Below are 57671 nucleotides of genomic sequence, written 5' to 3'. Positions count from 1 at the left end.
TTCTCGATCATACTTTGCATCCTTATCAGATGTAAAAGCACTCCAATGCTCTACGTATCTATCAAACTCTTCTTTTGATGGAGCGAATTTTCTCCCCTTTAGATAAGAAAATGTCGTTTCATCTGGAGCTACTAACCCTGCTCTAGCTCCCCCTTCAATTGACATATTACAAATGGTCATTCTTTCTTCCATTGAGAGACTTTCAATTACTTCTCCACAATACTCAATAACGTATCCTGTACCAAACTGAACTCCATATTTTGAAAGGACATAAAGAATAACATCTTTCGCTGTAACTCCGCTTGAAAGTTTCCCGTTAATTTCTAACCTTAAAGTTTTCGGCTTGGATTGCCAAAGAGTTTGTGTGGCAAGGACATGCTCCACCTCGCTTGTACCAATTCCGAATGCTAATGCACCAAACGCTCCATGTGTGGAGGTATGACTATCTCCACACACAATTGTCATCCCTGGCTGAGTCAACCCTAGTTCTGGACCGATAACATGGACAATCCCTTGGTCAGGGCTATCTAAATCAGCTAAAGGAACACCAAACTCATGACAATTTTTTTCAAGTGTCGTCATTTGATTCTTTGCCACCGCATCGTTGATTTGCTTTCTATTTACAGTTGGCACATTGTGATCCATCGTAGCAAACGTTCGATCCGGACGACGAACCTTTCTATTTTTCATTCTTAGTCCTGAAAATGCTTGTGGAGAAGTAACTTCATGAACTAAATGTAAATCAATGTATAGTAAATCTGGTTTCCCTTCTTCTTTTTGTACAACATGGTAATCCCAAATCTTTTCAATTATTGATTTTCCCATCATTTTACCTCCTTTTTAAAAGAGACACGGCGCGATAGGCCGTGTCGTTTAGATATTAGTTGTTAGCCAGAATTTATGCGTAGGCACCCATAATACTTGAGATCGTTTCATGTCCTAAAATACATGCCTTAACTTCAGCTACCATTTCTGACGTAGACACTGCTCTTTTTCCTTCTGAAAAAATATCCTTTGTACGCAATCCAGCATTCAATACTTCATCCACCGCATTTTCAATAGCCGCAGCTTCTTCTTCTAAGCCAAACGATACTCGAAGCATCATTGCTGCTGATAAAATAGCCGCTAAAGGATTCGCAATATTTTTCCCTTCAATATCAGGCGCAGATCCATGAATTGGTTCATATAAGTAAGGACCATTTTCAGATAAACTAGCTGATGGAAGCATTCCTAAAGATCCCGTTAATACAGAAGCTTCATCGCTTAAAATGTCCCCAAATAAATTCTCAGTAACAACAACATCAAAACTCTTTGGATTCTTAATTAATTGCATCGCTGCATTATCAACAAGCATGTGATCAAGCTTCACCTCTGGATAGCGTTTTGACACTTCCTCTGCTACTTCTCTCCACATTCTGCTTGATTCTAGTACATTTGCTTTATCAACAGATGTAACCTTTTTCCCTCGTTTATCCGCAAGTTGGAAAGCTAATTCAATTACCCTAACCATTTCTTCACGTTTATAAAAAAGAGTATCTACAACTGCTTCTTTTTCATCAACTGTACGACGCTCACTCGGCTTACCGAAGTATAATCCACCCGTTAATTCACGCACCATTAACATATCCACATCTTGAATGATTTCTTTACGAAGGGGTGATGAATCAGCTAGACTCGCATAAAAAGTAGTCGGGCGCAAGTTCGCATAAAGGTCAAGTTCTTTACGAATTTTAAGTAATCCTCTCTCTGGACGGAGATGTACAGGCAAAGCATCGTACTTTGGACCTCCGACCGCACCTAAAAGTACAGCATCACTTTGCTTACATAGCTCAACTGTCTCATCTGGAAGTGGACTCCCTGTTACTTCATAAGCTACTCCACCAATATGTCCATACGTAAATTCAAATTGATGACCAAATCTATCACCAATAGCCTGCAGTACATCCACCGCACCTTTAGTTACTTCTTTGCCAATTCCGTCTCCGGGTAGCACTGCAATCTGCTTCTTCATCTTGTTTCCCCTCCATTGAAATGTACATTTATTAAACGGTCACTGCAGTCATGTATATCACACGATTCACCGCATTTAAATATGCATTGGCAGATGCTTCAAGAACATCTTGAGCCAATCCACGACCGCTTGTTTCTTCTCCATTAAATTTAAGCTTTACATACACTTGGGCCAATGCATCTCTACCCGCTCCAACAGACTGGATTCGGTAGTCTAGTAAATAGACACTGCCATTCACACATTTTTCCAACGTATTATATAACGCTTCAATGCTGCCACTTCCCGTGCAAGCCTCTTGAATGATCTCATTTTGATTTCCTGACAGCGTAACGGTAGCTGTTGGTATTTGATTTGTACCATATTGCACTTGGATCGCTAATAGCTCGTAAAAACGCTCATCTTTAGATAACTTTTGCTCAAGTACAATCGCTGCAAGATCTTCGTCTGTCATCTCTTTTTTTCTATCAGCTAATTCTTTAAAGACAGTAAATAATTGAGTGACATCCTCATCTGCAACTGATAACCCTAGTTCATCTAATCGGTTTCTAAAAGCATGTCTCCCTGAGTGTTTTCCAAGAACTAATGTGTTAGATTGGAAGCCAACAAGTTCTGGAGAAATAATCTCATACGTTGACTTTTCCTTTAGAACGCCATCCTGATGAATTCCAGATTCATGCGCATAAGCATTTCTACCAACAACTGCTTTATTTGCTGGTACAACCATACCGGTAAGCTTACTAATTAAACTACTAGTACGACTAATTTCTTTCAATTGTAGTCTTGTATCCGCATCATAAAAATCTTTGCGTATATGAAGAGCTACCGCTAATTCTTCAAGTGCTGCATTCCCAGCTCTTTCACCAATTCCATTGATGGTTCCTTCGACCTGTGTCGCACCGTTTTCAACTGCAGCCAAGGAATTAGCAATAGCCATTCCTAGATCATCATGACAATGTGCCGACAACGAAACTTTATGGATAGAAGGAACATTGTTGTGCAAATATTGAAAAATTTCTCCATACTCTTTCGGAGTAATGTAACCAACCGTGTCAGGAATGTTAATGACATTCGCCCCTGCTTGAATCACTTCTTCAATGATTCGAGCTAAGAAAGGTAACTCAGTACGACAAGCATCCTCCGCTGACCACTGAATAATAGGAAACTTCTGTGCAGCGTATTTCACCATTTGTACAGCTCTCTCAACAACTTCATCTTGACTTAACTTCAGTTTGTATTGTCTGTGAATAGGAGATGTTGCAATGAAGACGTGTAATCTTGGTTCTACACCGTTCTTCAATGCCTCCCATGCTGCATCAATATCTGAAGTAACTGCTCTTGCTAACCCCGTCACAGAACAGTCTTTAATCGTATTTGCAATTTGTTGCACTGAAGTAAAATCACCTTTAGAAGCAGCTGGAAAACCTGCTTCGATAATATCGACTTGAAGTTTTTCCAGCTGTCTTGCAATTTCGAGCTTTTCTGTTTGGTTTAAATTTACTCCCGCAGATTGCTCCCCATCCCTTAATGTTGTATCAAATATTTTAATTCGTCGCACTAACGACCACTTCTTTCTTTTTGTCCTTATTGACAAAAGGCATCATAGCACGTAACTCGCGACCAACTTGTTCGATTAAATGGCTATTTTCTTTCTGAACGATTGCGTTGAATTCTGGACGATTCGCTTGGTTTTCTAGGATCCAACCTTTAGCAAATCTACCTTCTTGAATGTCTTTTAGAACTTCCTTCATTGATTCTTTTACGCGAGCGTCAACTACTCTTGGTCCACTTACGAAGTCACCCCATTGAGCTGTGTCAGAGATAGAATAACGCATGTTCTCCATTCCACCTTCATACATTAAATCAACGATTAGCTTCAATTCGTGTAAGCACTCAAAGTATGCTAGTTCAGGTTGGTAACCTGCTTCAACTAATGTTTCAAAACCAGCCTTAACTAATGAAGTTAAACCTCCACAAAGAACCGCTTGTTCTCCGAATAGATCTGTTTCAGTTTCTTCTTTGAATGTTGTTTCTAAAGCTCCAGCTCTTAGTGATCCAATCGCCCATGCATATGCTAAAGCAAGCTCTGTCGCTTTCCCTGTTACATCTTGATAGATAGCAAATAATGCAGGAACTCCAGCTTCTTGCTCGTATGTTCTTCTTACTAGGTGTCCTGGACCCTTAGGAGCTACTAATAGTACATCGTTTGTAGCTGGTGGTACGATTTGGCTAAAGTGAACATTGAAACCGTGAGCAAACATTAATGCTTGATTTGTTAAATTTGGTTCGATTTCTTCTTTATATACTTTTGGTTGCATTTCATCTGGTAATAGAATCATAACTACATCTGCTTGTGCTGTTGCTTCTCCTACTGGATATACATTGAAACCATCTTTTTCAGCCTTTTCCCATGACTTACCTTGTCTTAATCCAATAACAACATCCACACCGCTCTCTCTCATATTTTGTGCATGAGCATGACCTTGTGAACCGTATCCGATAACTGCTACCTTTTTCCCGTTTAGATATGATTGATTTGCGTCTCCGTTATAGTACATTTTTGCCATTTTTATTTCTTCCTCTCATTAGTAAGTTTTTTTTAGTTAGACAATTGAATATGGTTTTATCGCTTGAGAAGGTTTTTGTGTCCCTCTTAGGAAAGCGGTTGTCCCTGTTCTTGCTAATTCTTTAATTCCATATGGCTTAATTAATTCAATAAACGCTTCGACTTTATCTGATTCACCAGTCAGCTGAATAACCAAGCTATCCTTGCTTACGTCAATGACTGATGCTCGAAACGGCTGTATTAAGGAGTAAATCTCATTTCTCGTCGAAGAGTTAGATACTACTTTAATTAATGCTAGCTCTCTTGCGACAATAGATTGCTCTGTGATATCCATGACCTTGATTACGTCGATTTGCTTATTTAACTGTTTCGTTATTTGTTCAAGCACACCATCATTATCAACATGAACAACACAAGTGATGCGAGATATTCCTTCCTGCTCAGAATACCCTACCGAAATGCTTTCGATATTATAATTTCTTTTTGAAAAGAGATTTGTAATACGATTTAACACACCTGGTCGATTCATTACAGTTAAAGTTATAATTCTTTTCACGGTTTCACACCTACCATTTCATGATGTCCTTTACCAGGAGCGATCATTGGATAGACATTTTCGTCTGGATCAATGCGAATGTCTAGTAATACTGGCTCATTGTTTGTTAGTACTTCATTAAAAATTGTTTCAGCTTGTGCCACATCTTCAATGACATACCCTTTGATTCCATAGGCATCAGCCAACTTTACGAAATCAGGTTGGCCAGAGAATTTGCTGTGTGAGTAACGAGATTCATAGAAAATCTCTTGCCACTGTCTTACCATTCCCAACGAAGAATTATTAAGAATGATAATTTTAACAGGTAGATTTTGTTCTCTTATAACAGCCAATTCTTGCGTACACATTTGGAATCCACCATCACCTGAGATCGATAACACAATCGAATCTGGTGATGCCAATTGCGCACCGATGCTTGCAGGTAATCCAAAGCCCATTGTTCCAAGTCCACCTGAAGTTACCCAACGGTTCGCCTTTGAAAACTTATAGTATTGAGCAGCCCACATTTGGTGTTGACCAACGTCTGTTACGACAATCGCTTCACCTTTTGTTTTTTCATAAAGCATTTCCATCACTTTTTGTGGCTTTAAGCGACCATCTTCCTTATAAAAGTATGGGTACTCTTTTTTCCAAGTATTTAGCGTGTCCAACCATTCTTGGTGAACCGGAGGCTTCCCTTCTTGAGCAATTAGTTGCTTTAACGCTTCTTTTGCATCCGCTACAACCGGGATATGTGTCTGAACATTTTTTCCGATTTCAGCAGGATCAATATCGATATGTGCAACTGTTGCGTTTGGAGCAAAATGTTGCAGGTTTCCTGTTAGGCGGTCATCAAATCTAGCTCCAATATTGATGAGTAAATCACATTCATATAGTGCCATATTCGCGGTATAACACCCATGCATACCTGCGAGTCCAGCGAATAAAGGATGTTCAGCTGGAAAACCTCCAAGTCCTAACAGTGTGTGTACGACTGGAAGATTTTGTTGCTCAGCGTATTGCTTCAACTCTTCGTAACCTTCTGCAAAGAGAATTCCTGCACCCGCTAAAATAACGGGCTTCTTCGCTCTACTGACCGCTTCGGTTAGCTTTCTAATCTGAAGATAATTTGGTTGAACAGTAGGTTGATAACCTGGTAGAACAATTTCTTGCTCCTCAGGAACATTTGCTATACCAGCTGCGATATCTTTAGGAATATCGATTAATACTGGCCCTGGACGTCCGCTTGTAGCAACGTAGAATGCTTCTTTCACAATTCTAGGAATATCTTCAATACTACGGACCTGATAATTATATTTTGTTATGGGAGTCGTAATTCCCAATATATCCGCCTCTTGGAAAGCATCTGTACCAATCACTCCTGTTGCTACTTGACCAGTAAAGACAACTAATGGTAAGGAGTCCATCATCGCATCAGCTAATCCAGTAATAATGTTGGTAGCTCCTGGTCCTGATGTCGCGATTACAACACCCGGTTTTCCTGTTACACGAGAATAACCTTCTGCTGCATGAATTCCACCTTGTTCATGGCGAGGGAGTATGTGTAGAATCTTAGAATCATAGAGCTTATCGTAAATTGGGAGAACTGCCCCTCCAGGATATCCAAATATTACCTCTACTTGCTCCTTCTTTAGTGCTTCAAGCATTAATTCTGCACCACTAATCGGTTCGTTTTCAGCCTTCAATTTTGTAAAGGCAGTTTCTTGCAACATTTGTTGACCCTCCCTATTTCAAATCTTGTTAGATAATCTAACAAATTAACATTATAAAAAGCCTCCCCATCCCCTACTTTGCCTACTACACCCTAGGCTAAAGGGATGGAAAGGCTTGAGAAACCTATCCACGGTACCACCCTTGTTCACGCAAATGCGTGCGCTCATGATCACAATTGGATCGTTTTGATAACGAGTGTCTGACACTCGACTGCCTTTACTATAGACTTTCAAGACAGTGCTCAAAGGTGAGTTCATTTCAAGTCATTTCCACCGGCTTCCAGCTACCCCGGCTCTCTGTAGGAATGTTTCTTGAAACTACTTTTCCTTATCAACGCTTTTCCCTATTTACTTAGCTTACATGTGGTGTTGCTTCCTTAGAGTACACTTTCACACCTTCAGATACGACGCGTTCTCTAAATTTCACTAATAACTCCTTCGTAAGTGCACCTGGAGTACCCTCGCCAATGACTCTGCCATCTACCTTAATTACTGCAATGACTTCTGCAGCTGTTCCTGTTAGGAACACTTCATCAGCAGTGTAAACATCATGTCTTGTAAATGGTTCTTCTTTTAGTTCATAGCCTAACTCTTTTACAATATCAATAACGGCGTTTCTTGTAATCCCTTCAAGTGCCCCAATATATCCTGGTGGTGTGTAAAAACAACCATCTCGGATAATAAACACATTATCAGCAGATCCTTCAGCAACATACCCTTGGTCATTAAGCATTAATGCTTCACTAACACCAGCAAGATGTGCTTCAATTCTAACTAACACGTTATTTAAATAATTTAGTGATTTTACTTTTGGACTAAGTACATCAGGTCTGTTTCTTCTTGTTGCAACAGTCACAATTTCTAATCCTGTTTCATATAATTCTTTCGGGAAGATCGAAAGTGGTTCCACTATAACAACCACATTCGCTTTAGCACATTTATTTGGATCGAGTCCGAGGTCACCAACCCCTCTAGAAACTACGACGCGAATATAAGCATCTTCAATTTTATTTTTCTCAACAGTAGCAACGATAATATCTGTGAATTCATCCTGTGAGTATGGTACATTCAACATAATTGACTTTGCTGAACGGTAAAGTCGGTCCATATGTTCCTTCATTCGGAAAACGTTACCGTTGTAGACTCGAATTCCTTCAAAAATACCGTCTCCGTATAAAAATCCATGATCGTATACTGAAATCTTGGCGTTCTCTTTAGTTACATATTCGCCATTTAAAAAAATCCATTGTTCAGACACGAAATACACCTCTTTGCATTTAAGTTAAACCACTTTAAATGAATAAAATAATTACAAAAATTTTTTTCGAAAAAACAACTCTTTTTACCCTTTGTTTTTCTTTTGAATATTACAAATGATTTGTATATTTGAGGACTATCTTACGCCCATTTTATTTACTCGTCAACCCCATTTTTTCGAATTGTTTGATAATTTAGATTAGTCAATTTAGTTGTATCCGCTTACAATGCTGATATAATAACAATTTCTAATTTTAAAAAATTTTTAAAAAATACTTCATATTTCTTTTTCCATCTCTAGTAAAAAATGAAAGAAGCCTACTGAATGATTCAGTAGGCTCTTTATTTATCTTCTATTACTTTTAGGATCAAACGCGTCTCTTAAACCATCTCCTATAAAGTTAATACATAAAACAGTCGTTAAGATTGCTAGCCCTGGCGGTATCCATGCTTCCGGACTGTTTCGTAAAATACGTAAACTTTGGGCCTCAGAAATCATATTTCCCCAAGTTGGTGTAGGCTGAGGAATTCCAAATCCAATAAAGCTAAGACCCGATTCAATAATAATATACGTGGCCATCATTAATGTCGCATTAACCACGATTGGACCAATTGCATTCGGAATAAAATGCTTAAATATTATTCTAAAATCACTTGCCCCAATCGCTTTAGCCCCCAAAACAAATTCCTGTTCTCGAAGCGATAAATATGTACCTCTAATAATTCTAGTTAAGTTTGGCCATGAAGTGATGGCAATAATTGCTACAAATATTCCAACGTTCACTCTTTCCAATATGGCTACAATCGTTAAACAAAGAACGAGGAAAGGTAATACTAGCATCATATCAGCTGCACGCATAATAATTGCATCAATCTTACCACCATAATACCCAGCAATAGAACCAAGTGTTACTCCAATAATGAGTGTAAATATCATTGCACTAAAACCAACAATAAGTGAAATTCTCCCTCCATACAGGAGTCTCGATAGATTATCACGTCCTGAACTATCGTTTCCTAGTGGATGCTCCTCACTTGGGGGCCGTTCAATTAATAAGAGATTTGACTTGGTAGGACTGTGCTCTGTTAACAATGGAGCAAAGGTGACAGCTAAAATGATCGCTAATAACACAAAGACTCCCATAACAGCAAGCTTATTTTTCAAGAATCGTTTTAATGCGATTTGAAAAGGCCTATTTCCTTTATCTGGTTTAACAGGGACCTCTATTTTTGTATCCATCGCTTCCTGCTGTTTTAGTTCCATTTTACTCACCTCAATCGTAGCGGATTCGTGGGTCAACAATACTGTAGAAAATATCAGCTAATAAATTCCCGAGGAGAATGAAAAATCCTAACATTAGATTAATGGCCATGATGACAGGATAATCTCGATTTCCAATAGAACTTAAGAACAATGTTCCAATTCCCGGATATTGAAATACTCCTTCAGTGATAACTGCACCGCTAAGTAGGATCCCAACTTCAAAACCTAGTAAAGTAATAATCGGAATCATTGCATTACGCAAAGTATGTTTGTACAATACATTTCGATTAGTCATCCCTTTAGCAAGAGCAGTACGAATATAGTCGCTGGCTAACACATCTAGCACTTCCGAACGCATAAATCTCATGTAAGAGGCTGTCCCTGCTAACCCTAGTGTTAATCCTGGTAAGATTAAATGTTGTAGCTTATCAAGAAATAGTTCTATGCCTGTTAATCCTGGACTTGAAACAGAACCTTGTGAAGGTAACCAGCCAAGTTTAATAGAAAATACGTAAATGGCAACTAATCCAAAAAAGAAATTGGGTACAGCTAAGCCAAAAAATCCAAATGTTGTAGCACCATAATCAAGGATAGAGTAAGGCTTTTTGGCTGAGTATATCCCGATCGGAATGGATACAATAATCGTAATAAGAAGCGTGAAAATACCTAAATAAAATGTATTTCCAATTCTTTCTCCAATCAAATCAGAAACGTCCCGGCCTTTAAAAATATATGATTCTCCGAAGTCCCCCTGCATAACTTTTGTTACCCAATTCCAATATTGGACGTGAATGGGGTCATTAAGTCCAAGGGCCTCTTTTTGCCTTTCGAAAACCTCTGGATCAATATTGGGATCGAAATTTTTCCCGGTAATCGGGTCACCTGGAGCAGCTTGTATTAGACCAAACACGAAGATAGTTAGTACAAAGAGCATAGGGATAAAAATTAGTAATCTTCGAATTATATACTTATACACTGGTATCCCCCTCCATTCTTACAGAATAAGAAAAGAGCGCGGCATGATTACCGATCACTCTTTTCTCTATCAACAATTGTTATTCCGTTACGGACCAGAGATGAGTATCGTTTAAGAACGTGTATGGAAGTACATCGATTCCTTGAAGACGTTTGTTATGAGCCCATAAGCTATTTGCAGCATATAGGATCACGCTAGGAAGATCTTCACCGAACTCAACTTGCCACTCACTATACTTTTGTTTACGATAATCTTGTTCAAATGCATCTGGAGGAGTGAATGCATCCTTTAGCAATTGATCTGCTTCAGGATTATTCCAGCGAGAATAGTTGTAACCTGCCATAGATGACCATAATCCACTTGGATCTGGATCTGTACTATCCAAGCTCCAACCAATTAAGTATAAATCCCAGTCTTGGCTGTTCTTTTCTAAATCTTCAAAGTAGGCTGCCGCTTCCTTCGGCTGGCGAAGGTCGATGCTAATCCCCACCTCTTCTAGGAACTCTTCAATAATCGGAGCTGAACGCTCACGAATTTGGTTACCTAGTGGATAGTTCAGGTTAAGTACCCATTCCTTGCCGTTTGGATCCTCGCGGAAACCATCTCCGTTTACATCCTTATAACCAGCTTCATCTAATAGGGCTTTTGCCTTTTCAGGGTCAAACTCATATTGATTTGGTGTTGTATCGTCATAAGCCCAGAATTGTGTAGCAATTGGTGAATTTTGAACAATTCCGCGTCCATACAATAAGCCATCTACTAAACCTTGACGGTTAATTGCATAGGCAATCGCTTGACGAACTTTTTGGTCTTTAAGATTTTCGTTCACTGTCCAGTTGGCTGGATTAATTGTGCCAGCTTCTGATTCTTCCTTAGAACGATGATTATGCATCAACCCCATTGTCTGGTATCCAAAGTCAGGTTGCTCAATAATTTCAACATTTTCAAGCGCATCAACCGTTTCATAGTCTGCAGCTTGGAATCCGTTTGGATCGGCAACAAAATCAATTTCACCGTTTTCAAGTAAACCTAAGATAACAGCTTGATCAACTACCTTCCAGATGACGCTATCAAGCTTAGGCTCTCCCTGCCAATAATCGGCAAATTTCTTAAGTACATATTGCTCTCCTTGTACCATTTCACTAAATTGGAATGGCCCAGTACCAATCACTTCACCAGGATTACGCGAAGCACCTGCTTCCGGAATTTCCGCAACAGGAATATCTTTGAAAATATGTTCTGGAATAATCATAAAGCTAGCATCAGATAGTGCCAACACATTTGGTTGAGCAAATTTAAACGTAACTGTATGATCATCAACAGCAACAACCCCTTGGAAATCCGTTGTTTTTCCTGTTGAAAATTCCTCATAACCTACCAATCTTTCAACATATTGCGTACGAACTCCGCCCGCTTCTATATAACCTGGGCTCGCAATCGTTTTATAAGTAAATACAACGTCACTAGCAGTAAACGGTTCCCCATCATGCCATTTTACATTCTCATCTAACTTAAATGTTACTTCTGTTTGATCATCATTGAATGTCCACTCTTTCGCTAAGTTCGGAATAAAATCAAGGTTCTTATCCTGCGTAAGTAACCCTTCGTGCGTAAATGATAAAATATTAGATTCATAGGCCTCTGTGTAAAAAATAGGGTTAAATAACCCTGTAGGAGCCGTATCCATTGCCCCAACTACTGTACCTCCACTTACCGGGTCCTTTTCACTCGATCCTTCATTTTCTGTTGAAGCAGGTTCGTTGTTTCCTGAGCATGCTGCAAGTACACCAAAAACTAGTGCAAGCATTAGCATGACCAACCAACTTTTCTTTGCCTTCATTCCATTCACCCCTCTTATAATTATTAACATTTCTGTCTAAATCAACCAGTTGAATTGCGCACACCACCTCCTTAAGTGCATAACAAAATGCACTTATTTGCTTGTATAAAGGTGGCAGGCTACTAGATGACCATTCCCCACCTCAGTTAACTCTGGGCGCACCTCAGAGCATTTCTCATGTACCATCGGACAACGAGTTCGAAACGTACAGCCTGATGGAGGATTTGAAGGGCTTGGTAAGTCACCTTTTAAAATGATTTTTTCCTTTTTGTGTAGTATGTCTGTGGATGGAACTGCTGATAGAAGTGCTTGTGTGTATGGATGTAATGGAGTTTCGTAGAGGTTCTTCTTCGGCGCTATTTCTGCAATGCGACCTAGGTACATAACAGCCACTCTGTCGCTAATGTGTTTTACAACGCTTAAGTCATGGGCAATAAATAAATAAGTTAAGTTAAATTCGTCCTGTAAGTCGGCCATCAAGTTTAGTACCTGGGCTTGTATCGAAACGTCCAATGCAGAGACTGGCTCGTCACAAATAACAAATTTCGGGTTCAAGGTTAGTGCTCTTGCAATGCTTATACGCTGTCTTTGTCCACCAGAAAACTCATGTGGATACTTTAATCGATCCTCTGACCGAAGACCAACCTTTTCTAAGAGACTAATTGTCTTCTCTTTTCGTTCTGCCTTTGTTAAATTTGTTTGAACAATTAATGGTTCTTCAATTAATTCGGACACGCTCATTTTTGGATTTAATGAGGCGAAGGGATCTTGAAATACAATTTGCATATCTCTCCGAATTGGTCGTAGCTTCCGGTATTTCATTTTGGTTATATCTTGATCCTCAAAAACGATTTGTCCATCAGTGGGATCCATCAAACGAAGCAAAACTCTACCTAATGTTGATTTTCCAGAGCCTGATTCACCAACGATGCCTAGTGTTTCTCCCCTTAATACACTAAGACTAACGTCATCAACCGCTTTGACATGTCCAATTGTATGTTTTAAGATTCCGCCCTTGATGGGAAAGTACTTCTTAATATTTTTTGCCTGAAGTATGTAATCTTGATCTGTATGTATCCTCGTTTCTGTTTCGATGACTGACAATTTCACACTCCCCCTTATTCATACAGGTAACATCGGACACGGTGACTTTCCTCTGCATCCGTTTCATATATAGTAGGGTTTTTATCCCGGCATTTGCTCATCACCTTTGGACATCGATCTGAGAACCTGCAGCCAATAGGAAAGCGATGCGCTGGAGGAACAGTGCCTTTAATCGCTCCAAGTCGATCAACTTCCTTCTCTATACTTGGCAAGCTATCAAGTAGACCCATTGTATACGGATGTTTCGGTGACAGAAACAGTTTTTCAATGTTTGTTTCTTCAACGATTTGGCCTCCATACATCACCATAATTCGGTCCGCATATTCAGCTACTACACCTAAATCGTGCGTAATTAATAATACAGCCATGTTAAATTTCTTTTTCATTTCATCCATCAAATCTAAAATTTGAGCTTGAATGGTAACATCGAGAGCAGTTGTCGGCTCATCCGCGATTAATAGCTTTGGATCACAAGATATAGCAATCGCAATCATAGCACGCTGACGCATTCCACCCGATAGTTGGTGTGGATACTCCTTCATCGTTTCCTCTGCACGCGGAAAACCAACGACTTTTAGAAGCTCAATCGCTCGTAACCTCGCTTCATTTTTTGTCATTTTTTTATGACGAATAAGAGTTTCTATAATTTGATTTCCAATAGTAAAAACAGGATTTAAGGCGGTCATCGGTTCCTGAAAGATCATACCGATTTCCTTTCCACGAACATTTGTCATTTGCTTGTCGTTAAGCCCCACCAGATCCTTACCGCCGAAAAAAATTCGGCCATCTTCAATTTTTCCTGGCTTATTAATTAACTTCATAATGGAGAGGGAAGTAATACTCTTTCCACTCCCTGATTCCCCAACGAGAGCAACGGTTTCCCCAGGCCTGATATAAAAATCTACTCCATCAACGGCCTTTGCGACTGCTTTATTTTCTAAGTAAAAATAAGTTTTTAAGCCACTGACCTCCAACAATTTTACATCTGACATCAACACACCTCCCGATTACCTTAGAAAAAATAGACTGAGTATCCGTCCTTCTTGAAAGAAAGTATACTATTATGTATAAATTTTTTCAATATATAGAATGTTAAAATTAGTTACAATTGTTAGAAATATTGTGATATTTTCTGACAAAAGATTCACTTCAGTACATCAATGCTTTACATAAAAAAAGACAATTCCTTACAAAGGAACTGTCTAATTAACAAAAATTATTGGCAATTAAAATTATATAAAAATAGAAAAAAACGCTATAGAAATGACATTGTCACTTTCTATAGCGTAATATGTATTTATTGGTGTGTAAATGGCGTCCCAGGAGAGATTCGAACTCCCGACCGTACGCTTAGAAGGCGTATGCTCTATCCGGCTGAGCTACTGGGACATGTTTTCTTAAGGACATTTTTTATTATATTAGGCTTATTATAAAAAGTCAACACTTTAAATTAAAATTATTATTTCACTATTCAAAGGAGATTCCTCTCCTTTGAATAGTATATGATGGAAGTGGTTATTTGTGAAGTTGAAAGCTTTGTCGAAGTTGTTCTATTTCTCCATGGTCAAAATCATAAACATGAAAATCGACTTCTTGTTCTGTAAAGTTTAGAACCACATATGTCCTCTCGTTGCGCCCTCTTGGAAGCCGTAAGCTACCAGGATTTATGAACAATCGGTTACCGATCTTTTCAATTCCTAATAGATGAGAATGGCCAAAGCAAACAATCTTAGCATCCACTTCTTCTGCTTTATATTTTAAATTCAGTAAGGTAGATTTTACATTATATAAATGGCCATGTGTCACTAGAAATTTCGTTCCCTTAAAATCAATAATCTCATCATGATGAAACAACGACTCGTAATCACAATTTCCCCTTACTACAACGAATCGGTCAATGGCCTCATCATTTTTTGAAAGCTCAGAATCACCACAATGAATAAATTTTTCGACATCGTTATGCCGCTTCTTTAATTCATTCAACTCTTCCGTTAACCCGTGACTATCACTTACAATAAGCACCTTTGACATCAGACTACTCTCCCTTAAACACTTCTGGTAGTAGCTTTGCTAAATTACTCAAGGCTACAGCACGATGGCTAATCTTACTTTTTTCCTCAGGTAAAAGCTCTGCCATCGCTCTATTTCTCTCTTTTACAAAAAATATAGGGTCATATCCAAAGCCATGAGTCCCTCTCTTCTCATCTAAAATCACACCCTCACAGGTACCATGTACTGTGATTGTTTCTTGACCTGGGACAGCAAGTGCTAACGCACAATAAAAACGCGCCGTGCGCTTTGAGGGCTCAACTCCATTTAATTCCCTTAACACTTTCGTCATATTGTCTTCATCGCTCTTTTGTTCCCCCGCATAACGAGCAGAGTATACACCTGGTTTCCCGTCTAGTGCATCAATAACTAGTCCTGAATCATCAGCAATAACCGCACGGTTCAATTGTTTTGAAACCGTTTCTGCCTTTATAATAGCATTTTCCTCAAAGGTCTTTCCGTTCTCTTCTATATCCTCAATCTCCTCATAATCAAGGAGAGTTTTTACTTGAAACCCGAGAGGCTCAAACATCCTTACGAATTCTTTGGCCTTTCCACTATTCTTTGTTGCTATGATAACTTCTTTCATTTCTTCGCACCTTTTTTAACCCTTGCATCCTCAATTTTCTCAACAACTGCTTCACCTAACACACTCTTTTGTGCTTCAAAAAGCTCCGTAATTCCACTTTGAGCAATTTCCAACAAATCCTGAAGTTCATTGTAAGAGAATGTTGATTCTTCACCCGTTCCTTGGAGCTCAACAAATTCACCATTCCCTGTCATTACGACATTCATATCAACTTGTGCCGCAGAGTCTTCGATATAGTTGAGATCAAGTACAATTTCCTTGTTTTCAAGTATCCCTACACTCGTAGCTGCTAGAAAGTCAACCACTGGATACTTTGAAAGTTTTCTATCTTTATGCAATTTATTCAGAGCGTGGGCCATTGCAACAAACGCTCCTGTTATGGAAGCAGTCCTAGTGCCACCGTCTGCTTGAATGACATCACAATCAATCCATACGGTTCTTTCACCAATTGCTTCAAGATCAACGACTGCTCTTAGTGCTCTACCAATCAACCTCTGAATTTCCATTGTTCTTCCTGAAACCTTGCCTTTTGATGACTCACGTATGTTTCTTGTTTGCGTTGCCCTTGGCAGCATGGAATACTCAGCCGTAATCCATCCTTTCCCTTCTCCTCTCATAAAAGGAGGGACGCGTTCCTCTATACTAGCCGTACAAATTACCTTCGTATCACCAACAGTAATTAGCACGGACCCTTCTGGATGAATAAGATATTCAGTATCAATATGTATAGGGCGTATCTCAGATGCCTTACGACCATCAGTCCTCACAATATTTCCTCCTTTGTAAGACTACTTTATAATGTTGAAATCCAAATAAAGAAGAGGCGGATAACCGGCCTCCTCAACTTGGTCATTATATAGTATATCAAAAAACAATTTATTAAAAACTACCTGTATTCACATTTTCTGGGCGCGTCACAGGCTCGGAAAGCTTTTCTCCCTTATCATTTACAAGTTCAGCCTTTCCATTCACCGTTACAGCAATACTCTCAATTCCTTTTTGTTCTGTTAACGAAAGCACGAGTGTATTTAGAATATGATCAGAAACAATTTTCTCTTCTGAGCTATTTAAGATAGATTCGTTAAAGTTTAATGTTACTTTGCCGTCCTCTACAACCGGCTTATCTAAAAGCGAAACATCAGAAACAAACTCGCTTAACAAATTAGAAGAATAAGTTGGTCCTTTGGCAAGTTCTTCTACTACTGCTGTAATATTATCGCTTTTGTCATTACTAATACGCTTGGTAACTGGCACATAGTAGTATGAGCCCTCTTCTCCTCCTAAATAATACACAGTTAATGCTTTTGTGTTGGTAATATCGACAACTTCTGAAGTATCCATGTTAATTCCGCTATCCCTTGTTAAACCACTCTTAGATAGCGCCATACCACCCACTGGCATCTCAGTTAGTTCATGCCCGTTCATTTTTAATTTTACCTTATCAATAGAATCAAATTGAGTTAACGTCCAAGTAATGGACTGAACAATTTTCATTTCGTCTTCTGGCTTATAATTCTTAAATTCCTTTGAGAAGTTAACTGTTGCTACTTTATCCTTAATATCCACAGATACTGCCGTGTCAGCTGGGATAACGGCTGCAAACCCATTAGGTAACATTTCTGTGACTGGACCATTCTGCACAAGATACTCTACCGCCTGCTTGGCCACTGACTCCGTTTTCGGAAGATCGATTGTTTGCGGTACTACATAGCCATTTTTATCTACTAAATATAATTCAGTCATAACGCCTTTTTCCGCAACTTCTTCGCTATTCTTTTCTGAGGCTGCCGTTTCGACTACTTTCGCGGTTCCATTATCTTCTGTGTATGTGACTGTTTTTGGAGGATCGATTTGTTCCTTTTTTTCTCCTCCTAATAAACCACATCCAGATAATAAAACGGACGAAACAATGACAGCTGATACAATGGTCGTACTTTTATGCTTTGACATCCATAATCCCTCCAAGACAGTTTGTACTACATGTATACGAGCCTTTTTAAAAAATAGACCGATTACTAGAAAAAAATAAAAAAAGCCTCCAGAACGGAGACTTGCTTTAAGATAGTTTAATGGTTTCTACAGACAATTCACCTGCGTGCAGCCAGTTAGTAGCGATTCGCTGAAAAATAGGCTTTGATCCAGTCGTATAAAACTGATGCTGGGGCTCGTCCCTATTCGGCGTTAGCCACCCATTATAAAAAAGAATGGTACTTACCTCACGTGCCGTTTCCTCACCAGAGCTAATAACAGACACAGTCGGACCCATTGTTTTCTTAATAATCTTTTCAAGCAATGGATAGTGTGTGCAGCCTAAGATCAATGTATCGAGACCTTTATTTTTAATAGGCGCCAACGTCTCGGCTACCACTTTTTTCACAATTGGTCCATCCACTTCTCCACTTTCAACGAGAGGAACAAACTTCGGACAAGCAAGACTAGTAACCTTAGATTTTTTATTAATGGTTTTCAAAGCCATTTCATATGCATTACTCTTTATCGTTCCGACAGTCCCAATAACCCCAATTTGGTGGTTTTTTGTTACCTTAATAGCCGTTCTAGCACCTGGATAAATGACACCAATAACTGGGATGGAAAGTTCATTTTGAATTTCCTCTAGGGCAACTGCAGTCGCTGTGTTACATGCAATTACTAACAACTTAATTCCCTTGTTCACTAAAAAATTCGTCATTTGCCATGTGAATTTCTTTACCTCTTCACCGCTCCTCGGGCCGTACGGGCATCTTGCAGTGTCTCCTACGTAGAGAATCTGCTCATTTGGCAGTTGGCGCATAATTTCCTTCGCAACAGTTAATCCGCCAACTCCAGAGTCAATAACTCCGATCGGTTGATTCAAACATCTCGCCTCATTCTTCTTTCATTTCTTGATGTAATTTCATTAAGTTGTTTTTCAGGAGAATCACTTCTTCGCTATTAAAGTTAACTAAAACCTCCTGTAAGTATACCTGCCTCTTCTTTATCACTTCGTCAATAATTCGTTCTCCTTCTTCTAAAAGGTGAATACGAACCACACGGCGATCATTCGGATCCTTCACACGCAAAACCAGTTTGTTTTTTTCCATTCTGTCAACAAGGTCTGTTGTCGTGCTACACGCAAGAAACATTTTATTTGAAAGCTCACCAATTGTCATATCACCTTCTTCAAATAACCACTGAAGTGCAACAAACTGAGGTGGAGTAATGGTATAGTTACTTAAAATTTCTCTACCCTTTTGCTTGATAATTCCAGCAATATAACGCAAATCTTTTTCAATATCAGCAAAGATCTCTATCTCTTTTGTTTCTTCTACTTTCATAAATACACAGCCCCTATTTGAGAGTTCAGATCATGATTATATAATAATCATATCTAGCCTTTTAAACTATTTTCACCTTTTTCTCACTAAAATTCAAGAAGGAAGTATAGAAATGTATTTTATGAATGTATTTGGGTACAATTGTAAACCGGCTTCCAATATGAAAGCCGGTCTAGAATTATAGTTCTAGCTCTCCCATTCGAAGGAGCTCTACAACAGCTTGTGATCGCCCCTTAACACCAAGCTTTTGCATGGCATTCGAAATGTGGTTACGAACCGTTTTTTCACTTATGAAAAGTTCTCCCGCGATCTCTTTTGTTGTTTTGTCTTGTACCAACAGTTCGAACACTTCTCTTTCACGTTTGGTGAGTAACGGCTTGTGAGTATATTCATTCTCCTTCAAGTATTGTAACCCTCCTTGCCTTCGCCAGCTATGAACAGCGGGATGGGTATATATTTAGTCACCATATCTTATGTGCAACAGGCGGTTGTAGTGACTATAATTCTTGAAAGAAAGCATTTTTATTTTTATGAAAAATACTATGATAGAATTTTGTTCGATTGTCTAAATCGACCCCTTGTTTCTTCCGTCCAAGGAACTCCCTTTCCGGTACGTTTACACATTTGCACCATCGTTCCTCTCCCAACAAAACATACATCCCCGTTTTGCTTTTTCCCTAAGTAATGAAGGTCAATAGATGTGTTCCCAACTGATTCGATTTTCACAAAAATATCAAGAATATCGTCAAAAAAAACCTGATTAAGAAAATCACACTGTAGATCAGCAACAATCGGAATCGTTGTACTTTCTTTCTGCACCCAATCCTGCATAATGCCAATATGTTTAAAAAATTCAATTCTCGATTCTTCAAAATATGCAAATGGAACCGTATTGTTCATATGTCCAAACATATCTGTCTCTGAAAAGCGAACTTTTATTTTGTTAGAATAGGAGAAACCTTGTTCCCAAGTAGCAAAATCGTGGATATAGCTCACCTTTTTCATAAAATCCCCCTTGTATTGGTAAAAATGAATGATTGTTCATTCTTTGATTATACAAGTGACCTTCTCTTTTGACAAATGAAAAACCCCTTTGACATACAAAGGGGCTAAAGATAAATCTTCTTATACTTGATCGCTTCCAAAGAAGTTTTTAAATGCTTGGAACGTTGTATCTCTATTTAATGCAGCAATAGATGTTGTTAAAGGAATGCCCTTTGGACAAGACTGGACACAGTTTTGTGAATTCCCACAATTCGCGAGTCCACCATCACCCATGATTGCATCCAAACGCTCTGCTTTATTCATCTCACCTGTAGGATGAGCATTAAATAATCGAACTTGAGAAAGAGGAGCAGGACCAATGAAGTTTAACTTACTGTTTACATTTGGACAAGCTTCTAAGCAAACACCGCATGTCATACATTTCGATAACTCATATGCCCATTGACGTTTTCTTTCTGGCATACGCGGACCAGGTCCAAGATCATAAGTGCCATCAATCGGAATCCAAGCTTTCACTTTCTTTAAAGAGTCGAACATACGACTGCGGTCAACCTGAAGATCACGAACAACAGGGAAAGTTCTCATTGGTTCTAAACGAATCGGTTGTTCTAACTGATCAATTAGTGCTGTACATGATTGTCTAGGCTTTCCATTAATCACCATCGAACAAGCACCACAAACTTCCTCTAAACAGTTCATATCCCAAGTGATTGGAGTAGTATGTTTTCCTTGCTTATTTACTGGGTTTCTACGAATTTCCATGAGTGCGGAAATGACATTCATATTTGGACGATAGTCTAACTCGAATTCTTCTTCGTAAGGGGCCGTGTCAGGACTATCCTGTCTTGTAATTTTAAAAACGACTGTTCTTTTTTCAGACATGTTTAGTTATCCCCTTTCTTCTTAGAGTAGTCTCTCTTTCTTGGAGCAATCAAACCAGTGTCAACCTCTTCATAATGGAAGTGTGGTGCTGATTTCGCATCCACAAATCGAGCCATGGTTGTCTTTAAGAACTCCTCATCGTTACGCTCTGGGAATTCCGGTTTATAGTGGGCACCGCGGCTCTCGTTACGGTTGTATGCACCAATTGTAATAACTCTCGCTAGCTGAAGCATGTTTTGAAGCTGACGTGTAAAAATAGCACCTTGGTTGCTCCACTTAGCTGTATCGTTAATATTAATTTTTTCATAGCGCTCTAGTAGCTCTACGATTTTTTCATCTGTTTTTAATAGTTTATCGTTGTGGCGAACTACAGTTACATTGTCTGTCATCCACTCACCCAGCTCTTTATGAAGTACATAAGCATTTTCATTACCATCTAAAGTCATGATCTTATTCCACTTTTGTTCTTCCTCTTTTACATAACGATCAAAGAGGGAAGAAGAAATAGAATCAACGTTCTTGCTTAACCCGCTAATATAATCCAACGCCTTTGGACCTGCTACCATGCCTCCATAAATAGCTGATAACAGGGAGTTCGCACCAAGACGATTTGCCCCATGCTGAGAATAATCACACTCTCCAGCAGCAAATAACCCAGGAATATTAGTCATTTGATCATAATCGACCCAAAGACCACCCATAGAATAGTGGACAGCAGGGAAGATTTTCATAGGAACTTTTCGTGGATCGTCACCCATAAATTTTTCATAGATTTCGATAATACCACCAAGCTTAATGTCTAGTTCCTTTGGATCTTTATGAGAAAGATCCAGATAAACCATGTTTTCCCCATTAATACCAAGCTTCAAATCAACACAGACGTGAAAGATTTCACGAGTGGCGATATCACGTGGAACAAGATTTCCGTAAGCTGGATACTTCTCTTCTAAGAAATACCATGGCTTTCCATCCTTATACGTCCAAACTCGTCCACCTTCTCCACGAGCGGATTCACTCATAAGTCTCAATTTATCGTCACCAGGAATCGCAGTTGGATGAATTTGTATGAACTCTCCGTTTGCATAATACACACCTTGTTGGTAGGCAATGGACGCTGCTGAGCCCGTGTTAATTACTGAGTTTGTTGACTTACCAAAGATAATCCCAGGACCACCCGTAGCCAAAATTACAGCATCTGCTGCAAATGACTTAATTTCCATTGATGTGAGATTCTGAGCAACAATTCCTCGGCAAACCCCTTCATCGTCAATAATAGACCCAAGAAATTCCCATCCTTCATATTTAGTAACTAAACCAGCTACTTCGTGGCGACGTACTTGCTCATCTAGTGCATATAGAAGTTGTTGCCCGGTTGTTGCACCAGCAAAAGCGGTACGGTGATGCTGTGTTCCACCAAAGCGACGGAAATCCAAAAGCCCTTCAGGTGTACGGTTGAACATAACGCCCATACGATCAAGCAAATGGATTATTCCTGGTGCGGCTTCTGTCATTGCTTTAACTGGTGGTTGGTTCGCTAAAAAGTCACCGCCGTATACTGTATCATCAAAGTGCTCCCATGGAGAGTCACCTTCACCTTTTGTATTTACCGCTCCGTTAATACCACCTTGGGCACAAACAGAGTGCGAACGTTTTACTGGAACTAATGAAAATAATTCGACCGGACTTCCTGCTTCCGCAACTTTAATTGTTGCCATTAAGCCAGCTAGACCGCCGCCGACTACGATCACCTTTCCTTTACCCATCGTGAGTCACTCCCTAACTAATATCAAAGTATATCCCGTTCGTTTCTATAAAAATTAGAACCTATTAAATTAAATAAATGCAATAATAGCGCGCACACCAACTATGGAGAGGGCGATAAAAACGCCTAATGTAACATAAGTAGAAATAAGTTGAGAACGTGGTGTAACTGTAATTCCCCAACTTACAAAGAAAGACCATAGTCCATTTGCAAAGTGGAAGGTGGTTGAAAGCACACCGATGATATAGAACCAGAGCATAAATGGATTCGAAAGAATGCTTTCCATCATATTGAAGTTAACCTCTGCACCAAATGCTGCTGCAATTCTTGTTTCCCACACATGCCATGTTACGAATACTAGTGTTACTACTCCAGATATACGCTGAAGCATGAACATCCAATTGCGGAAAAACCCATAATTACTCGTATTATTCTTTGCTGTAAACGCAATATAAAGCCCGTAAATTGCGTGGAATAATAAAGGTAGAAAAATCACGAACGTTTCTAATACATATCGAAACGGCAAACTCTCCATAAAATGAGACGCTTTGTTAAATGATTCTTCCCCCCCAGTTGCAAAATGATTGACTACAAGGTGCTGCACAAGAAATAGACCAACTGGAATGACTCCAAGCAGCGAGTGTAATCTTCGATAAAAAAACTCTCGGTTTCCTGCCATGAACTTAACCCCCCTTAAAAATTAAACGGAATGACTAAAATAATATCCGTTTTTTTACAATAATTTTTACAATTATGTGACATGTTCATTTTACTCCCAACATGAAAGAGCGTCAAGAAAACGGATACATAAAATGCTCTATATATACAAAATATTTTTAATATATTGATATCACTATTAATGCTTATGTATAAACATCTTACAGCGCTTTCTTTTATATTGATATAACAATTAATGTAAAAATTTTTTAAATCAGTTTTTTTTGTTTTCATGCGTATTTCCCCGGAAAACGTATATAATAGAATAATAGAAAGTGGGGGACATGTTTTGAGTGAATTGAAATTAGAACAACCTATTTCGGCCACAGATCCTGCACTTGTTCCAGCCTTTGGATATGAATTACTAAGAGAAGTGCTTCTTCCAGACATTCTTGGAAGAGAAACAGCTTCTATTTTATACTGGGCAGGTAAGGCTTTAGCCAGAAAGTACCCTTTGCAGTCGGTCGAAGAAATTATTACTTTTTTCCAACAGGCAGGTTGGGGCACACTACAAATTAAATCTGAAAAAAAGAATGAGCTTGAGTTTGAATTATCGAGTGACTTAATCAAAAATCGCTTTAAAGAGCATCCAGACTGTCAATTCCAATTGGAAGCAGGATTCTTGGCTCAACAAATGGAAGAACAAAAACAGGTAATTACTGAAACCTATGAACACCCGAAGAAAAAGCTCGCTACGGTTTCCTTCACTGTACGTTGGGATAGAAAAGATTCTATTGAATAGTACTTAAAAAGCTTTCATATTTTTATGAAAGCTTTTTAGTTTGTCTCATTTTTTAACTTACCGCACTGCTTCTATGCTTTAACAGATTTTCCAGACAACTCAAATGCTTCATGAAGTGCTTCAACTGCTTTCAGCATCTGAGCTTCCTCTATCACTGTAGAAACCTTAATTTCAGAGGTACTTACCATCTTTACCTGAATCCCTCCTGCGGCTAGTACTTCAAACATTTCTGCTGCAACCCCAGGATTGGAAATCATCCCTGAACCAACAATCGATACTTTTGCAAGGTTTGGTTCTGCTTCTATACTTGCATATTTCAAGGAATCTTTATTAGCTTGTAGAACAGCCATAGTTTCTTCTAAATCTGTGCTCTTAATAGAAAAAGATAAGTTTGTCGTTGATTCATTCGTCATACTTTGAATAATAATATCAACGTTCAAATGATTTTTTGCTAAGATGGTGAAGATCGTTGACAGATTTGTTAATCCATTTGGAAGGCCTAAAACACTTACTCTCGTAATTTCATCTTCAAAAGCAACACCTCTTACAACTAAACTTTGTTCCATTGATACTTCCTCCTCAATTATCGTTCCATTTTCTCGCTCCATACTTGACCGTACTTCAAGTGGGACCGCATAATTTTTTGCATATTCAACGGCTCTTGGATGTAACACTCCCGCACCTAAGTTAGCTAACTCTAACATTTCATCATAAGAAACAGACTTAAGCTTTCTTGCCTCTTTCACATAACGTGGATCTGTTGTAAATACACCTGTTACATCGGTATAAATATCGCATTTATCAGCTTTTAATGCGGCTGCTAATGCCACTGCTGTTGTATCCGATCCACCTCGACCAAGAGTTGACACCGCTCCATCAATCGCAATTCCTTGAAAGCCGGCTACGACTACTATTTTCCCTTTATGTAGCTCAGTTTGAATTTTAGTTGTATTAATGTGTAAAATCCTAGCATTTCCATGAACTGCCTCTGTTTCAATTCCTGCTTGCCAACCAGTAAAGGATATTGCTTCATAGCCTTTTTCTATTAACACCATCGACAATAATGCGATCGTGACTTGCTCACCTGTCGTGAGAAGCATATCCATTTCACGTTTGCTTGGACGGCTTGAGATTTGATTTGCTAGACCCACTAATTCGTCTGTTGCTTTCCCCATTGCAGACACAACGACCACTACGTCGTTCCCTCGCATCTTTTCTTCAATTACTCGATCGGCTACATGCTTAATACGATCAACATTTCCTACCGATGTACCACCAAACTTTTGGACAACCAATCCCATATATACCCCTACTTTCTTTTCATCTCTTTCATGTGCCTTTTTTGAAAATACAAAAAAAGCCATGAGAGATATCTCATGGCTGCGTGAATGAACGTACAAAAATACGGACTTATACACAGTGAGATAGCTCTCCAAGACATACTGTCTTGACAATCCAGTATTTATTCAATACAGGACCAGCAGATACGGCAATTCAGAGACCTATCCACTTCGGCGAACATCCCCTTTCACAGCTTCTCATCGAATCTCAGTATTCTCAAAGCTGTTACTATTGGTGCTCGCACCTCTACCTTCACTTAACGATTAAGTGATTAATATAAAATTTTCCTAATTATAGCACAGCCTCCTAGTGACGACAATGCTATTCTTGTAATTTTTTCATTAACAGATCTACTGTATTTTGTGGAAGTCCAATAGATAAAAAGTCCTCTTTGTTTGCTTCCTTCATTTTTTTTACCGACCCAAAGGCTTTTAATAATTGTTTCTTCCTTTTCTCACCGATTCCCGGTACATCATCCAAAATCGACTGAAACACATTTTTCCCTCGAAGTTGCCTGTGAAACGTGATGGCAAAACGATGCACTTCGTCTTGAATTCTTTGAAGCAAATAAAATTCCTGGCTATTCCGTTCAAGCGGCACGACTGTTAATGGCTTCCCGTATAAAAGCTGTGAGGTTCTATGTTTATCATCTTTAACGAGCCCAGTTATCGGAATATCTAAACCAAGTTCATTTTCCAAAATATCTCTTACCGCTTCTACATGTCCCTTTCCACCATCTATCATAATTAGATCAGGAAGTGGGAGGTTTTCTTTAAGCACACGAGAATATCGGCGTCTTGTGACTTCCCTCATCGATTCATAATCATCAGGACCCTCAACAGACTTAATTTTGTATTTTCGATACTCTCTTTTTGCTGATTTCCCATCAATAAATACAACCATTGCCGATACTGGGTCTGTTCCTTGGATATTTGAGTTATCAAAAGCTTCAATTCGGTGAGGAGTATAAATTCCCAGTTGCTCTCCAAGTTGCTCGACTGCTTTAATCGTTCTCTCTTCATCTCGCTCCACGAGAGAGAATTTTTCTTTTAGAGCAATGCTTGCATTTTTTGTAGCTAACTCAACTAGGTCCTTCTTCTGTCCACGTTTCGGCTGCAATACCTTTGTTTGTAGAAGTTGTTCCGCTAATTCTAGATCTACTTCATCCCGTAAAAGTATCTCTTTTGGTTTAAAATGACTGGATTGATCGTAGAATTGACCTAAGAACGTTAAAAATTCTTCTTCTGCTTCTCCATAAATAGGGAACATGGAAATGTCTCTCTCAATGAGCTTGCCTTGGCGAACAAAAAATACTTGAACACACATCCACCCTTTATCAACCGAATAGCCGAACACATCTCGGTCAGTAAAATCAGTCGTTGTCATTTTTTGTTTTTCCATTGTTGCTTCTATATGGGCTATTTTATCGCGGAAATCCTTTGCTCTTTCGAAATCAAGCTCTTCTGCAGCAGCTTGCATCTTAAGTGTAAGGTCCTTTTTAATGTCCTTATAACCACCATTTAAAAACTTTGTAATTTCTTCTACAAGTTCTTTGTAGGTCGATTCTTTTACTTCCTTTACACAAGGAGCCAAACATTGTCCAAGATGATAATATAAGCATACTCTATCAGGCAATGTTGAGCATTTTCTCAAAGGATAGATTCGATCCAAAAGCTTTTTTGTTTCGTTCGCAGCAGACACATTCGGGTATGGACCAAAATATTTCCCTTTGTCCTTTTTGACCTTACGAGTTGTAATCAGGCGTGGATGCCTTTCTGCAGTTAACTTAATAAAAGGATATGTTTTATCGTCCTTTAACATCACATTGTACTTAGGATCATGTTTCTTTATTAAATTTAACTCGAGAATTAGTGCTTCAATATTGGACGATGTAACGATATATTCAAAATCCTCAATTTCAGAAACGAGCCTTTGCGTTTTTCCATCGTGAGATCCAGTAAAGTACGACCTGACACGATTTTTTAATACTTTCGCTTTACCAACATATATAATTGTCCCTTGCCGATCCTTCATCAAATAACATCCAGGTTGATCAGGTAATAAAGCAAGTTTATTTTTTATCATCTCATTCAAAAGGTACACCTCCAACTACAAAACACTCTGATTTTATTATAAAGTTTTTTTGAGGGGATATATAGTAGGAGCCCACTGGAAAAGAAAAAACCACTCAGGATCGAGTGGTTTACACATTTTATAGATGAGAGTTTAAGCGCTCTTCTAAAGCTTCCTTCGGTTGGAAGCCGACAACTTTATCAATTACTTCGCCATCTTTCATGATAAGAAGTGTTGGGATGCTCATAACTCCAAACTTTGCTGCAGTTTCTTGGTTTTCGTCAACATCGATTTTAACGATTTTGACTTTGTCTCCCATTTCTGAATCAAGCTCTTGAAGAACAGGAGCAATCATCTTACATGGACCACACCATGGAGCCCAAAAATCTGCAAGCACTAGGCCTGAACCAGTTTCTGTTGAAAAGTTTTGATCTGTTGCATTTGAAATAGCCATTTTCATGCCTCCTTAAGTATTGCTTCGAGAAATATGTCTCGATTGCTTTTAGTAGTAAAATACTAACGTCAGTATATCACCGTTTTTCAGTCGATGCTAATAATATGTCTTGCAGCTGTTTTCTTATGTAATTTGCCCATTTTATGAAACGATATTCTCTTGTCGAGACAGCATGAAAAAGGAAAGAGCGGCTCTTATAAACCGCTCATTGCCCGTTACGCATTGATTTTCATTTTTTTAAATTCCTCTGTTAAAAGTGGTACCACTTCAAACAGATCTCCGACAATTCCATAGTCAGCCACTTTAAAAATATTTGCTTCTGGGTCTTTATTAATAGCCACAATGACCTTTGAGTTAGACATTCCAGCTAAATGCTGAATCGCTCCAGAAATTCCGCAAGCAATATAAAGGTCCGGTGTCACAACTTTTCCTGTTTGACCAATTTGTAAGGAGTAATCACAGTACTCTGCGTCACATGCACCCCTTGAAGCTCCAACTGCTCCTCCAAGTACGGTAGCCAGTTCTTTTAAAGGCTCAAAGCCTTCTTCGCTCTTCACACCACGTCCACCCGCAATAACAACCTTTGCTTCTGATAAATCTACACCCTCACTAGCTTTTCGTACAACCTCTTTAATAATTGTACGTAAACCTTTTATATCGACAGATAATGAATTGACTTCTCCTGAAAGTGATTCATCCTTTTGAAGTGCAGCAATGTTATTCGGTCGGATGGTTGCAAAAATAACTCCGTCCGTCACAATCTTCTTTTCAAAAGCTTTACCAGAGTAGATTGGTCTAGTAAATACAACATTTCCACCAGCTACTTCAATAGCTGTTGCATCTGAGATTAATCCAGAATTCAGTTTCCCAGCAATTCTTGGAGATAGGTCCTTCCCTAATGCCGTATGTCCAAACACAAGTCCCTCTGGCTTTTCATCTTCAATCACGGCCAATAATGCTTGTGAAAAACCATCAGATGTATATTGAGCAAGATCGGCATGTTCAACCACTACCACACGGCTAGCTCCATGCTGAATTAACTCCTGTCCTAAAGCGCTTACACTTTCTCCAACTAAAACACCAACCACTTCTCCACCTTCGGCAATTGTCTTACCCGCAGACAATGCTTCAAAAGACACATTACGTAATGCTCCGTCTCTAACTTCCCCTAAAACCAACACTTTTCTAGCCATCAAGTTCCCCTCCTGCAAAATTTAATTCCGCTCGTATGAAAAGAATGATTACACTACCTTTGCTTCTGTATGAAGTAGAGTTACAAGCTCTTTAACTTGATCGTTCAAGTCACCCGTTAACACTTTACCAGCTTCTTTTTTAGGTGGTAGATAAATTTCAATTGTCTTCGTCTTAGCCTCAACATCGTCTTCTTCAAGGTCAAGATCGTCTAATTCTAACTGTTCTAACGGTTTTTTCTTCGCCTTCATAATTCCAGGTAAAGAAGGATATCTTGGTTCATTTAATCCTTGTTGTGCCGTTACTAATAGGGGAAGACAGGTCTCAATGACTTCTGAATCGCCTTCAACATCGCGAACTACCGTCGCTTTTGTCCCTTGTATATCAAGATTAGTAATAGTTGTTACATAAGGGATTTCAAGTAATTCTGCCACACGTGGGCCGACCTGACCTGAACCTCCATCAATAGCTACATTCCCTGCGATAATTAAATCAACTTCTTGATCTTTTAAGTATTGGGCAATGATTTTGGCTGTTGTATACTGGTCAGAAGCTTCAACATCATCTTCAATATTTACAAGTACCGCTTTATCTGCTCCCATTGCTAAAGCTGTCCGAAGCTGTTTCTCCGATTCTTCACTACCAACAGATATAACTGTTACTTCACCACCATGTGCATCACGAACTTGAATGGCTTCTTCAACTGCATATTCATCATACGGATTGATGATAAATTCGGCACCGTCCTCATTAATTCTTCCTCCAGCAATCGTTATTTTCTCCTCCGTATCAAACGTTCTCTTTAACAAAACATAGATATTCATAAGTTCCCCTCCTATATATCTAAACATTTAATTGGTTCTAAAAATTAAGAAAATTTATTTGAAAAATGAAGCCCACTTAGCAACTGCTGTGAGTTTATTGTCATTCCCCTGTAAACTTTGGCTCTCTTTTCTCGAGAAACGCCGATATTCCTTCCTGCCCGTCTTTAGATAGAAACACTTTTTCAAATAGCTCAACTTCTTTTTTAACCCCTGAATAAAACTCATTTGTTTTTCCATAATTAAGGAGTTCAATCGCAGCGCTAAGTGCTATAGGACTTTTCTTAGCAATCTTTTTGGCGATTTTGTATGATTTCTCTAATAGCTCTTCCTCAGCGAAGGCATGATTTGCTAGTCCGCATTGAACCGCTTCCACTCCCCTAATCGGCTCACTTGTAAATAACATTTCTGCTGCTTTAGCTGTTCCAACGTATTTTGGCAAACGTTGCGAACCTGCAAAACCAGGTACTAATCCAAGTTGAAGTTCCGGTAATCCCAGCTTTGTATTCTCTGTAACTAATCGAAAGTGACAGGCCATTGCCAGCTCAAGTCCCCCGCCTAAAGCAGCCCCATGGATTACCGCAATAATTGGTTTTGGATAGCGCTCCATTCGTTCAAACAAATCTTGACCAAGAGTGGAGAGATTGCCAAAATCCTCCCCGGTTGAAATAGTTGTAAACTCTTTAATATCTGCCCCTGCTGAGAAAAATCTTCCCTCCCCACGCAATACAATGACTCGGATATCTTGATAAAATTCGATTTCATCAAGAATATCCGATAGTTCTTTTAACACCTGAGATGATAACGCATTTGCTGGAGGACGTTCAATTTTAATTGTTGCAATGAACTCTTCATGAGACCAATGCAAAAAACCCATAAGTTCTCCCCCTCATTCATATAATAATGATTATCTCTTTCCACACCCATTAATTAAAAGTTTTTGGATCGGTTCTGCAAGTGCTGTTAAATCATACTTTTGTTCATTCATGACCCAGGTTGTCACTGTTTCATCCATTGTTCCAAAGATCATCTGTCTTGCCAGGCGAATTTCGAGATTTTCTGAAAATTCACCAGAATCTCTTCCCTCAATAAGTATATTGTCAACAACATGTAAATAACCTTTTAGTACTTCATTAATTTTTAAGCGAAGGTCTTTATTCGATTGTCGCAATTCTAGCTGTGTGACAATCGCTAAATGACGATCCTTTGATAGCATTTGGAAATGCATTTCAATCATAAGTAATAATTTTTCTGCTGCACTTTTCTTTCCCTCAAGCTTTTCCTCAATCTTTTCTATAAAAGCCCCCATTTTTTCTTGGAAAAGAGAAATGAGGATATCTTCTTTGTTTTTAAAATACAAATAAATGGTGCCATCAGCAACGCCTGCTTGTTTGGCAATTTTAGAAACTTGAGCTTGGTGATACCCATTCTCTGCTATCACAATGACAGCCGCATCAATAATCTGTCGATACTTTGGTTTGTCTTTCTTCAAAATCATTCCCCTCCTTTCAAGAAGGTTATGGCATTTATGAATGAATCATCATTCATAAATTTATAATAGTTTGTAAACGACATTCTGTCAAGAATTTCATATATATTTGCACTACTATCATGCCATAACTAAATGGACTGTACAAGCCTGCTTTCGCAAAAATAAACAGCCGACGAATCGGCTATGGAGAGTTAAGCCTGTTTCTGTTGATCGTCATCTCTTTTCTTTTTCTCTTCTTCAACTAATGCCCTTCTCAAAATTTTCCCCACTGCTGTTTTTGGAAGTTCTGGCCGAAATTCATACATTCTAGGAACCTTATAGGCGGCAAGATGTTTTCTCGCAAAAGCATTCAGCTCTTCCTCAGTAGTAGTAGCACTTTCCTTTAATACAATATATGCCTTTACTGTCTCCCCCCTATATGGGTCTGGAACTCCAGCAACAACAACCTCTTGCACACTAGGATGCTCATACATGACTTCTTCTATTTCTCTTGGATATATATTAAATCCGCCCGCGATAATCATGTCCTTTTTACGGTCAACAACAAAGAAATAGCCTTCTTCATTCATATACCCTAAATCTCCTGTAAGAAGCCAGCCATCTCTTAACACCTGTTCGGTCTCTTCAGGCTTGTTCCAGTATCCCTTCATGACTTGTGGTCCCTTTACAGCAATTTCACCTATTTCACCAGGTGGTAAGGCCTCTCCGGTTTCAAAGGATAATATAACCGCATCTGTATCTGGCCAGGGCACCCCAATACTTCCTTTTATTCTCGGACGGTCCCATAAAAAATTTGAATGAGTCACTGGAGAAGATTCTGTCAACCCATAGCCTTCCACTAACTTTCCACCCGTTATTTCCTCAAATTTCTCCTGTACCTCTACTGGAAGAGGAGCGGAGCCTGAGATACATGAATCGATGGAAGAAAGGTCATATTTAGAAAGGTCTGGGTGATTTAACAAACCGATATAGATGGTCGGAGCTCCTGGAAATAAAGTTGGCCGTTGTTTCTCGATCGTCTTTAATGTTTGTTCCGGATCAAACTTTGGAAGCAATACCATTTTTTGTCCTTGCATGACGGAAAGAATCATGACAGCAGTCATGCCATACACATGGAAAAATGGAATAATGGCTAGGATGATTTCTTCTCCTCGTCTGCATTTGTATAACCAAGCGTTACTCATCGCTGCATTCGAAACAAGGTTCCTATGGGTAAGCATGACTCCCTTTGGAGCTCCGGTCGTTCCACCGGTGTATTGAATAATAGCAAGGTCCTCGTCAAAATCGACTAAAAAGCTTTTTAGCTCTTGATTGGACTGCTTAATAATTTCTGTTAATAAGTGATGACATCCTTCATGCTTAACAGACACGGTAATTCCATATTGTTTCTTTTGGATAAATGGATAAATGAGATTTTTTGGGAAGGGTAAGTAATCCTTGATAGCGGTTACAATTATGTGTTCCAACTTAGTTTGTGAGAATACTTTGCTAACACGTGGAAATAAAATATCTAATGTGACAATGGCTTTTGCCCCAGAATCCTTCATTTGATATTCAATTTCTCTTTCTGTGTACAATGGGTTTGTCGGTACCACAACACCTCCAGCTAATAAAATTCCGTAATACGAAATAACAGCTTGAGGGCAATTTGGGAGCATGATTGCAACTCGGTCACCTTTTTCTAACCCGAGCTTTTGTAAATATGAAGCTAACTTGCAGGCATGTTCATGTAACGTTTCATAGCTCATTTCCTTGCCCATAAAATGAATTGCCATTTTATTCGGAAACTCCTTTGCTGCGTTCGTTAAATAGGTTTGAACAGGTTCTGACTTGTACGTTAAGGTAGCCGGTATTTCCTCTGGGTAATTAGCGAGCCACGGCCTATGTTCACTCATTCTCCATCCCTCCTATAAAGAAACTGTATAGAAATTTCTGATTACTCACTCTAATTATAATATAGTGAATTATATGTGACAATTTAAATTCTCCTACAATATGTTTATGGACGTACAAAGTTGTCCTACAACAAAAAAATCGCCTGTTAAAGGCGATTTTAAAAGATCAGATAAAAAATTCCTATAAACACAAAGATTCCACAAAGGATGAGAAGGATTTTTGCTAGCTTTTCCATTTACGTACTCCTTTAAGATATACCTGCCCCAATTACATACGATAATCCAACGGATATAACCATTGAAATTAACCCAACAGCTCGGTTGTCATTCTGAATTTCTTCATCAATTTTAAATTTTGGTGTTAAAAACTCAAAAATAAAATAAGCTACCAGTAGTAAAAAGAAACCAAATACTCCCCAACCAATCATGGTTATGAGAGAGTCATGCTGCTCAATTGAATGCCTAAAAATATTGGCAATTCCAAAGATTTTACCACCGGTCGCCATAGCAACGGCAACATTTCCATTTTGAATTTCTTCCCAATTTCGATATTTCGTTACAAGTTCAAAAATGGCTAGAAACAAGATCATACATAAAATAACGACACTGCAATATGCGGCTATATGAACATATTCATTCTCCCAGAAACCGTTCAACTTCCTCTTCCTCCTACTTACTTGAACTCAACGACTGTTACACCAGAACCGCCTTCACCAGCCTCACCAAAGCGAATTTTTTTCACAGAACGATGATTTTTCAAGTACTCTTGTACACCCTGCCTTAATGCTCCTGTGCCCTTTCCATGAATGATCGACACTCTTGGATAATTAGATAATAAAGCATCATCGATGTATTTTTCTACTCTTAACAGAGCATCCTCATAGCGTTCCCCTCGGAGATCTAGCTCTATAGAAACGTTTGAATCTCTTCCCTGTATCGTTGTCACATGTTTGTGTACCTTAGGTTTTTCCGATTGGATAAACTCCAAATCCTTTTCTTGGACCTTCATTTTCAGAATACCTATTTGAACTTGCCACTCATTGTCAGATACCTTTTCAACTAAATGTCCCTTTTGGTCAAATGTTAATACCTTTACTTCATCACCAACATGGAATTTATGTTTCTGTTTTCGTGACTCATTATTCAATGATTTCTCAGAAACAGGTACTGCTTCATTTAGTCTCTTTTTGGCATCAATTAATTCATGTTCTTTGATATCAGCTTTTTTCTCGATTCGCATTCGACGGAGCTCTCGAATAACTTCTTCCGCTTCTTGTTTCGCCTTTTCAATAATTGCTTGCGCCTCACGCTCGGCTGTTTCACGTAATATGTCTTTTTCTTTATAATACGAAACAATCTCTTCTTGAAGGTCCTTATGAAGCTTTTCAGCCTGCCTTAATGTGTCATGTGCCTCTTCTAACTCATTTTCAGCTTGTTTTTTGCTTGCCTCAAGCGCTGCAATCATTTGATCGACTTCGTTACTCTCCGAGCTAACATGTGATCGTGCCATATCAATGACTTTTTCTTTTAACCCAAGGCGTTTGGAAATTTCAAACGCATTGCTTCGACCCGGAACCCCAATTAGAAGCTTATACGTTGGACTTAATGTTTCAATATCAAACTCAACACTTGCGTTTATTACCCCTTCCCGGTTATAACCATATGCCTTTAATTCCGGATAATGGGTTGTCGCAACCACTCTTGCCCCTGTTTTATAGACAGAGTCTAATATGGAAATAGCAAGCGCAGCTCCTTCTTGTGGATCTGTACCTGCACCTAGCTCGTCAAATAAAACAAGACTATCAAAGCTTACATCATTTAATATGTCTACGATATTTACCATATGAGAAGAAAAAGTACTTAGACTTTGCTCGATCGACTGTTCATCACCAATATCTGCGAACACTTGACCAAAGACAGCCATTTCTGATCCATCAAGGGCAGGTATTTGTAGCCCAGCCTGAGCCATTAAAGTACATAAACCGACGGTCTTTAGTGTAACCGTCTTTCCCCCTGTATTAGGTCCAGTTATAACGATTGTGGAATAAGTCTTACCAAGTAAAATATCATTTGGAACCACTTCATCCATGGCAATCAAGGGATGTCTTGCTTTAAACAAGGAGATGATTCCTTCGTTATTCATTTTTGGTTTAGAACCCTTTATTCTATTACTATACCTTGCCTTCGCAAACATAAAGTCTAGGTCTGTTAATACCCCTACAATTGTACTTAACTCATTCTCAAACATTCCAACTTTTCCGGATAATTCAACCAAAATACGTTCTATTTCCTGCTTTTCCTTGACACGAATATCTTGCACATCGTTGTTTAATTGCACGATTGTTTGCGGTTCGATGAACAGGGTTTGACCTGAGGAACTTTGATCGTGAATAATTCCTCCATAGTGTCCTCGATATTCTTGTTTAACAGGTATAACAAACCGGTCATTTCGAATCGTGATAATTGCGTCTGAAAGCATTTTAGCCGCATTGGAAGACCGAATCATTGATTCAAGTCTTTCGCGAACCCTTGCTTCTTTTGTTCGAAGCTGACTTCTAAGCGATCGTAACGTTTCACTAGCGGTATCAAGTACTTCACCACTCTCATCGATTGCCATTCGAATGGGCTCTTCTAGTTCTGCGAGCACAATGATGTTACTTGCATATTCATCTAAAATAGGAATCTCTATTCCTTGTTCAACCATATCTTCTATAAAGCGACGCATCATCCTGCTCGCATGGATTGTACTAGCTACTTGTACAAGTTCAAGTGGACTTAGTACTCCACCGATTGCGGAGCGTCTTATTTGCATTCTAATATCATAAATTCCTGTGAGAGGTACATTGCCTTTTAATCGAAGAACCTTTGCTGCTTCATCCGTTTCTTCCTGGCTACGCACCACCTCCTCGAAATCAGTCGAAGGAACAAGCGCCTTTACTTTGTCTTTTCCTAAGCTTGAAGAAGCATGTTCAAATAACTGCTCTTTGACTTTTGTAAATTCCAATACCTTTAAAACTCTTTCTTGCATGGAGTGTGCCTCCTATTTTCAAAATAAGGTCTATCTTCTCTCTTCTTTTCGCCTTTTTAGTAGTTCAAGAAATTCTTCCTTAGCCAAAGAATTGATAACGGATTGTTTTTGAACCCATCCTTTTTTCGCTGCAGATACTCCCGTGTCCATATGAGCTAATGTTTCAACCATATGAGCATCAGTATTTATTAAAAGCTTTACACCTGCTTCTTGGGCCATTCGTACATGCTCTGAGGAAAGATCGAGTCGATTTGGATTCGCATTCAATTCTAGCCAAGTATTTGTTTCTTTTGCTAATTCAATCAACTGCTCAATATCTACTGAATATCCATCGCGCTTTCCAATCTTTCTCCCCGTCGGATGTGCAATCATATGTACATGTTTATTTCTCAAAGCTGTTTTAAGACGGTTCATTATCTTATCCTGTGGCTGTGAAAAAGAGGAATGAATAGATGCAATAACAAAATCCATTTGTTCTAGAACTTCATCTTCATAGTCAAGGGAACCATCAGGTAAAATATCCATCTCAACACCTGCTAAAATCGTAATATCATCATATTTACGATTTAATTGATCAATTTCTTGACGTTGTTTTCGCAAGCGCTCGACCGTTAGACCATTGGCCACTTTTAAATATTGTGAGTGGTCAGTAATGGCCATATATTCATATCCTTTTGCACGACAAGCTTCTACCATTTGCTCAATAGAATGTGATCCATCGCTCCATGTCGAGTGCATATGTAGATCCCCTTTTATATGGTCAAGAGCAATAATCTCAAGCTCTTCTTTATAATGTTCCACTTCAGTGCCATCCTCACGCATTTCGGGTGGGATAAAAGGCAAACCAAAGTGAGCAAAAAACTCCTTTTCACTATGAAACGTTACAATTTCCCCGGTTTCGATATGTTCCACACCGTATTCGCTTATTTTTTCACCACGTTCCTTGGCTAATTGACGCATCCTTACGTTATGATCCTTTGAGCCCGTGAAATGGTGTAAAGTCGTGGTAAATTCCTCATCCTTTACCAGACGAAAATCAATCGAAACGTCAAACTCCAATTCAAGGATAACAGAAACCTTTGTATCTCCTTTGGAGACAACTTCTTTTATTTGCTCCATCGAGAGCAGCTGCTCCTTCACTAATTGAGGATCAACCGTTGAGATAATGAAGTCTAAATCCTTAATCGTTTCCTTCATTCTTCTTATACTACCTGCTCTTGAAAAGCGAATCACTCCTTCCATTTCGGAAAGAGTCAGCTCAATCTTCCGTGCAACTGGTAGCATATAGGCAAGAGGTTTTCGATCTGGCTTGGAACCAAAATCGTTGATTGATTGAAGAATTTTCTCCTCTGTCTTCCCTCCAAATCCAGTAAGTTCTCTCACCTTTTTGTCCACGCATGCCTGCTTTAACTCGTGTACATTCGTTATTGATAGTTCTTTGTATAGCTTGGCAATCTTTTTCCCGCCAAGGCCAGGTAGTTGTAGAAGGGGGATTAATCCCTTTGGTACTTCATCCTGAAGTTCTTTTAGTACAGAGGATTGACCCTCTTGGATAAATTCTGTAATAACAGCAGCTGTCCCCTTGCCAATACCTGAAATGGTCGTAAAATCATTGATCTGTGATAAATCCTGCTCGTTTATTTCAAGGCTATTTGCAGCTTTCCTAAAAGCAGACACTTTAAAAGTATTTTCACCTTTTAATTCCATATAGGTAGCGATCGTCTCAAGTAAACGAATCACTTCTTTTTTTTGTATTGCCACACTATCCACCTACTTTCGCTATATCCCATTATGAATGATTGACTTCGATTTCACCAATAATTTAGTATGTTTTGAAACCCTACTATGTATTATGTACGTATTGACATCCAAAAAAGTTTTGAATAATAAACAAAATAAAACTTCTCTTAAAAAGAGAAGTAGTTAGATAATATCCTGTTTAAATTATCCCCAAAGCTCTTTCACAAGATTAGACAAATAGGGGGTATTTTCAACTATTCCCTTTGCCAACGAAGAGCTAGCTAAAGGAGATTGCACGGCTTCAATTGGTAAAAGTGCTGCTATGTATAAAATAATAAACAAAAGTAAATATACCTCTAAAAATCCAAGTATCCCTCCAGCCCAACGGTTAAAGGTCTTTAAAATTGGTAGATTGGAAACAAAATCTAGCATACTTCCAATTATTTGTAGAACAATCTTAGTTGCTACGAAAATCGCAACAAACGCAATTCCTCGGTAGTATGCATCCTCCATATTTCCTTCTGAGAAAATCAGTTGTAAATTTGATGCATCACCGAAGCTTGGATACGGAATCCAAAGGGTTAATTTGGGTGCAAGGTCGGAATAATAGACCTTTGCTACAATAAATGCAATAATGAAGCCAGTAAGATGAATAAATTGTAGGATAAACCCTCTACGAAGCCCAACAAGTAATCCTATTAATAATATAATGACAATGGCAAGATTTAGCATATTCGTTCAATCCTTTACTTCTTTAGTTCTCTTTCTAAGCGCTCAAGTTGATCCTTTATTTTCAGATAATCATTTACAGCATTCACTGCTGTAAGAACGGCAAGTTTGGTACTATCAAGTGAGGGATTCTTCTGACCAATTTCGCGCATTTTATTATTTACCATAGAGGCAACTAATCGAACATGTTCAACACTTTCGTTCCCTACAATTACATACTGTTGCCCGTATATTTCAACCGTTGTGCGCTTTTTTTCTGCTTCAGACACAGCATTGCCCCCATTCATAAGAATCCTACACTATATCATAACATGAATATTATTTGGCTGGGAAGTTAAGAATGTCAAAATCAGACGTATGAAGGAAAAATATGTATCTAATTGGAGAGGGTAAAATGAGTCAAATCGTATTAAAACAATCTGGGGAACAAATAAAAAAGATGGAGGAACACTACCAACAAAGCCTCTTACCTAAAATACCACCAGGTGGGGTGTTTGCAGCAAAACTATCCGGTTGCTCCATAACCGCCTATAAATCCGGAAAAGTACTTTTTCAAGGTCCCTCATGTGAGATTGAAGCAAAAAAATGGGGTAATGCGGAACAACCTACGAACCAAAAATCAGAGAAGAAATCAAATAATACGCGCCATCTACCTGAGCATTTTGAGTCTCTTTCTGTAGTTGGTTCGGATGAGGTAGGTACTGGCGATTACTTTGGCCCTATTACTGTTGTAGCAACTTATGTTAGTAAAGAGCATATCCCCCTATTAAGGGAGCTAGGCGTAAAGGATTCAAAAGGTCTAAAGGATGAGCAAATTTCTGCAATTGCAAAGGAAATCAAGCATGTTATTCCTTATAGCCTATTAACATTACACAATGAAAAATACAATCAGCTTCAGCAGTCAGGTATGTCACAAGGAAAGCTAAAAGCCCTGCTGCATAACCAAGCCATTGGACATGTACTGAATAAAATAACACCACAAAAACCGGAAGCCATATTAATTGATCAGTTCGCCAAAGAAGAAGTGTATTATCAGTATCTTAAGGGGCAAAAAGTGGTCCACCGTGAAAATGTGTATTTCTCCACAAAGGCAGAAAGTGTCCACTTAGCTGTTGCAGCCGCATCCATTCTAGCTCGTTATGCATTTGTACAGCACTTTGAAAATCTTTCAAAGGAAGCGGGATTTGTTATTCCAAAAGGAGCAGGTGCCCAAGTAGACGTAGCAGCAGCTAAATTAATCCAAGCAAAAGGTAAAGAAAGCCTTCCACATTTTGTTAAACTGCATTTTGCTAATACAGAAAAAGCATGGAAACTGATTACGAGAAAATGAGAAAAGGAGCAATCCATATTGGATGCTCCTTTTCTATTTATCCTCTTAGTACTGCTCCAGCCTGTTCCTTCACAGCATCTAGTACCTTCTCGTGGGCCTTTGTTACTTCTTCGTCAGTTAGTGTTTTTTCTGGATCAAAATATCTTAGAGAAAACGCAATGGATTTCTTTCCTTCCTCCAAGCGATCTCCTTCATAAAGATCAAACACAGAAACATCCTTCAATAAGTTGCCACCAGCTTTTGTAATTATGTCAGAAAGCTGACCACTAACCACTTCCTTGTTAACAACCAGTGCGATATCGCGTGTGATAGATGGGTAACGTGGAATTGATTCGTATTGTAACGGAGCAATTTCTGCCTCTAGTAAAGCCTTTAAAGATAGTTCAAATACGTACGTTTCTTTCAAATCAAGTTCTTTTTGAACGTTCGGATGGATTTGTCCGACAAAACCAATTTTCTCATTATCTAAAAGAAGTTCTGCTGTTCTTCCTGGATGCATTCCATTCACAGTTGCTTGACTGAACTCCACTCTTCCTGTCAACCCTAAGCGAGCAAGTAACCCTTCTAGCACTCCTTTAAGAACAAAGTAATCAACAGCTTTCTTTTCCCCTTGCCATGGGTGCTGATGCCATAAGCCAGTAATTGCTGCTGCCAGATGTTCCTTCTCTTCTGGAAGCTTATCTTGTTCAGTCGAAAGGAAAACGGCCCCAGTTTCATATAATGATATGCTGTCATTTTGACGGGCAGAATTGTATTTTACGACCTCTAGTAACTGTGGCAAAATACTCAGACGTAGTACACTACGGTCTTCACTCATCGGCATCGCAAGTTTAACAGGTTCCCGCTTATCTAGTGCGAATTGAGTGGCTTTGGTTTCATTCGTCAAAGAATAAGTGACTGCTTGAAATAACCCTGCACTTTCTAAGTAGCGTCGAACGATTCTACGCTTTTTTTGGTAATCACTTAATTTCCCTGGAGTAGAAGCACCCTTTGGAAGAGTTTTAGGGATATAGTCGTAACCATAAATTCTTCCAACCTCTTCAACTAAATCTTCTTCAATGGTAATATCACCACGACGAGTAGGTACGGTTACTGTAATTTCGTTTCCTTCAACCTTCGAAACAAATTGTAGACGGGCGAAGATATTTTGCACCTCATCCATGGATATTTGGGTACCAAGCACACCATTGATTTTGTCTAATGTAATGGAAACAACCGCAGGCTCCACCTTAAGTGCATCTGCCTCGACCGATCCTTCTAATACTTCTCCATTTGCATACAGTGCTAATAGCTCAGCCGCTCTTTCTGCTGCTGCTCTAACACGATTCGGATCCACACCTTTTTCATAGCGTGCACTAGCTTCACTGCGCAAACCATGATCCTTTGAAGCTTTACGAATGGGTGCTCCCACAAAATACGCAGACTCTAGTAACACGGTTGTCGTTGTTGTTTCTACCTCAGAGTTTGCTCCACCCATAACTCCTGCTAATGCAACCGGCTCTTTTCCGTTTGTAATCACCAGGTGATCTGTTGTTAATGTACGTTTTGCATCATCAAGCGTTGTAATATTTTCACCTTGATGCGCACGACGAACAACGATTTCTTTTGAACCAAGACGATCATAGTCAAAGGCATGTAGCGGTTGACCGTATTCCATTAAAATGTAATTCGTAATATCGACAACATTATTATGAGGACGTACACCAGCTGCCATCAGACGTGTTTGCATCCATAATGGTGAAGGTCCAACCTTTACATTTTTAATCACTTTGGCAACGTAAAGTGGATTATCTTCCGGAGCTTCTACAGTAACAGAGATATAATCGCTAGCCTTTTCGTTTACGGATGAGACCTCAGGCTTCGGAAGTTTTACTTCTTTTCCTAAAATGGCGGCAACCTCATATGCTACACCTAGCATGCTTAAGCAGTCCGCTCGGTTCGGGGTTAAACCTAGTTCTAAAATTTGATCATCACGATTTAACAGCTCAAGTGCATCATCCCCAACTGTGACCTCATTCGGGAATACGAAGATCCCTTCAGAGAATTCCTTAGCAACAAGCTTGCTTTCAACCCCTAACTCCTGCAAGGAACAGATCATTCCGTTTGACTCTTCGCCGCGAAGCTTTGCTTTTTTAATTTTGAAGTTTCCTGGGAGAACAGCTCCTATCTTTGCTACAATAACATGTTGCCCCTTATCTACATTTGGAGCACCACAGATGATTTGAACTGGCTCTCCTTCTCCAACATCTACTAAACATTTATTTAGCTTATCGGCATTTGGATGCTGCTCACGTTCTAACACGTAACCGACGACGAGACCTTTCATTCCTTCATTTAGAATCTCAACGCCTTCCACTTCAATTCCACTTTTTGTAATTTTATCGGCTAGTTCAGGAGCTGTGACACCAGAAAGGTCCACATACTCTTGAAGCCATTTATAAGAAACAAACATTCTTGTTATCCTCCTATTCGTGTATAGAAAATTGCTTTAAGAAACGTACATCATTTGCATAGTAATGACGAATATCATCCACGCCGTATTTTAGCATGGCAATTCTTTCAGGCCCCATACCGAATGCAAAGCCTGTATATTTTTTCGAATCATAACCAGCCATTTCAAGTACGTTTGGATGCACCATTCCCGCTCCAAGAATTTCAATCCAACCCGTTCCTTTACAAACGCTACATCCTTTTCCGTTACAAATTTTACAAGAAATATCCATTTCAACTGAAGGTTCTGTGAATGGGAAGAAGCTAGGACGCAAGCGAATCTCACGGTCTTCACCAAAGATTTTTTTCGCAAACACATCTAGTGTCCCTTTCAGGTCACTCATTTGAATGTTTTCTCCTACCACAAGACCCTCGATCTGCATGAATTGGTGAGAATGCGTTGCGTCATCATTATCACGTCGATAAACTTTTCCTGGGCAGATAATTTTAATCGGGCCCTTTCCTTCTTTCTTTTCCATCGTTCTTGCTTGCATTGGTGATGTATGTGTACGAAGGAGGATTTCTTCCGTAATATAAAAGGAATCTTGCATATCACGTGCTGGATGACCTTTTGGTAAATTTAATGCTTCAAAGTTATAGTAGTCACTTTCTACTTCGGGGCCTTCTGCAATCGTGTAGCCCATACCAATAAAGAGGTCTTCGATTTCTTCAATGATTCTAGTTAATGGATGATGGTTTCCTGTTTTTACTGGTCTTCCAGGAAGTGTTACATCAATGGTTTCAGAGGCAAGCTTTTTAGCCACCGCTTCTTCTTCCATAATCGCTTGTTTTTCTTCAATCGATTTTGCAATAACATCTCTTACCTCGTTCGCCAATGCCCCCATTTTAGGACGTTCTTCAGCACTTAGCTTCCCCATCCCTTTTAGTACCTCAGTAATGGGACCTTTTTTCCCTAGATAAGATACACGAATGTCATTTAGTTCCTTTAAATCAGTCGCTTTCTTTATTCCTTCAAGCGCTTCTTGCTGAAGCTCTACTAAGCGTTGCTCCATTGTTTTTCCTCCTTTTAATTTTTAGACACAATAAAAACCCCATCCCTAGAAAGGGACGAGGTTTAATAGTCGCGGTACCACCCTTAATTAATGCAGGACATCTTTCTTCCTACATTCACTTCATTGCTGATAACGGCTTTAAACCGGTGCATCTTTACACTTCTTTAAGAAATGGTCCCGACGCCAACTCGGGAGGTGAACTTCGTCTACTTTTTCTATAAAAATGCTTTCAGTCTAAGGCATTTTCTCCCTAACATAGATGGTAGCAAACTACTTTTCTCCGTCATCGTTTTTTGGTATGTAATTTTTGCTGTTTATTATAGTATACTTTCCTACTTATTTCAAACCCATTTTGAGGAGGGGTTATGCCTATTTTATCCACGTAAGTAATATAACAAAATTCCGGTTGCTACTGCAACATTTAATGACTCACTTTTCCCATGAATCGGAATATATAGATTAGCTGTCGTTTTACCTAGTAGCTCTTTACTTACCCCGTTCCCTTCATTTCCGACAATTAAGGCATAGGATCCAGTTGATTGTATTTGATGGAACGGTTCGGCATTCTCTAAGGCTGTTCCATACACAGGGATCCCTCGGTCAAGAAGATCGCTTGTCCAAGTTGAGATTTCGCCTTTAATAACAGGTAGATGAAAATGGCTGCCTTGGGCAGATCTAAGCACTTTGGAATTATATATATCCACACTACCATTGCCAATTACCACAACGTCCACACCAGCAGCATCTGCTGTACGAATCATCGTTCCTAAATTCCCAGGGTCTTGGACAGCATCAATTAAAAGATAAGATGTTCCTTCTGTACGTGAGGGCTTTTCCTGGTGACAAACAGCAAAAATGCCTTGTGGTGTATCTGTTTCAGCCAAAAGTTTAATGATGTCAGCAGGGACTGAGACAATCGGAGTTTCTCCGTAATCAAAGCTTGAAGGAAGATCCAGGTTTTCTTGTACAATGATTTCTTCTATACGACCTGCTTTTAGCGCTTCCTCCACTAAATGGAACCCTTCGACTAAAAATAGTCCTGTTTTATCTCTTTCCTTTTTCGTTAATAGTTTTTTCCATTGCTTCACCTTTGGGTTACTACTCGAGTGAATATGCTTCAAGGTAAAACCCCTTCTTTCCTTTTTTCTCGGGTTTTCTTATTATAGCGTAACTTAAGTACATAATAATAACAAAAATAGAAAACATATTAAAGAAAATGAAGAAGGAGTGAGTAAAAATGAATCTTAACTTAAGAAATGCAGTTATTCATAATGTATCAGGAAATACACAAGATGAACTACGAGACACGATCGTTGATGCCATTCAAAACGGCGAAGAAAAAATGCTTCCAGGTTTAGGCGTACTTTTTGAAGTGATCTGGAAGAATGCATCCGACCAAGAAAAGAGCGAAATGCTCCAAACCCTAGAAAGCGGCCTAAAATAGGGTGTCTGTCACCGCTCGTGGACAAATTCTTTGATTTGTCCACGGAAGGTGACAGACACCATCCGTGGACAGTTGGGGTGATTTTGTCCTCCTGAGGTGGACACCTATGCCCGATTAGCCAAACAAAGACAGCATGCCTTAGCATGCTGTCTTTGTTTGGTCTCTATTCAAGAGTAATACGGTTCACTGTTTCACGGTCTAGACGTTTGATGACTTCAACGATTAGCTTAACAGCGTTCTCGTAGTCATCACGGTGTAACATAGCTGCATGCGAATGGATATAGCGAGTAGCAATCGTTATTGCTAAAGAAGGGACTCCTTTATGAGATATATGGATAGACCCCGCATCCGTGCCACCGCCAGCGATTGCATCGAATTGATATGGAATTCCAAGTTCATCCGCTGTATCTGTTACTAAATCTCTTAAACCTTTGTGAGACACCATACTTGCGTCATACAGAATGATTTGTGGGCCTTTGCCCATTTTGCTTTGTGCTTCCTTCTCCGACACACCAGGAGTGTCACCAGCGATCCCAACATCCACTCCAAATCCAATATCAGGCTCAATGGCAGCAGCAGAAGTACGTGCCCCACGTAAGCCTACCTCTTCTTGTACACTTCCAACTCCATATACGATATTTGGATGCTCTTCATTCTTCAATTGCTTTAACACATCAATCGCAATCGCACAACCAATCCGATTATCCCAAGCTTTTGCTAATAAAAGCTTTTCATTGTTCATCACAGTAAATTCAAAATATGGAACGACCATGTCACCAGGACGGACTCCCCACTCTGTAGCTTCCTCACGACTTGATGCACCAATATCAATAAACATATCTTTAATTTCTACTGGTTTTTTTCTAGCTTCAGGAGATAAAATATGTGGTGGCTTTGAACCGATTACTCCTGTCACATCTCCCTTTCTGGTAACAATCGTCACTCGCTGTGCTAACATAACCTGTGACCACCAGCCACCAACCGTTTGGAAGCGTAGGAACCCTTTATCATCAATTTGCGTGATCATAAAACCTACTTCATCCAAGTGACCAGCAACCATTACCTTCGGACCGTTCGCATCTCCCACTTTTTTCGCAATTAAGCTTCCAAGTCCATCCGTAGTTACTTCATCCGCATACGGAGCAATATGCTTGTTCATTACTTCTCTTGGCTCACGCTCATTCCCTGGAATCCCTTTGGCATCTGTTAATTCCTTAAGCATCGCTAAAGTATCATCAAGCTTCGTCATTTATTTCGACTCCCTTAATATGTATTATGTTTATAGTATACTAGCTACATCTTAAATGCACAAAGTATACATTAGTAACCTTCCTTCTGCCTTTTATAATTTACTTCATTTTTAGAGATATATGCTTCTTTTATGTCTTCTGATGTAAATCCTAGCATCTTCCCTAAAACAAAATAACTCTCAAGCATGCTACGATACGCACCCATACTCCTTTCTGCGGAAAAGCGATGAACCGTTTCATACATAGATAAAAACTGATTCGTCACATTTTCCTCTACTAATTCTAGTTCTTCTATCTGTACATCACGCTCAAATCCACAATCCAGTCCTAGTGATAAAATAAAATGAACTCCATCTACAAATTCCTCTAAAATGACCTCTTTTGGAGAAGCACCTTTAACACTCCAAAATTTAAAACAACGTGTCTCGTTTGCTAGTTCACCTAGTTCAACCAATAAAGCCAGTACCTTTCTACTTATTAGGCTTTCTGCTTTTAATTCGTGTTTTTCTGCGATATGTTCATCCAAGCCTTTTTGCATCTCAAATAAATGTCGTAAATCCATCATTTCACTCTTTTCTATGTATATTACTTTAATCATAATGAAATTAAGAAAAAAATTCACTTAAAAGCAACACTTTATGAAACCTTTTTCTAATAAAAACGTATATAAGGAAAAATGAAGAGTGGAGGGCTTAAGTATGATGTGGCTACTGCGCATGCTCCTAATAGCATTTATCTTATTTTTAATATACAGCGCCTTCAAATTTGTTTTAAACCCAAAACGAAAATTGGAGTTAGCTCACGAGCAAAAGCAGTTCTTTTTACTCGATGATATAAAAAACGTTCGTAAGAATTTTCTCTTAACCTATAAAGGGGTTCTATTTGAAGGTGAAAAATACTTAGGCACAACCGAGAACACCTTCGAGGTTGTTTCTATATTTATTTGGCCACATAGTACCTCTGCGCTAAATGGTTTGTCAAAAGAAGATTTCCGTTATATCGAAATGGAAGTAGCTGTATTTTATCCGAATGCAAGAATTGACTGGAAAAGTCCCATTCATGAATTTATGAAAAAATAAACGTTCAAGGGATCCTCCCCTTGAACGTTTATAATTAGCCCTGTTTCTCTAGCTTTGTTTCCTTAAAAAAATCTCTCCACTTAATAATCGTCATTTTTTCCCTCAGGACATAAACAAGAATGGATAAAGAAAATAAAATAATAACAATCATCGTTGGAGTAAATTGACTAATAAATTGACCAAAGACAGTGTAAAAGAAAGCTAATGGAAGATTCGTGATAAAGGCTGCCTTTGCATACTCTTTAAAGCCACGGTGTCTTTCCATTAAACAAAAATTTAATAATTGATAGTGGACAAAAGGAACTAGGCGTAAAATCGAAATCTGACTAACTGTTAAATTACGATACTCTCCAAACCACTTTTTCCGAATCGAAGACAGTTTTGCTTGTGTTCGTGGAAATTTTGAAACGAGAGCAAAAAACAATATGCTACTAATCATCAACCCAATTAGAGAGTATATCGTACCTGCGACTGTTCCAAAAAGAATTCCACCTGCAATACAGATGATGACAACAGGAATAAATAAAAACTGTCGTAACGAATGGAACAAGATGAATATAATCGGGGTGAAAACTCCACCAGCCTGAAACATGACAAGCAGTAACGCTAACTCCTCATCCATATGACCACCCCTTAAGCAGTTTCTTGATGTCTATTACAGCTTATCGAGGAAGAACCGTTTCTATGACAACTATTATCTTAATTCCATACATAGTAAAGCAATAGACCGATTTGGAGAACAGTCAAAAACGGCAATCCCCATTTAAAGCTAGGATGTTTTGTTTTATGACGAAAGGACCTCATTCCAATAAATGCACCTAATGCACCTCCAATAAAAGCGAATTGCCAAAGTGTTGCTTCTCTAATTCGATATTTATTTTTCTTAGCCTTCTGTTTATCAACATACATCAACGAACAACTGACGATATTTATTACCAATAAATACATCCAAAAATATGTAAGCATACAATACCTCCTTGAAGAACTTAAAAAAGCCACCCTCTAGTTAGAGAATGGCTTCTATAGACTAATAAGTCAATTATTTTGCTAGGCTTTGCTTAGCAGCTGCAGCTAATTCTGCAAATGCTTTTTCGTCGCTTACTGCAAGTTCAGCAAGCATTTTACGGTTTACTTCGATACCTGCAACGCTTAAACCGTGCATTAAACGGCTATAAGAAAGACCGTTCATACGAGCTGCTGCATTGATACGAGTGATCCAAAGCTTACGGAAGTCACGCTTCTTTTGGCGACGATCACGGAATGCATACATTAGAGATTTCATAACCTGTTGGTTAGCTACTTTATATAATGTATGTTTTGAACCATAATAACCTTTTGCTAATTTAATAACTTTTTTACGACGTCTGCGAGTTACTGTACCGCCTTTAACACGTGGCATATGTTTTCCCTCCTAATTTGCAATTACTTAAGATTTACTAGTAAGTTACGGATGCGCTTGTAATCGCCTGAAGAAACTAGAGTTCCTTTGCGAAGCTTACGCTTTGCCTTTGTAGATTTGTTAGCGAATAAATGGCTTCTGTAAGCGTGTGAACGCTTCAGTTTACCAGATCCTGTTCTCTTGAAACGCTTTGCTGCGCCGCGGTGAGTTTTCATTTTTGGCATTAGGGATTCCTCCTCATTACTTGTCGTTTTTAGGTGCTAATGTCATAAACATGCTTCTGCCATCCATTTTTGGATGAGATTCCACTGTTGCTACTTCTTTACAAGCTTCTGCAAAGCGGACTAAAACACGTTGTCCGATCTCTTTATGTGTAATTGCACGACCTTTAAATCGAATCGATGCTTTTACTTTATCGCCTTTTTCCAAGAATTTAATCGCATTACGTAACTTTGTGTTAAAGTCATGCTCATCAATGGATGGGCTAAGTCGAACTTCTTTGATGTTGATAATTTTTTGATTTTTACGTGCTTCTTTTTCTTTCTTCTGCTGTTCAAACTTAAACTTACCGTAGTCCATAATACGTGCTACTGGTGGTTTTGCGTTTGGTGCAACAAGAACAACGTCAAGATTTACACGCGTAGCAATCTCAAGTGCTTCGATTTTTGTTTTAATGCCTAGTTGTTCGCCATTTTGATCAATTAGACGTAATTCGCGGGCACGAATACCCTCGTTCAACAACATGTCTTTGCTAATAGCTGGACACCTCCAAGGTTTAATGCGAATACAACGTTTGGGTTAAGAAGATTTCATTTTCAAAAGAAAAATAAAAAAAGTGCGGATGAACACACCCACACTTTACGATACCCATACGGTAATAAGCCTTTTCGTAAAACCTGCCAACTGCACTTTGGCGTCAATCAGGTGAGAAGCGGGTGCTTCTTCTTTATCTCAAACTCGTATTCAATTTACCTTAGCAACTATATCACAATAAATAATTCATGTCAACGAAACACTTTTTTTATCACAACGAAATGAATTGTATCAAAAATATACGTTTGTGGCAATACTTTTTCAAAAAAATAAACGAAAAAGAGGATGATCAGACATCCTCTTTCGTGAAAATCTTAACGTTTTACTTCCATCTTTAAATCCTCAACAAACGTTTCAAAGGAAACAACCTCTGATTTTTGCTCACCATATTTTCGTACATTCACTGCCTTTTCTGCTACTTCATTGTCACCAACGACTAGCATATAAGGTGTTTTTTGCATTTGCGCTTCACGAATCTTGTAACCGATCTTCTCATTTCGATCATCGATTTCAACACGAATACCTTCTGCCTGAAGAAGTTCTTGTACTTGCTTTGCGTAGTCAAAATGAACGTCAGGAGAAACAGGAATCACTTGAACCTGTACAGGTGCTAACCAAGTTGGGAAAGCTCCTTTGTATTCTTCAATCAAGAACGCAACAAAACGCTCCATTGTTGAAACGACCCCACGGTGGATAACTACAGGACGATGTTGTTTCCCATCCTCACCCACATAGCTCAAATCAAAACGTTCTGGTAATAAGAAGTCTAATTGGACAGTAGAAAGGGTCTCTTCCTTCCCAAGAGCTGTCTTCACTTGAACATCAAGCTTTGGACCATAAAAAGCCGCTTCACCTTCTGCCTCAAAATAATCTAGCCCTAAGTCATCCATTGCTTCTTTTAACATGCTTTGAGCCTTTTCCCACATTTGATCATCATCAAAATACTTTTCTTTATCTTCAGGATCACGGTACGATAGGCGGAAGGAGTAATCATTGATATTAAAATCTTTGTACACTTCCAATACCAATCCTACCACTCGCTTAAATTCTTCCTTAATTTGATCTGGACGAACAAAAATATGCGCATCGTTTAACGTCATTCCACGTACACGTTGAAGACCAGAAAGTGCTCCAGACATTTCATAGCGGTGCATCGTTCCAAGCTCGGCAATACGAATAGGAAGCTCCCGATAACTATGAATACCGTGCTTATAGATCATCATATGATGTGGACAGTTCATAGGGCGTAAAACGAGCTGCTCATTGTCCATCTCCATAACTGGGAACATATCTTCTTGATAGTGATCCCAGTGCCCTGATGTTTTATATAAATCAACACTACCCATCACAGGTGTGTACACGTGGTCGTACCCAAGTCGTGACTCCTTATCCACGATATATCTCTCGATAATACGGCGAATCGTCGCACCCTTCGGTAACCACATTGGAAGGCCTTGTCCCACTTTTTGCGAGTTCATGAATAAGTTTAATTCTTTACCTATTTTTCTATGATCACGCTCTTTTGCCTCTTCTAATAAACGGAGATGTTCAGCTAAGTCTTCTTTCTTGAAGAAAGCAGTTCCGTATATACGTTGAAGCATTTTATTATCGCTATCGCCTCTCCAGTATGCACCCGCAATACTAAGAAGCTTAAATTCCTTCAATTTCCCTGTCGATGGAACATGAACTCCACGACATAAGTCGAAGAAATCACCTTGCTCATAAATAGTCACCGTTTCTCCTGCAGGGATGGCTTCAATTAGCTCAAGCTTGTATTCATCACCAATCTCCTTATAGAGCTGAACCGCCTCGTCACGACTAACCTCTTTACGAACAATCTCAATGTTTTCATTAATAATTTTTTTCATTTCTTTTTCAATTAACGGAAGATCTTCCGGTGTTAATGATTCCTCAATGTCTACATCATAGTAAAATCCGCCTTCAATAACTGGACCCACGCCAAGCTTTACATTTTTGTAAAGGCGCTTAATCGCTTGTGCCATCAAGTGGGCGCTACTATGTCTAAGGATTTCAAGTGCATCTGCACTATCCTGAGTAACAATTTCAATTGCTCCATCTTGCTCAATCGGACGTCTAAGATCGTACAATTGGCCATCTACTTTTCCAGCCAATGCCTTCTTTTTAAGCCCTGGGCTAATGGAGGCAGCAACATCTTCTGTTGTTGTTCCAAACGGAAACTCCTTCACTGCACCGTCTGGGAACGTTAATTTTACAACATTTGACATAACTATTTTCCTCCTAAATATAAAATAAAAATAAAAAAACTCGTCCCTCGGAAAGGGACGAGTTTATAAACAACACGTGGTTCCACCCTAATTTTCACCTTGATAAATTTATCAAAATGACTTTAGAAAAATAGATAACGGACTTTATCCGTCAGCCCATACTTAATCAATTGTTCAAGGCTGAAGTTTAGAGGTGGTAAGCTGTTCAATCGTGTTAGGAAGATTCCAGCCAACGCCTTCCCTCTCTGGTAACCGTATATAAACGCTCATATCCTCATCATAACATTTATTTCATGAAGTTGTTGTACCTTATTATGTACGTATTATAGTTTGTTCATGAGGGAAAAGCAAGTATCAATCTAGAAATTATCATCAGCTGCAAGTGCTAATTTCCTTTTACGATCATGAAATAAGTTCATGGCTGCTACAACTACTCTTTCCTCAAAAAGATTACAGATTGTTCGAACCAAAGGTTGCTCCGGTTCATCGGTGTACAAATAAATCTTTTGGGGAGCAATCGAAAGCAACGGTGCAATCGTAACACTATCAATATAGACTGGGTGATTAGAAAGTAGTTTCCGATCGATCAGCTGCAAAATTTCTTTTCTTTTTAATTCAAAGAATTTCTCATCAAAAAAGGTTATCGAATCAGACACAATTAAATGAATCACTTTCTTGATTGAACTTCTTCCAGATAAAAATTCTCTAAGTGTATGAACAAAGATTTGGTACTCTTGCTCAAGTTTATACTCATCAATTGCAACCTCGACCACTCTCTCTATGAGAGTCGTAATGGAACGCAATCGAAAGCGGAGGAAAGAGTCAAACGAGAAAGACAAACGCTGTGAGAATAATTCATTAATAGCCGATTCTACCAAATTATTTAATGAATTCACATCTACAAACGATAAGAGTTCCCTTCGGTTTCCATCAACAATGGCAGTAATAATATCTAGTATTTGTTCCTGTTCATGTTCGTCATCATAACAAAAATGATTCTTTAAGATTTCTCGAGACCAATCCACTAATTTAATTTCCTGAATAAACTGCACAAACGCATTTTTCACAACCACTTCTTCCAGTTTTCCATCGCATTTTACTATATGTTTATCTTCAATAAGAAGAGTCTCATGATTCAAATGGAGTGAGGATTGTGCGTGTTTCTTTAGCAATTGGTGAAATCTTTTCGCATCCTCTTTATTTTGGAAAATGATCTCAAACAACCAAATCCCCCCTTTTGGTGAAATCAACGCTTGAAAAGTCCATGCGGCTGCATGTTCGTTTTCACAGTCTCTGTTTTCATGTATATGGGGAACTTGGTCAAAATAGAATAAGAGCCAGCGGACTTTTTCCACTGACTCTTATACTTCACCTATTTTCTTCTATTTGGACCATCCACTTGGACAGGGTGAGCTAAGTATCTAATCCTCTCAAGAAGCCTTCTTGCTTTCATCTTCTCTTCTTCTCCACGTTGACTATACGTTAGATGTACTTCTAACCCGTCGAAGTCAAAGTTAGAGGTAAAGAAAGTAGGCAGGTTTTCAAGCATACGGAATTGAAGAATCGTTCCTAGCACTTCATCCCTTGCCCAACTTGACATCGTCTCTGCACCTATATCATCAATCATTAACACCGGTACTCTCTTCACTTTTTCGATTTTTTCATTTAGTGTAGAATCACCGATGGAGCTCTTTAATTCTCTAATCAGTTCTGGAAAATACACGATCATAGAAGAAACTTTTTTCTTAGCTAAGTCATTTGCAATGGCTCCAAGTAGATAAGATTTTCCGACACCGAATTTCCCATACAAATAAAGCCCTTTTTGCATGGTGTTAGGATGATAATTAAGGATGAAATCTGCAGCAAGATCAATGGCTTCTAATCTCCCTGCATAATCACCTTCTGTGTCGATTTCTGAAAAGCTAGCCTTCAGTATTTCCTTTGGCATATACATACTTTGTATTAGCTTTTCACTCTTTCTTCTTTCGTCAGACATGACCTTCCTTGGACAGCGATCATAATGGATCTCAATGGTTCCACGAACAAGAACTAATTCTGGCTGATATCCCTGCATAATATTTTTACAACTCTCAAGACTCGGGCACTCCGAACATTCCGTACTTTGAGTCGAATATTCATAGAGCTTGGCCAAATTTCTTTCAATCATTTGGCTCGTTAGAATATCACTGTACTTTGTTATAAACTCCCTGATGTCTGGGTGCTGCATAACTTGTCTCTTTTGTCGTTCGTACCGTTCTTGAAAGCTTGGACTAGCTGCAAGTTTTTTTAATGTTTCATTGATTGGTTCCAAACACTCACCTCCTAACTCTTAAACCTTTTTAATTTCTCCTGCAAAGCACGTTTTTTCTCTTCCATCTCTTTATTATCTGAGGATATCTGATCAGGTTGACCCTCATCCTCATTTTTATCAAACCAATCTGGTAAGCTTTCTGTTCGTATCGCCTTTTTCCTAGTACTAGGCTTTGCTGTTTGTTTTGCTGTTTGCTTCCCCTCAGCCCAGTCTAAGTATTGTCGATGTTCTTTTTTAGCAAGTTCCATTGCTTCAGACACCGTCTGAACCCTTTTACGCGCCCAATGTGAGGCAATTTTGTCCACATAAGCCTTCGTCAACTTCATATCTGTTTTCAATAATACGTACTGAATGAGCACGTTCACTACACCAGGAAAAAGCTTTTGTTGAAACATGACATCTTCAACTATTTGCAAATCACTTTTTGATGGTTCTCCCCCACCAGATATATCAATTAACAATTGTCGAGGAGACGTTTTCTCAAGGTATTGAACCAATTTCTCTTCTTGAGTTTTAGGCTCCACCGTTGTTGTAACATGTGGAAGTGGTTGTATTTTATCTATTAATAACGGGAGTTGGTCAGAAAAGTTAAGCTGATACCAATCTCTAGCGGATTTTCTAAGTTCATCAATCTGAATCTCACTTGATTCATCAACTGCACTAATCACAATGTTTTTCATTTGGATCGGGTCAATCCCATAAAGAAAGGATAGTTTCGCAATTGCTTCTCGTACCTTTTTATTGATGGCCCGTTTAGGAACAAGCACTTCTGAAAGCCCTGCAAATAGAAGGTCAAAATCAAAATGTGCCTCATCAACCTTAATGGTCTCAGGACTCACTCGATCGAAGTATACACGTTGATCTTCGAGTTTCAGGTCATCGACTAAATGTGATGAAGGGTTACCTGGAACAGCAGAGTCAAATACTTCTTGAAACGACCGTGTAACATTCTCGAACCCATTTTCTTTTTCTAAGAAATGTTCATCACTAAAAAACCTTTTAAGTTTTAAAAATTGATTTTTACCTATTTTTCGATACAAATACACGTTTAGCATGCCATCTAGAAAAAACTGACTAGGTGTTAAAGGCGGCTTTATTTCATATACGAATGATCGAATCCCTTCCTCTGTTCGCACATATGTCGAGAGAAGGCCAATCCCTTCTAACTTTAGACGGGCATCGTAAATTTGTTTTAAATTACTATCCATCACGTTCATAAGAGCATGATGTGAACTACCATCTGATGATAAGCGGTTCTCATCTATTTGCGACCAAAGGGTCATATAGAGACTGTATGCTATCGGACCAATCAATGGCTGATATAAAAGTGTCAGAACCTTTCGATCATAGTCGAATAACAATCCATTTGAGGCCACCTCATAGCGATCCACTGGTAGCATTTCCTGCCAATGCTGAGCCATAGGCTTCATTTCCTCTCTTAAAAACAAACTTCCCTACTAATCCTTTTTTATCAATTCCTTTAATTCTTCAATAAATACGTTAATATCTTTAAACTGTCTATATACAGAGGCAAATCTGACGTACGCAACCTCATCTATTTTTGCTAAACGATCCATAACCATTTCTCCAACTGCTTCACTCTTTATTTCCGATACACCATGACTGCGAAGTTCTTTTTCTATATCGGAAGTTATTTTTTCTAATTCAGTCAAAGCAACAGGTCTTTTTTCACAAGCTTTAATCAGCCCCCGTAGAATCTTATCACGGCTAAATTCTTCTCTTGTTCCTTCCTTTTTTACGACAATCAACGGAATTTCCTCTACCTTCTCAAAGGTTGTAAAACGAAAAGAACATTTCTCACACTCTCTTCTTCTGCGAATCGATCTATTTTCATCGACAGGTCTTGAATCAAGAACACGAGTATGATTATTTTGACATGTAGGACATTTCATAACATCAACTCCGAAACAGAATGGATTCTGTTGAATCTAACACTATCTTATTAAAACTTCATTTGTAGTACAAGCAATTCTACTCTCCTGCGTGTTTTCCAACACCAATATACGGATGCTTCTTATCTAACTCTTGGTAAATACGAGTGATTTCTGCTCTTAAGCTTGGGTATGCTCCCAACAGCACTGTTTGCTCAGTGGAAACATTTATATCTACAGCCGTCTCGTAGGGCTTAACCGTTATAATCGTAATAATGGCAAACATTTTCTTTCCACGATTGATTTCAACTGCAATTTCCCCGTGGTCAATGGAATCACTTACCACTTTTGCATGCTGATCATTTTCAAGGATTTCTTTTACAGATTGAAACAAAGATTGGAGATTTACTCGATAATATCTCGTTCTAAGCTCTTCCTCGACATGATTTTCTTTTGTTTCGCATTGCCTATTAAATTGTCTAAACACCTGTTTTACAAATGACATAATGATTCCTCCAAATAGAAAGATGTATGTACATATATTTTAACCTAAAAGGACTGGCAATGTTAATGTTTCAGTAAAAGAGAAATTAAAAAGAGGTGTATAATATACACCTCTCGAATTTCATAAGTTTAGTAAGCTACGATTATAGTACTTTCGCTTTTGCTTGTTTAACTTGAACAGGACCCATTCCACGAGGAATTTCGATGTTCTCACGAGTTTGAGCACCTAATGCTTCAGCAATATGGTCTGCTGCGATATTAGGATCCATGTCTCCACAAGTATACACATCAATACTAGCATAGCCATGTTCAGGAAAGCTGTGAATAGTTAAATGTGATTCAGAGATAATAACCACTCCACTCACACCTTGTGGTGCAAATTTATGAAAAGCAACCTCGCGAATTTCAGCACCAGATTTTAATGCCGCATCAGCAAAAATTTGCTCAATTTGCTCCATATCATTTAACTTTTCAAAATCACAACCCCATAACTCAGAAATAACGTGACGACCCATAGTTTCCATATTCAAATTTCCCCCTTTAACCATTTTTACTACAGTAACTGAATTTCCCTATTTTTTTGGATTATAACTACCACGGGGGAAAGTTAGTCCAAAGAGGTCCTAACCCTTTAAGTAGATATAGATTCCAAATTTCAAGAAGTTCACGATGACTAGTATACTTTGTTTGTTTTTTTTTGCAATAATGTATTTAAAAAATCTTTACAAAAAAAAAGAAAAGTAAAATCCCTTTCATCTAATCATACAAAAAATCAGTCTTCTGGGGTTCCCAG

At 38.8% G+C, this 57671-nt stretch carries 57 protein-coding genes, 1 tRNA gene, 1 riboswitch and 4 other annotated features (1 of these 63 running past the window's edge); of the genes, 4 read left to right on the top strand and 54 right to left on the bottom strand.

Going from position 1 to position 57671, the window contains the following annotated elements; genetic code table 11:
- From leuC to ACQ5H4_RS09405, 24 genes are all read right to left on the bottom strand, one after another.
- Nucleotides 1-825, bottom strand: the 5' portion of a protein-coding gene (gene leuC, locus ACQ5H4_RS09520; protein ID WP_430774711.1) for a 3-isopropylmalate dehydratase large subunit. 588 nt of this gene lie to the left of the window's left edge; 825 of the gene's 1413 nt are visible here — the first part of the coding sequence; it begins with the start codon at nucleotides 823-825; its stop codon lies off the left edge, out of view.
- A 73-nt stretch (nucleotides 826-898) separates the two neighbouring features.
- A complete protein-coding gene (leuB, locus tag ACQ5H4_RS09515; RefSeq protein ID WP_430774710.1) occupies nucleotides 899-2011 on the bottom strand; it encodes a 3-isopropylmalate dehydrogenase in 1113 nt (370 codons plus the stop codon).
- A 31-nt stretch (nucleotides 2012-2042) separates the two neighbouring features.
- On the bottom strand, nucleotides 2043-3566 hold the full coding sequence (locus ACQ5H4_RS09510; RefSeq protein ID WP_430774709.1) for a 2-isopropylmalate synthase: 1524 nt from the start codon (nucleotides 3564-3566) through the stop codon (nucleotides 2043-2045).
- Entirely contained in the window at nucleotides 3553-4575 is a 1023-nt protein-coding gene (ilvC, locus tag ACQ5H4_RS09505; RefSeq protein ID WP_430774708.1) for a ketol-acid reductoisomerase, read from the bottom strand. Before ilvC ends, ACQ5H4_RS09510 begins: the two co-directional genes overlap by 14 nt.
- Before the next feature lie 36 nt (nucleotides 4576-4611).
- Nucleotides 4612-5130: an acetolactate synthase small subunit gene (gene ilvN, locus ACQ5H4_RS09500; RefSeq protein ID WP_119709303.1), complete on the bottom strand. Its 519-nt coding sequence runs from the start codon at nucleotides 5128-5130 to the stop codon at nucleotides 4612-4614.
- Nucleotides 5127-6842, bottom strand: coding sequence for an acetolactate synthase large subunit (ilvB, locus tag ACQ5H4_RS09495; RefSeq protein ID WP_430774707.1), 1716 nt, complete (start codon nucleotides 6840-6842; stop codon nucleotides 5127-5129). The genes ilvN and ilvB overlap by 4 nt, the downstream gene beginning before the upstream one ends.
- A gap of 98 nt (nucleotides 6843-6940) precedes the next feature.
- Nucleotides 6941-7186, bottom strand: a binding site (T-box leader).
- Between the two features lie 8 nt (nucleotides 7187-7194).
- Entirely contained in the window at nucleotides 7195-8100 is a 906-nt protein-coding gene (gene ilvE / locus ACQ5H4_RS09490; RefSeq protein ID WP_430774706.1) for a branched-chain-amino-acid transaminase, read from the bottom strand.
- Between the two features lie 345 nt (nucleotides 8101-8445).
- Complete coding sequence (gene opp4C / locus ACQ5H4_RS09485; RefSeq protein ID WP_430774705.1) at nucleotides 8446-9363, bottom strand: oligopeptide ABC transporter permease; 918 nt, start codon at nucleotides 9361-9363, stop codon at nucleotides 8446-8448.
- A gap of 10 nt (nucleotides 9364-9373) precedes the next feature.
- Nucleotides 9374-10339 (bottom strand): ABC transporter permease, encoded by a 966-nt coding sequence (locus tag ACQ5H4_RS09480; protein WP_430774704.1) that lies wholly within the window; start codon nucleotides 10337-10339, stop codon nucleotides 9374-9376.
- A 79-nt stretch (nucleotides 10340-10418) separates the two neighbouring features.
- Entirely contained in the window at nucleotides 10419-12179 is a 1761-nt protein-coding gene (locus ACQ5H4_RS09475) for a peptide-binding protein (protein ID WP_430774703.1), read from the bottom strand.
- 93 nt (nucleotides 12180-12272) lie between these two features.
- Nucleotides 12273-13283, bottom strand: a complete 1011-nt coding sequence (locus ACQ5H4_RS09470) for an ABC transporter ATP-binding protein (RefSeq protein WP_430774702.1) — start codon at nucleotides 13281-13283, stop codon at nucleotides 12273-12275.
- Nucleotides 13284-13297: 14 nt separating this feature from the next.
- Nucleotides 13298-14275, bottom strand: coding sequence for an ABC transporter ATP-binding protein (locus ACQ5H4_RS09465; RefSeq protein ID WP_430774701.1), 978 nt, complete (start codon nucleotides 14273-14275; stop codon nucleotides 13298-13300).
- Between the two features lie 320 nt (nucleotides 14276-14595).
- A tRNA-Arg gene (locus ACQ5H4_RS09460) sits at nucleotides 14596-14672 on the bottom strand.
- A gap of 126 nt (nucleotides 14673-14798) precedes the next feature.
- Nucleotides 14799-15314 carry a metallophosphoesterase gene (locus ACQ5H4_RS09455; protein ID WP_430774700.1) on the bottom strand — a complete coding sequence of 172 codons (516 nt, stop codon included), beginning with the start codon at nucleotides 15312-15314 and terminating at the stop codon, nucleotides 14799-14801.
- 4 nt (nucleotides 15315-15318) lie between these two features.
- A complete protein-coding gene (locus ACQ5H4_RS09450) occupies nucleotides 15319-15921 on the bottom strand; it encodes an XTP/dITP diphosphatase (protein WP_430774699.1) in 603 nt (200 codons plus the stop codon).
- Nucleotides 15918-16688 carry a ribonuclease PH gene (gene rph / locus ACQ5H4_RS09445; RefSeq protein WP_430774698.1) on the bottom strand — a complete coding sequence of 257 codons (771 nt, stop codon included), beginning with the start codon at nucleotides 16686-16688 and terminating at the stop codon, nucleotides 15918-15920. Before rph ends, ACQ5H4_RS09450 begins: the two co-directional genes overlap by 4 nt.
- 112 nt (nucleotides 16689-16800) lie before the next feature.
- Nucleotides 16801-17871: a GerMN domain-containing protein gene (locus tag ACQ5H4_RS09440; protein WP_430774697.1), complete on the bottom strand. Its 1071-nt coding sequence runs from the start codon at nucleotides 17869-17871 to the stop codon at nucleotides 16801-16803.
- Nucleotides 17872-17977: 106 nt separating this feature from the next.
- Nucleotides 17978-18775 carry a glutamate racemase gene (gene racE, locus ACQ5H4_RS09435; protein ID WP_430774696.1) on the bottom strand — a complete coding sequence of 266 codons (798 nt, stop codon included), beginning with the start codon at nucleotides 18773-18775 and terminating at the stop codon, nucleotides 17978-17980.
- 10 nt (nucleotides 18776-18785) lie between these two features.
- Nucleotides 18786-19235: a MarR family winged helix-turn-helix transcriptional regulator gene (locus ACQ5H4_RS09430; protein ID WP_430774695.1), complete on the bottom strand. Its 450-nt coding sequence runs from the start codon at nucleotides 19233-19235 to the stop codon at nucleotides 18786-18788.
- A gap of 178 nt (nucleotides 19236-19413) precedes the next feature.
- Nucleotides 19414-19638: a spore germination transcription factor GerE gene (gerE, locus tag ACQ5H4_RS09425; protein WP_009796032.1), complete on the bottom strand. Its 225-nt coding sequence runs from the start codon at nucleotides 19636-19638 to the stop codon at nucleotides 19414-19416.
- Nucleotides 19639-19775: 137 nt separating this feature from the next.
- Complete coding sequence (locus tag ACQ5H4_RS09420; RefSeq protein ID WP_430774694.1) at nucleotides 19776-20240, bottom strand: acyl-CoA thioesterase; 465 nt, start codon at nucleotides 20238-20240, stop codon at nucleotides 19776-19778.
- A gap of 120 nt (nucleotides 20241-20360) precedes the next feature.
- Complete coding sequence (gene sdhB / locus ACQ5H4_RS09415) at nucleotides 20361-21122, bottom strand: succinate dehydrogenase iron-sulfur subunit (protein WP_430774693.1); 762 nt, start codon at nucleotides 21120-21122, stop codon at nucleotides 20361-20363.
- Between the two features lie 2 nt (nucleotides 21123-21124).
- Nucleotides 21125-22885, bottom strand: coding sequence for a succinate dehydrogenase flavoprotein subunit (sdhA, locus tag ACQ5H4_RS09410; RefSeq protein WP_430774692.1), 1761 nt, complete (start codon nucleotides 22883-22885; stop codon nucleotides 21125-21127).
- A gap of 69 nt (nucleotides 22886-22954) precedes the next feature.
- Nucleotides 22955-23563 carry a succinate dehydrogenase cytochrome b558 subunit gene (locus ACQ5H4_RS09405; RefSeq protein ID WP_430774691.1) on the bottom strand — a complete coding sequence of 203 codons (609 nt, stop codon included), beginning with the start codon at nucleotides 23561-23563 and terminating at the stop codon, nucleotides 22955-22957.
- A gap of 327 nt (nucleotides 23564-23890) precedes the next feature.
- Here ACQ5H4_RS09405 and ACQ5H4_RS09400 point away from each other — a divergent pair, with 327 nt between their 5' ends.
- Nucleotides 23891-24343, top strand: coding sequence for a YslB family protein (locus ACQ5H4_RS09400; RefSeq protein WP_430774690.1), 453 nt, complete (start codon nucleotides 23891-23893; stop codon nucleotides 24341-24343).
- Nucleotides 24344-24414: 71 nt separating this feature from the next.
- Here ACQ5H4_RS09400 and ACQ5H4_RS09395 read toward each other — a convergent pair whose 3' ends face one another.
- The 13 genes from ACQ5H4_RS09395 to zapA all read right to left on the bottom strand — a co-directional run bounded on the left by ACQ5H4_RS09395 (nucleotide 24415) and on the right by zapA (nucleotide 39394).
- Complete coding sequence (locus ACQ5H4_RS09395) at nucleotides 24415-25644, bottom strand: aspartate kinase (protein ID WP_430774945.1); 1230 nt, start codon at nucleotides 25642-25644, stop codon at nucleotides 24415-24417.
- 116 nt (nucleotides 25645-25760) lie between these two features.
- Nucleotides 25761-25941: riboswitch (Lysine riboswitch) on the bottom strand.
- A gap of 64 nt (nucleotides 25942-26005) precedes the next feature.
- Nucleotides 26006-27769 carry an excinuclease ABC subunit UvrC gene (gene uvrC, locus ACQ5H4_RS09390; RefSeq protein ID WP_430774944.1) on the bottom strand — a complete coding sequence of 588 codons (1764 nt, stop codon included), beginning with the start codon at nucleotides 27767-27769 and terminating at the stop codon, nucleotides 26006-26008.
- Nucleotides 27770-27896: 127 nt separating this feature from the next.
- The gene (gene trxA / locus ACQ5H4_RS09385; RefSeq protein WP_430774689.1) at nucleotides 27897-28211 is read right to left on the bottom strand and encodes a thioredoxin; all 315 of its coding nucleotides are present in this window, start codon (nucleotides 28209-28211) and stop codon (nucleotides 27897-27899) included.
- A gap of 215 nt (nucleotides 28212-28426) precedes the next feature.
- Nucleotides 28427-29404, bottom strand: a complete 978-nt coding sequence (locus ACQ5H4_RS09380; RefSeq protein ID WP_430774687.1) for an electron transfer flavoprotein subunit alpha/FixB family protein — start codon at nucleotides 29402-29404, stop codon at nucleotides 28427-28429.
- A 48-nt stretch (nucleotides 29405-29452) separates the two neighbouring features.
- Nucleotides 29453-30226 carry an electron transfer flavoprotein subunit beta/FixA family protein gene (locus tag ACQ5H4_RS09375; RefSeq protein ID WP_430774686.1) on the bottom strand — a complete coding sequence of 258 codons (774 nt, stop codon included), beginning with the start codon at nucleotides 30224-30226 and terminating at the stop codon, nucleotides 29453-29455.
- 100 nt (nucleotides 30227-30326) lie between these two features.
- On the bottom strand, nucleotides 30327-31100 hold the full coding sequence (locus tag ACQ5H4_RS09370; protein ID WP_430774685.1) for an enoyl-CoA hydratase: 774 nt from the start codon (nucleotides 31098-31100) through the stop codon (nucleotides 30327-30329).
- A 30-nt stretch (nucleotides 31101-31130) separates the two neighbouring features.
- Entirely contained in the window at nucleotides 31131-31715 is a 585-nt protein-coding gene (fadR, locus tag ACQ5H4_RS09365) for a fatty acid metabolism transcriptional regulator FadR (RefSeq protein ID WP_430774684.1), read from the bottom strand.
- Between the two features lie 191 nt (nucleotides 31716-31906).
- Entirely contained in the window at nucleotides 31907-33610 is a 1704-nt protein-coding gene (locus tag ACQ5H4_RS09360; RefSeq protein ID WP_430774683.1) for a long-chain-fatty-acid--CoA ligase, read from the bottom strand.
- 248 nt (nucleotides 33611-33858) lie between these two features.
- Nucleotides 33859-34266, bottom strand: a complete 408-nt coding sequence (locus tag ACQ5H4_RS09355; protein WP_430774682.1) for a DUF350 domain-containing protein — start codon at nucleotides 34264-34266, stop codon at nucleotides 33859-33861.
- 17 nt (nucleotides 34267-34283) lie between these two features.
- The gene (locus tag ACQ5H4_RS09350; protein ID WP_430774681.1) at nucleotides 34284-36638 is read right to left on the bottom strand and encodes an endonuclease MutS2; all 2355 of its coding nucleotides are present in this window, start codon (nucleotides 36636-36638) and stop codon (nucleotides 34284-34286) included.
- 30 nt (nucleotides 36639-36668) lie between these two features.
- Complete coding sequence (polX, locus tag ACQ5H4_RS09345) at nucleotides 36669-38399, bottom strand: DNA polymerase/3'-5' exonuclease PolX (protein ID WP_430774680.1); 1731 nt, start codon at nucleotides 38397-38399, stop codon at nucleotides 36669-36671.
- A 183-nt stretch (nucleotides 38400-38582) separates the two neighbouring features.
- Entirely contained in the window at nucleotides 38583-39110 is a 528-nt protein-coding gene (locus tag ACQ5H4_RS09340) for a CvpA family protein (protein ID WP_430774679.1), read from the bottom strand.
- Between the two features lie 14 nt (nucleotides 39111-39124).
- Nucleotides 39125-39394, bottom strand: a complete 270-nt coding sequence (gene zapA, locus ACQ5H4_RS09335; protein ID WP_430774678.1) for a cell division protein ZapA — start codon at nucleotides 39392-39394, stop codon at nucleotides 39125-39127.
- 107 nt (nucleotides 39395-39501) lie between these two features.
- Between zapA and rnhC the strand changes: the two genes are divergently transcribed.
- Nucleotides 39502-40437, top strand: coding sequence for a ribonuclease HIII (rnhC, locus tag ACQ5H4_RS09330; RefSeq protein WP_430774677.1), 936 nt, complete (start codon nucleotides 39502-39504; stop codon nucleotides 40435-40437).
- A gap of 37 nt (nucleotides 40438-40474) precedes the next feature.
- Here rnhC and pheT read toward each other — a convergent pair whose 3' ends face one another.
- From pheT to ACQ5H4_RS09315, 3 genes are all read right to left on the bottom strand, one after another.
- Entirely contained in the window at nucleotides 40475-42889 is a 2415-nt protein-coding gene (gene pheT / locus ACQ5H4_RS09325; protein ID WP_430774676.1) for a phenylalanine--tRNA ligase subunit beta, read from the bottom strand.
- A gap of 13 nt (nucleotides 42890-42902) precedes the next feature.
- Nucleotides 42903-43940 (bottom strand): phenylalanine--tRNA ligase subunit alpha, encoded by a 1038-nt coding sequence (gene pheS, locus ACQ5H4_RS09320; RefSeq protein ID WP_430774675.1) that lies wholly within the window; start codon nucleotides 43938-43940, stop codon nucleotides 42903-42905.
- Nucleotides 43941-43988: 48 nt separating this feature from the next.
- Nucleotides 43989-44236 (bottom strand) — a binding site (T-box leader).
- Between the two features lie 78 nt (nucleotides 44237-44314).
- Nucleotides 44315-45061, bottom strand: a complete 747-nt coding sequence (locus ACQ5H4_RS09315; protein ID WP_430774674.1) for a TrmH family RNA methyltransferase — start codon at nucleotides 45059-45061, stop codon at nucleotides 44315-44317.
- 116 nt (nucleotides 45062-45177) lie between these two features.
- Between ACQ5H4_RS09315 and sspI the strand changes: the two genes are divergently transcribed.
- Nucleotides 45178-45384, top strand: a complete 207-nt coding sequence (gene sspI, locus ACQ5H4_RS09310; RefSeq protein ID WP_430774673.1) for a small acid-soluble spore protein SspI — start codon at nucleotides 45178-45180, stop codon at nucleotides 45382-45384.
- A gap of 163 nt (nucleotides 45385-45547) precedes the next feature.
- Here sspI and ACQ5H4_RS09305 read toward each other — a convergent pair whose 3' ends face one another.
- Together ACQ5H4_RS09305 and ACQ5H4_RS09300 are read right to left on the bottom strand one after the other, a co-directional pair.
- Entirely contained in the window at nucleotides 45548-46633 is a 1086-nt protein-coding gene (locus tag ACQ5H4_RS09305) for a M42 family metallopeptidase (RefSeq protein ID WP_430774672.1), read from the bottom strand.
- Between the two features lie 71 nt (nucleotides 46634-46704).
- Nucleotides 46705-47196, bottom strand: coding sequence for a dUTP diphosphatase (locus ACQ5H4_RS09300; RefSeq protein ID WP_430774671.1), 492 nt, complete (start codon nucleotides 47194-47196; stop codon nucleotides 46705-46707).
- 136 nt (nucleotides 47197-47332) lie between these two features.
- On the opposite strand from ACQ5H4_RS09300, the gene ACQ5H4_RS09295 reads away from it, so the two are divergent.
- The gene (locus ACQ5H4_RS09295; RefSeq protein ID WP_430774670.1) at nucleotides 47333-47713 is read left to right on the top strand and encodes a sigma-w pathway protein ysdB; all 381 of its coding nucleotides are present in this window, start codon (nucleotides 47333-47335) and stop codon (nucleotides 47711-47713) included.
- 34 nt (nucleotides 47714-47747) lie between these two features.
- On the opposite strand, the gene ACQ5H4_RS09290 is transcribed toward ACQ5H4_RS09295, so the two are convergent.
- From ACQ5H4_RS09290 to speD, 12 genes are all read right to left on the bottom strand, one after another.
- Nucleotides 47748-48335, bottom strand: a complete 588-nt coding sequence (locus ACQ5H4_RS09290; RefSeq protein WP_430774669.1) for a TVP38/TMEM64 family protein — start codon at nucleotides 48333-48335, stop codon at nucleotides 47748-47750.
- A 77-nt stretch (nucleotides 48336-48412) separates the two neighbouring features.
- Nucleotides 48413-48679 (bottom strand): DUF1294 domain-containing protein, encoded by a 267-nt coding sequence (locus tag ACQ5H4_RS09285; RefSeq protein ID WP_430774668.1) that lies wholly within the window; start codon nucleotides 48677-48679, stop codon nucleotides 48413-48415.
- A 73-nt stretch (nucleotides 48680-48752) separates the two neighbouring features.
- On the bottom strand, nucleotides 48753-49112 hold the full coding sequence (gene rplT, locus ACQ5H4_RS09280; RefSeq protein WP_119709344.1) for a 50S ribosomal protein L20: 360 nt from the start codon (nucleotides 49110-49112) through the stop codon (nucleotides 48753-48755).
- 23 nt (nucleotides 49113-49135) lie between these two features.
- Nucleotides 49136-49336: a 50S ribosomal protein L35 gene (gene rpmI / locus ACQ5H4_RS09275; protein ID WP_119709345.1), complete on the bottom strand. Its 201-nt coding sequence runs from the start codon at nucleotides 49334-49336 to the stop codon at nucleotides 49136-49138.
- Between the two features lie 16 nt (nucleotides 49337-49352).
- Nucleotides 49353-49856 (bottom strand): translation initiation factor IF-3, encoded by a 504-nt coding sequence (gene infC / locus ACQ5H4_RS09270; RefSeq protein WP_430774667.1) that lies wholly within the window; start codon nucleotides 49854-49856, stop codon nucleotides 49353-49355.
- Nucleotides 49857-49935: 79 nt separating this feature from the next.
- Nucleotides 49936-50065: a sequence feature (ribosomal protein L20 leader region), on the bottom strand.
- Nucleotides 50066-50239: 174 nt separating this feature from the next.
- Nucleotides 50240-52171 carry a threonine--tRNA ligase gene (gene thrS / locus ACQ5H4_RS09265; protein ID WP_430774666.1) on the bottom strand — a complete coding sequence of 644 codons (1932 nt, stop codon included), beginning with the start codon at nucleotides 52169-52171 and terminating at the stop codon, nucleotides 50240-50242.
- A 50-nt stretch (nucleotides 52172-52221) separates the two neighbouring features.
- Nucleotides 52222-52461, bottom strand: a binding site (T-box leader).
- Between the two features lie 69 nt (nucleotides 52462-52530).
- Nucleotides 52531-53394: a sporulation protein YtxC gene (ytxC, locus tag ACQ5H4_RS09260; protein WP_430774665.1), complete on the bottom strand. Its 864-nt coding sequence runs from the start codon at nucleotides 53392-53394 to the stop codon at nucleotides 52531-52533.
- Between the two features lie 149 nt (nucleotides 53395-53543).
- Nucleotides 53544-54482: a primosomal protein DnaI gene (dnaI, locus tag ACQ5H4_RS09255; protein WP_430774664.1), complete on the bottom strand. Its 939-nt coding sequence runs from the start codon at nucleotides 54480-54482 to the stop codon at nucleotides 53544-53546.
- A gap of 11 nt (nucleotides 54483-54493) precedes the next feature.
- Nucleotides 54494-55903 carry a replication initiation and membrane attachment family protein gene (locus tag ACQ5H4_RS09250; protein ID WP_430774663.1) on the bottom strand — a complete coding sequence of 470 codons (1410 nt, stop codon included), beginning with the start codon at nucleotides 55901-55903 and terminating at the stop codon, nucleotides 54494-54496.
- A 36-nt stretch (nucleotides 55904-55939) separates the two neighbouring features.
- Nucleotides 55940-56395 (bottom strand): transcriptional regulator NrdR, encoded by a 456-nt coding sequence (gene nrdR / locus ACQ5H4_RS09245; protein ID WP_430774662.1) that lies wholly within the window; start codon nucleotides 56393-56395, stop codon nucleotides 55940-55942.
- A gap of 79 nt (nucleotides 56396-56474) precedes the next feature.
- The gene (locus ACQ5H4_RS09240) at nucleotides 56475-56879 is read right to left on the bottom strand and encodes a hypothetical protein (RefSeq protein ID WP_430774661.1); all 405 of its coding nucleotides are present in this window, start codon (nucleotides 56877-56879) and stop codon (nucleotides 56475-56477) included.
- Nucleotides 56880-57021: 142 nt separating this feature from the next.
- Nucleotides 57022-57402 carry an adenosylmethionine decarboxylase gene (gene speD, locus ACQ5H4_RS09235; protein WP_119709352.1) on the bottom strand — a complete coding sequence of 127 codons (381 nt, stop codon included), beginning with the start codon at nucleotides 57400-57402 and terminating at the stop codon, nucleotides 57022-57024.
- Nucleotides 57403-57671 lie beyond the last annotated feature (269 nt).

This window comes from Bacillus coreaensis, from assembly GCF_050586445.1.
GTDB lineage: Bacteria > Bacillota > Bacilli > Bacillales > Cytobacillaceae > Robertmurraya_A > Robertmurraya_A coreaensis.
The sequence above is the reverse complement of the archived record's forward strand: the minus strand, read 5'-3'. Positions and strand labels throughout refer to the sequence as shown.

What these genes read in the sequence shown, in the direction of transcription:
- ACQ5H4_RS09250 (WP_430774663.1), bottom strand. Translation starts at nt 55,903, where the DNA reads ATGGCTCAGCATTGGCAGGAAATGCTACCAGTGGATCGCTATGAGGTG.
- sdhA (WP_430774692.1), bottom strand. Translation starts at nt 22,885, where the DNA reads ATGGGTAAAGGAAAGGTGATCGTAGTCGGCGGCGGTCTAGCTGGCTTA.
- zapA (WP_430774678.1), bottom strand. Translation starts at nt 39,394, where the DNA reads ATGAATGGGGGCAATGCTGTGTCTGAAGCAGAAAAAAAGCGCACAACG.
- sdhB (WP_430774693.1), bottom strand. Translation starts at nt 21,122, where the DNA reads ATGTCTGAAAAAAGAACAGTCGTTTTTAAAATTACAAGACAGGATAGT.
- rnhC (WP_430774677.1), top strand. Translation starts at nt 39,502, where the DNA reads ATGAGTCAAATCGTATTAAAACAATCTGGGGAACAAATAAAAAAGATG.
- speD (WP_119709352.1), bottom strand. Translation starts at nt 57,402, where the DNA reads ATGGAAACTATGGGTCGTCACGTTATTTCTGAGTTATGGGGTTGTGAT.
- ACQ5H4_RS09360 (WP_430774683.1), bottom strand. Translation starts at nt 33,610, where the DNA reads ATGAGTGAACATAGGCCGTGGCTCGCTAATTACCCAGAGGAAATACCG.
- ACQ5H4_RS09395 (WP_430774945.1), bottom strand. Translation starts at nt 25,644, where the DNA reads ATGGGATTGGTTGTCCAAAAGTTTGGTGGTACATCGGTAGGAAATGTT.
- ACQ5H4_RS09450 (WP_430774699.1), bottom strand. Translation starts at nt 15,921, where the DNA reads ATGAAAGAAGTTATCATAGCAACAAAGAATAGTGGAAAGGCCAAAGAA.
- pheS (WP_430774675.1), bottom strand. Translation starts at nt 43,940, where the DNA reads ATGGAGCAACGCTTAGTAGAGCTTCAGCAAGAAGCGCTTGAAGGAATA.
- leuB (WP_430774710.1), bottom strand. Translation starts at nt 2,011, where the DNA reads ATGAAGAAGCAGATTGCAGTGCTACCCGGAGACGGAATTGGCAAAGAA.
- ACQ5H4_RS09290 (WP_430774669.1), bottom strand. Translation starts at nt 48,335, where the DNA reads ATGGATGAGGAGTTAGCGTTACTGCTTGTCATGTTTCAGGCTGGTGGA.
- ACQ5H4_RS09375 (WP_430774686.1), bottom strand. Translation starts at nt 30,226, where the DNA reads ATGAATATCTATGTTTTGTTAAAGAGAACGTTTGATACGGAGGAGAAA.
- ACQ5H4_RS09455 (WP_430774700.1), bottom strand. Translation starts at nt 15,314, where the DNA reads ATGTCAAAGGTGCTTATTGTAAGTGATAGTCACGGGTTAACGGAAGAG.
- ilvB (WP_430774707.1), bottom strand. Translation starts at nt 6,842, where the DNA reads ATGTTGCAAGAAACTGCCTTTACAAAATTGAAGGCTGAAAACGAACCG.
- ACQ5H4_RS09475 (WP_430774703.1), bottom strand. Translation starts at nt 12,179, where the DNA reads ATGAAGGCAAAGAAAAGTTGGTTGGTCATGCTAATGCTTGCACTAGTT.
- trxA (WP_430774689.1), bottom strand. Translation starts at nt 28,211, where the DNA reads ATGGCTATTTCAAATGCAACAGATCAAAACTTTTCAACAGAAACTGGT.
- opp4C (WP_430774705.1), bottom strand. Translation starts at nt 9,363, where the DNA reads ATGGAACTAAAACAGCAGGAAGCGATGGATACAAAAATAGAGGTCCCT.
- ACQ5H4_RS09440 (WP_430774697.1), bottom strand. Translation starts at nt 17,871, where the DNA reads ATGTCAAAGCATAAAAGTACGACCATTGTATCAGCTGTCATTGTTTCG.
- ilvC (WP_430774708.1), bottom strand. Translation starts at nt 4,575, where the DNA reads ATGGCAAAAATGTACTATAACGGAGACGCAAATCAATCATATCTAAAC.
- ACQ5H4_RS09465 (WP_430774701.1), bottom strand. Translation starts at nt 14,275, where the DNA reads ATGTCAGATGTAAAATTGTTGGAGGTCAGTGGCTTAAAAACTTATTTT.
- infC (WP_430774667.1), bottom strand. Translation starts at nt 49,856, where the DNA reads ATGTTGTTGAACGAGGGTATTCGTGCCCGCGAATTACGTCTAATTGAT.
- ACQ5H4_RS09420 (WP_430774694.1), bottom strand. Translation starts at nt 20,240, where the DNA reads ATGAAAAAGGTGAGCTATATCCACGATTTTGCTACTTGGGAACAAGGT.
- ACQ5H4_RS09350 (WP_430774681.1), bottom strand. Translation starts at nt 36,638, where the DNA reads ATGCAAGAAAGAGTTTTAAAGGTATTGGAATTTACAAAAGTCAAAGAG.
- nrdR (WP_430774662.1), bottom strand. Translation starts at nt 56,395, where the DNA reads ATGAAATGTCCTACATGTCAAAATAATCATACTCGTGTTCTTGATTCA.
- ACQ5H4_RS09405 (WP_430774691.1), bottom strand. Translation starts at nt 23,563, where the DNA reads ATGGCAGGAAACCGAGAGTTTTTTTATCGAAGATTACACTCGCTGCTT.
- ACQ5H4_RS09295 (WP_430774670.1), top strand. Translation starts at nt 47,333, where the DNA reads ATGATGTGGCTACTGCGCATGCTCCTAATAGCATTTATCTTATTTTTA.
- ACQ5H4_RS09285 (WP_430774668.1), bottom strand. Translation starts at nt 48,679, where the DNA reads ATGCTTACATATTTTTGGATGTATTTATTGGTAATAAATATCGTCAGT.
- ACQ5H4_RS09300 (WP_430774671.1), bottom strand. Translation starts at nt 47,196, where the DNA reads ATGGATTTACGACATTTATTTGAGATGCAAAAAGGCTTGGATGAACAT.
- ACQ5H4_RS09240 (WP_430774661.1), bottom strand. Translation starts at nt 56,879, where the DNA reads ATGTCATTTGTAAAACAGGTGTTTAGACAATTTAATAGGCAATGCGAA.
- ACQ5H4_RS09305 (WP_430774672.1), bottom strand. Translation starts at nt 46,633, where the DNA reads ATGACGAAGCTTGATGATACTTTAGCGATGCTTAAGGAATTAACAGAT.
- rplT (WP_119709344.1), bottom strand. Translation starts at nt 49,112, where the DNA reads ATGCCACGTGTTAAAGGCGGTACAGTAACTCGCAGACGTCGTAAAAAA.
- pheT (WP_430774676.1), bottom strand. Translation starts at nt 42,889, where the DNA reads ATGTTTGTTTCTTATAAATGGCTTCAAGAGTATGTGGACCTTTCTGGT.
- ACQ5H4_RS09380 (WP_430774687.1), bottom strand. Translation starts at nt 29,404, where the DNA reads ATGGCTAGAAAAGTGTTGGTTTTAGGGGAAGTTAGAGACGGAGCATTA.
- rpmI (WP_119709345.1), bottom strand. Translation starts at nt 49,336, where the DNA reads ATGCCAAAAATGAAAACTCACCGCGGCGCAGCAAAGCGTTTCAAGAGA.
- sspI (WP_430774673.1), top strand. Translation starts at nt 45,178, where the DNA reads ATGAATCTTAACTTAAGAAATGCAGTTATTCATAATGTATCAGGAAAT.
- thrS (WP_430774666.1), bottom strand. Translation starts at nt 52,171, where the DNA reads ATGTCAAATGTTGTAAAATTAACGTTCCCAGACGGTGCAGTGAAGGAG.
- ACQ5H4_RS09370 (WP_430774685.1), bottom strand. Translation starts at nt 31,100, where the DNA reads ATGGGTTTTTTGCATTGGTCTCATGAAGAGTTCATTGCAACAATTAAA.
- ACQ5H4_RS09340 (WP_430774679.1), bottom strand. Translation starts at nt 39,110, where the DNA reads ATGCTAAATCTTGCCATTGTCATTATATTATTAATAGGATTACTTGTT.
- uvrC (WP_430774944.1), bottom strand. Translation starts at nt 27,769, where the DNA reads ATGATAAAAAATAAACTTGCTTTATTACCTGATCAACCTGGATGTTAT.
- ACQ5H4_RS09430 (WP_430774695.1), bottom strand. Translation starts at nt 19,235, where the DNA reads ATGAAAGTAGAAGAAACAAAAGAGATAGAGATCTTTGCTGATATTGAA.